Here is a 56,835-nt window from a genome sequence, read left to right on the forward strand (position 1 = left end):
GCCCCGACGCCGGCCCCCACGGGGCGCGCGGAGACAAAAACCAACTGCCCTATCACGGGCTGGGGGCCCCGGGGTTTGCGGCCCCCCCCCGGGCCCGCCCCCCCGCCCCGGGGGCGGCGCGGCGCGGGCGGGATCAGGTCCAGAGCGTGGCGATGAAGATGTTGAGGAGCGTCAGCCCGCCCACCGCCGCGAAGGAGCCCTTGTCGGCCTTCTCGTCGTCCCGCTTGATGTAGACGAGCGCGAGGACGACGACCAGGACCAGCAGCTTGACGCCGATCTTGATGTTGTTGACGTGGTTGCCGTCGGCCTCGTTGAGCCCGACCAGTGCGACACCGGTGACCAGCATGGTCAGCGCACCGTGCAGCATCGCCGGGACGAACCGGGCCGTGCCCGCGCCCATCGCCTTCATCTGGGTCAGGAATCCGCCCAGCAGGGAGGCGATCCCGATGATGTGCAGGGCGACGAAGACATGAATGAGTACGTCCATGAAGCCGCAGCCTAGCCCCGGCCATATCACCCCCCGGCAGGCAGGTGCACCTTCCTGGTCGCTTCACTCGTGTCTGCACCAATTGCCTGACTCTGGTGCAATTTTTCCGATCACTCGACGACATTGCCACGCCAAATTAAGACAATAAGCGTCATTACGACTCCTGCCCGTGCCCCGGGATTAGCGTCGCTGACCAGGCGACCGGCTCACCTCCGCTCCGAACGCGGACGGCGCACCGGTCGCCCCGCCGAGAGTTCCGGCGGGCCCGCCGGTAGCCCCCGGCGGGCAGTCGTCAGGAAGGACGCACGCCCTCGTGGCAGCGCATCGAAAACCCAAGCAGCGCCTGTACACCGGCCCTGCTGCCCGCACCGCGGCGACCCTCGCCCTCACCGGGGCCGCCACCGCCGCCGTACTGCCCGGCCCGGCGCACGCCGATCCGCAGCGCACCCCCGCCCAGGTCAAGGCCGAGGTGGACCGGCTGTACCACGACGCGGAGGTCGCCACCGAGCAGTACAACGGCGCGAAGGAGAAGGCGGACGCCGCCGAGGACGCCCTCGACAACCTGCGCGACGAGGCCGCCCGCAGAACCGAGCACCTCAACGCCGCACGCGACGCGCTGGGTTCGTTCGCCGCGGCGCAGTACCGCACCGGCGGCCTCTCCACCTCCGTGCAGCTGGCGCTCTCCTCCGACCCCGACCAGTACCTGGAGCGGGCGTCGTACGCGGACCGGATCGGTGACCGCCAGGCCGCCGCGCTCGGCAAGGTCCGGCGGCAGGTCGCCCAGATCGCCACGCTGCGCTCGCAGGCCAAGGGCGAGCTGGCCGCGCTGACCTCCCGCCGGGCCGAACTGAAGAAGCACAAGGCGACGATCACCACCAAGCTCGCCGACGCACAGCGGCTGCTCGACCGGCTGACCCCGCCCGAGCGCACCGCCTACGAGAACGCCGGCCACGGTTCGGCCGACGGCACGCAGTCCGCCGGCCACGCCGGCCGGAGCACCGCACGCGGCGCCGTCCGGGCGCCGAACGCCCGGGCCGCCGAGGCCGTCGCCTTCGCGTACGGGGCGCTCGGCAAGCCGTACGTCTGGGGCGCCACCGGCCCCTCCTCGTTCGACTGCTCCGGGCTCACCCAGGCCGCCTGGCGCGCCGCCGGGGTCTCGCTCCCCCGGACCACGTACACCCAGATCAACGCCGGGCGGCGCGTCTCGCGCTCCGAACTCGCGCCGGGCGACCTGGTGTTCTTCTACTCCGGCATCAGCCATGTCGGGCTGTACATCGGCAACGGACAGATGATCCACGCCCCGCGCACCGGGTCACCGGTCCGGATCGCGCCGATCGACCAAATGCCTTTCGCCGGGGCCACCCGGGTGGCATAGGCTCCCGTCTCCGATCCGGTGCGACCCGCCATCGGAGCAACCGCCTTCGGGCCGGACCGCCTTCGGACCGGCCCACCGTCGCCCGACCGGCCGGAGGACAACCCCACATGCCCATGGACGCCGACGTCCAGACCCATGCCCGTACGCTCGCACTGCGTTCCCCCGACCACCTGCGGGTCGGGCCCTTCACGGTGCGCTACAACCCCAACTGGTCCATCAAGTACGCCAATTACGCGATACCCGACCAGGACGCGGAGCCGACGCCGGCCGATCTCGACGCGCTGGTCGCGGCGTTCCGCGAGCACGACCGGCTGCCCCGGCTGGAGTTCCTGCCCGGTTCGGCGCCCGCGGTCGAACCGGCGCTGCTCGCCGCCGGGTTCACCGTGGAGAACCGGGCCCCGGTCATGGCCTGCGCACCGGACGAACTGCTGACGCCGAAGCCGGTGGAATCCCTCACGATCGCCGAACCGGCCACCGGCGCGGAGTTCGACGCCGCCGCGCTCGTCCAGCACCACGGCTACGGCGGGACCGGCGAGCCCGAGGGCGGCGAGGCGGAGTGGCTGCGCACCGCGGCCGCCGGCGGCGGGGTCGCGGCCTTCGCCACGATCGACGGCGTACCGGTGGGCGCGGGCGGCTGCTCCGTACCGGTGGACGGCCTCACCGAACTGGCCGGTCTCGCCGTCGCCGACGCCTACCTCCGCCGCGGCATCGGCGCCGCGCTCTCCGCCCACCTCACCGCGACCGCCTTCGGGCGCGGCTGCCGGGTGGTGTGGCTGGAGCCGGGCGACGCCGATGTGGAGCGGATCTACGCGGCGATCGGCTACCGCAGGGTCGGCGAGAAGCTGAACATCTCGCTCGACCCGGCCTGAGCGCGCCCGTCCGCCGGCTCAGACCAGCCGTCGCGCGGTGGCCCACCGGGTCAGCTCGTGGCGGTTGGAGAGCTGGAGCTTGCGCAGCACCGCCGAGACGTGGGACTCGACCGTCTTCACCGAGATGAACAGCTGCTTGGCGATCTCCTTGTAGGCGTAGCCGCGGGCGATCAGCCGCAGCACCTCGCGCTCGCGCTGGGTGAGGCGGTCCAGGTCCTCGTCGACCGGCGGCGCGTCCGTGGAGGCGAAGGCGTCGAGGACGAAGCCGGCCAGCCGGGGCGAGAACACCGCGTCGCCGTCCTGGACCCGGAAGACCGAGTCGACCAGGTCGGCGCCGGTGATGGTCTTGGTGACATAGCCGCGGGCGCCGCCGCGGATGACGCCGATGACGTCCTCGGCGGCGTCCGACACGGACAGCGCCAGGAACCGCACCGGGTTCTCGACGGCCCCCATCAGCGGGGCGCAGCGGCGCAGCACCTCGACGCCGCCGCCGCCGGGCAGGTGCACATCGAGGAGGACGACCTCGGGGCGGGTCGCCGTGATGACGGTGACCGCCTGGTCGACGTCGGCAGCCTCGCCGACCACCTCGACGCCGGTCTCCTCGGTGCGGCCGATCTCGGCCTGGACGCCGGTGCGGAACATCCGGTGGTCGTCGACGAGCACGACCCGTACCCGGCGCTCCGGGCCCCCGGTCGCCTCAGTGGTCTTGGTCATCGCTCGCCCTCTCCATCTCCAGCTCGACTTCCGTGCCCCCACCGGGCACCGAACGCAGCCGCGCCGTGCCGCCGTTGCGCTGCATCCGGCCGATGATCGATTCTCGTACGCCCATTCTGTCCCCCGGTACGGAGTCCAGGTCGAATCCCGGGCCCCGGTCGCGCACCGAGACGAAGACCGTGCGGCCCTCGACCTCGGCGTAGACCTGCACGGCGCCGCCCTCGCCACCGTACTTGGCGGCGTTGACCATCGCTTCGCGTGCGGCCTGCATCTGTGCGGCAAGCTTCTCGTCCAGCGGGCAGTCGCCGACGACGACCACCTCCAGCGGGACGCCGTGTTTGTCCTCGACCTCGGCGGCGGCACGCTTGACCGCTTCGGCGAGGGTCTCGGGTTCGTCGTCCTCGTCCTTGCCGGTGCCCTCGGGGTTGTACAGCCAGTTGCGCAGTTCGCGTTCCTGGGCGCGGGCGAGCCTGCGGACCTCGCCGGCGTCGTCCGCGTTGCGCTGGATCAGGGTGAGGGTGTGCAGCACCGAGTCGTGGACATGGGCGGCCACCTCGGCGCGCTCCTGGGCCCGGATGCGCATCAGGCGTTCCTCGGAGAGGTCCTGGGTCATGCGTACGAGGTAGGGGCCGGCCAGCAGCGCGATGCCGGTGAGGACGGCGATGGCCGCGGTCATGACGTTGCCGAGCTGGGCGGCGGAGCCGCGTACCACCATGAAGACGGCCAGGCCCAGGCCGACCAGGGCGACCCCCGCGAGCCCCCGGGCCAGATGCAGCACCCGGCGGCGGCTGCCGACCTCCATCCAGCGGGCGCGCCGGGCGTTGTCGGCCTGCCGCCACACCAGTACGGAACCGGCGCCGATCAGCAGCGTGGGCCAGATGTAGCGGTTGGCGCCGCTGCCCATGTCGACGTTGCCGACGAAGATCATGGCGCCGAAGACCAGCGCGATCAGGGCGAAGACCTGGCCACGGTCGGGTTTGCGGAGCCTGCGGCTGCCGTCCGGGGCGGTCTCGAAGACGGAACGGGGTGCCTCGACGCCGCCGACGCCGAGCGGGACGACGATCCAGAACACGGCGTAGAGCAGCGCGCCGAGACCGTCCGCGAAGAACAGCCCGAGGAAGACGAACCGCACCCAGACGACGGGCAGCCCGAGATGCCCGGCGAGACCGCGGGCGACGCCGCCCAGCAGCCGTCCGTCCGCACTTCGGTAGAGCCTGCGCAGCGGCGGCTCCTCCGGGGCGGGGTTGCGGGAGCTGGTGGCTCGGGTCGTGGCGGCTGGCATGCCCCGATCGTCACATGTCCGCACGGGTGAAGGCATCAGGGTCGGCCCCCGAATCGACCCTGAGAGCCCGGTACCGGGGTGGCCCCAGGGGTGCGGCCGGCCAATATCAGGGATCGGCCAGGGTCGGCCCAGGTCCCGGACGGGCTCCCGGCCCGTCACCATGGAGCCATGACCGTTCCCCAGGACGCCTCCCCCGGTGTCGCTCCGCCCCCCGAACCGGCTCCGCTGCTGCGGCGCAGTCCGCAGCACAAGGTCGTGGCCGGGGTGTGCGGCGGGCTCGGCCGGTACTGCGACGTGGATCCGGTGATCTTCCGGATCGTGCTCGGTGTGCTGTCCGTGACCGGCGGCATCGGGCTGATCTTCTACGGCTTCGCCTGGCTGCTGGTCCCCGTGGACGGCGAGGAGGAGAACGAGGCGCGCAGGCTGCTGTCCGGCCGGGTGGAGGGGGCGTCGCTGATCGCGGTGCTGCTCGCGCTGATCGGCTGCGGTCTCTTCCTGTCGATGCTGGGCAACGGGGGCACGCTGGCGTTCTCCGCGATGCTCTCGCTCGCGGTCGTCGGCTTCGCGGTGTGGACGCAGCACCGCAGGACCGCGGCGCCCGAGGACCCGCTGCATCCGGCGACGGCGCAGGCGGTGGCGGACGCGCCCCCCGAGGTGAAGGCGCCGCCGACGCCGGGCAGCCCGTCGTGGTGGCGGGATCCGATCGTCAAGGACGGCACCTCGGGGCCGGTGGGCGCGGGCTATCTGTGGGGTCCGGCCGATGCGGCGCTCCCGCCCCGTGCGGCACGCCCCGCGGGTGCCGCGCCGAAGGATCCGTTCCGCGCGCCCCGGCGGGAGGCCGGCACCAGGGGCCCGACCTCGATCGGCGGCCTGGTCTTCCTGTTCGCGCTGATCGCGGGCGGCCTGGGCACCGGGCTGAGCTGGGAGTCCCAGCCGCTCGGTACGAGCCTGCAGTTCGGCCTGGCCGGTGCGCTCGCGGTGTTCGGGCTCGGCATGCTGGTCAGCGCGTTCCTGGGGCGGACCGGGTTCGGCACGGTCATGCTGTCGATGATCACGGCCGTCCTGCTGGCCTGCGCCTCCGCGCTGCCCAAGGACATCTCCACGCAGTGGGTGCGCGAGGGGTGGCGCCCCGCCTCGGTGGCCGCCGTCCAGCCGCGCTACCAGCTGGGCACCGGGGTGGCCCGGCTGGACCTCACCGGGATCACGGTCCCCCGGGGCGACACCCTCACGACCGGGGTGGGCGTCGGGGCCGGCCGCGTGGTGGTGATCGTGCCGAAGGAGGTGACGGTGAAGGTCGACGCGAGGTCGGGGCTCGGCGACATCACACTGCCGGTCAGCCGGCCCGGCGAGGCCCCGGCCGCCGAGGAGCCGGCCGAGGTGGACATCAGGCCGTCGCAGAACGAGCACCGGACGCTGCCGCCGCCCCCGGGCAGCAGACCGGCGGGCACGATCGAGCTCACTCTCGAAGTCGGTGTCGGACAGGTGGAGGTCGCCCGTGCTGCGTCATGAGATCCGTCCGGGACGTGCGGTGGCCGGAGTCGTCATGCTCGCGCTGGCGGCGGGATACGCGGCGGACGCCGCGGGGCTCTGGGACGCCCCGTGGGTCTTCTTCTTCCCGCTGTTCTTCGGCGGCCTCTGGCTGGCCGCCACCGCGACCTGGGTGAACTACCGGATCCGTCGCCGCCGGGACGCCAGAAGGGCATCCGCGGAGAACGCCGCGGCCCCGCCGAGCAGCAGCGGCAGCCAGGCCATGAGGTAGACGAGGTCGTTGCCGAAGTAGTACGGCGAGACCTGCCAGCTGACGGTCAGCCACAGGCTCAGCGAGATCAGCGCCCCGCCGAGCGCGGCGAGCCGTGCCCACAGCCCGACGAGGGTGCCGAGGCCGACGAGGAGTTCACCGATGGCGATGGCGTACCCGAAGGCGCCGGGGCTCTTCAGCGCGAGGTCGACGAGGGCCGGGATCGCCGACGAGTCGCGGACCGCGTGCATGGTCTCGCCGATGGAACCGGCGCCGCTCGCCTTGAAGAACCCGCTGTCGGTGAGCTTGTCGAGCCCGGCGTAGACGAAGGTGACGCCGAGGAAGATCCGCAGGGGCAGCAGGGCGTGTTCCCGCGCCAGGTCCCCGAGCCCCTTCGACTCCCCGAGACCGCGTACGTTCATCCCGTATCCCTGCATGTGGCTGCCCCACCTTCCGTAGACCCGTCACCTGACGATACGTAGGCGGGAACCGGGCTGCTCACCCGGTGGGGCGTCCGGCCGGATTCCGCCGCCCGCCCGGGGGAAGCGGAGGGCGGGAGTCAGTCCGTCACATCGATCTCGACCCGGTTCGTCTCCACTCCGGCGGCGGTCACCACCTGCACCTCCACCACCCCCGGTTCGACCTCCACCGGCACCGGCACGGTCAGCACACCGTCACTCGGGTTGGCGAAGCCGCCGGTGACCGGGATCAGCGGCACATGCACATGGACCCGGCCGATCCGGACGACCAGCCGGGCCAGCCGCTCCGGCGTCCCGGCGCCGGGCGGCACGAAGCCCGCGCCGCGGATCTCGATGTCGTCGCCGGTGCGGACCGGCGCGTCCAGGTCCCCGGCCTCGCGGGCCCGGACCACCGAGAGGATCACCGGGCGCCCGCCCTCCGCGTACTTCCCGGCGAAGTACGCGAGCGCGGAGACGGTGACCAGCAGCGCCAGGCCCCAGGGCAGGTCCGGCAGCTGCTCGGGCCGGCGGGCGAGGCGGACCGCGGCGAACAGCACGGCGACGGTGCTCACCAGCACGTACTGCACGTCCGTGAAGCTGCCGCGCCCGGAGTCGTCGGTGAGCAGATCGGCGGCGCGCGGCCGGACCGCCCGCAGCTTCTGGAGCCGCCCGGACAGCGTCCGTACGGTCACCACCCGGCGTACGACGACGGCGACGGCGCAGACCAGCGCGAGCACGGTCACCACCCCGGCGCCCCGGGCCAGGTCCAGCCCCTCGATCAGCTCGTCCCGCTCGGCGTGGCCGGAGGCGCCGGCCAGCTGGAGCGCCAGCACGAGGACGGAGAAGACCGCGAGCAGCACCCAGGAGGCGGCGACCGCCCGGGAGGTGGAGAGCCGGTGGTCCTCGCCGATCAGCGGGGCGAGCAGGCCGCCCCGGGCGCGGTGGACATGGGCGGCGCCGGTCAGCAGGCCCGCGGTGACGAGGCCGGCGACCAGTCCGGCCGTACGGGCGTTGGTCCAGCCCGCGCCGATGGCGGTGGCGGCCTCGCCGATGACCAGCAGGGCGACGCCTGCCCACACCGCGATCAGGGTGCGCCGCCAGACCCGGTACAGCCAGGCCTCGCCCGCCTCCCGGCCCCGTTCGGCGACGGTCCTGGCGGACTGGGTCAGCTCGTCCGAGACCCACTGGCGGGTCGCCGAGGCGGACTGCGCGACCCCGGGCGGCAGCCCCTGCCCGGCGGCGAGTTCGTCCCGCTTGGCCAGGAACGCGGCCACCGCACGCCGGTGGCCCTCGCGCGCCCCGTGCGGGCAGTCGCCGCACGTGCAGCCCCCGCCGTGCGTGCTGCCCGCCCTCGCCTCGTCCAACGCCACTGGGAACGCCGCCCTTTCAAACCCCCGGTACAGCCAACTCGGCTGTGATTGCTGCGAATTGTGCCGTACGGAGGGGCTCGGGACCGCATCGGGGCGGCCCGTGGGCGCGGATCGCCGAAATGTGCGGAGGAATCGTCAGAATGTGCGGCTGATCCGGCGCCAAAGGGGCTGGTAATTGATCCAGGCCACCAGGTCGCTGCCCAGCTGTTCGCGGGTCGCGAGCGCGTCCGGATGCTCGATCAGCACCGGCTTCCCGGCCGCCCGCGCGGCCAGCTGCACCTGGCAGGAGCGCTCCAGCGCGATGAACCACCAGGCGGCCGCGTCCACCGAGTCGCCGACGGTCAGCAGCCCGTGGTTGCGCAGCACGATCGCCTTGTGCCCGCCGAGCGCGGCGGCGATCCGGCGCCCCTCGTCCTCGTCGACGACGACCCCGGTATAGGCGTCGTACAGGACGTGGTCCTCGTAGAAGGCGCAGGATTCCTGGGTGATCGGCTCGATCAGCTCGCCGAGGGCGGACAGGGCCCGCCCGTGCACGGAGTGGGTGTGAGCGACGGCGATGACGTCCGGGCGGGCCCGGTGCACCTGTGCGTGGACGGCGAACGCCGCCTGGTTGACGTGGTGGCGCCCCTCGACGACCTGACCCTCGCCGTTGACCAGGATCAGTTCGTCGGGCGCCAGTCCGGCGAACGGGGCCCCGAAGGGGTTGACCCAGAAGCAGTCGGCGAATTCCGGGTCGCGTGCGGTGATGTGGCCGGAGACGCCGTCCTCGTACCCGTACTCGCCGAACAGCCGGAGCGCCCCGGCCAGCCGTTCCTTGCGGTGTGCGCGCTCGTCGGCCACGGACTCGTGGACGGGCGGCAGCGCGAAGTGGAGCTGGTCCACGGGTATGGGTGTGGGCTCGGACATGGCGGCTCCTCGGGGCTCCCAGGGCGTACGGGATCGGAAGTTACCGCCGGTTGCCGCAAGTGGCCAGGGGTGCGGGACGCCCGGCCGGTACGACGATGCCGCCGCTCGGCGGGCGAGCGGCGGCATCGGTGTCGACCTGGGGTCAGGCGGGGCCCGACGGGAGGGTCACTCCCACTCGATGGTGCCCGGCGGCTTGCTCGTCACGTCGAGCACGACGCGGTTGACGTCGGCCACCTCGTTGGTGATGCGGGTCGAGATCCTTGCGAGCGTCTCGTACGGCAGCCGCGACCAGTCGGCCGTCATGGCGTCCTCGGAGGAGACCGGACGCAGCACGATCGGGTGGCCGTAGGTGCGGCCGTCGCCCTGGACGCCGACCGAGCGGACATCGGCGAGCAGGACCACCGGGCACTGCCAGATGTCGCGGTCCAGGCCGGCCGCGGTCAGCTCCTCGCGGGCGATGGCGTCGGCCTCGCGGAGCAGGTCGAGCCGCTCCTTGGTGACCTCGCCGACGATCCGGATGCCGAGGCCGGGACCGGGGAACGGCTGGCGCTGGACGATCTCCTCCGGCAGGCCGAGCTCCTGGCCGACCATCCGGACCTCGTCCTTGAACAGCTGGCGCAGCGGCTCGACGAGCTGGAACTCGATGTCCTCGGGGAGGCCGCCCACGTTGTGGTGCGACTTGATGTTGGCGGTGCCGGTGCCGCCGCCGGACTCGACGACGTCCGGGTAGAGCGTGCCCTGGACGAGGAAGGCGACTTCCTCGCCGCCCGCGGCGCCCTCGGCGACGATCTCGGCCTGGGCCTGCTCGAAGACCCGGATGAACTCCCGGCCGATGATCTTCCGCTTCTGCTCCGGGTCGGAGACCCCGGCCAGCGCGGCCAGGAAGCGTTCCTCGGCGTCGACGACCTTCAGCTGGACTCCGGTGGAGGCCACGAAGTCCTTCTCGACCTGCTCGCTCTCGCCCTTGCGCATCAGACCGTGGTCGACGTAGACGCAGGTCAGCTGGGAGCCGATGGCCTTCTGCACGAGAGCCGCGGCGACCGCCGAGTCCACGCCGCCGGACAGACCGCAGATGGCGCGCTTGGTGCCGACCTGCTCGCGGATCAGCGCGATCTGCTCCTCGACCACATTGGTCGTGGTCCAGGTCGGCTCGATGCCGGCGCCCCGGTAGAGGAAGTGCTCCAGGACCTGCTGGCCGTGCGTGGAGTGCAGGACCTCGGGGTGGTACTGGACGCCGTAGAGCTTCTTCTCGTCGTTCTCGAAGGCGGCGACCGGTACGACGTCGGTGGACGCGGTGACGGTGAAGCCCTCGGGGGCTGCCGAGCAGGCGTCGCCGTGGGACATCCAGACCGACTGCTCGGCGGGAGTGCCCTCGAAGAGCGTGGAGCCGGTCTTGGAGACGGTGAGCGGGGTACGGCCGTACTCGCGGGCACCGTTGTCGTCGACGGTGCCGCCGAGCGTGGTGGCCATCAGCTGGAAGCCGTAGCACATGCCGAAGACCGGAACCCCGGCCTCGAACAGCGCACGGTCGAGGGACGGGGCGCCCTCGGCGTACACCGAGGAGGGGCCGCCGGACAGGATGATCGCCCGGGGGTTCCTGGCCAGCATCTCGGCCACCGGCATGGTGGACGGGACGATCTCGCTGTAGACCCGGGCCTCACGGACGCGTCGGGCGATGAGCTGGGCGTACTGCGCGCCGAAGTCGACAACGAGAACCACGTCGGTGGTGGTGTCGGGGGCGGCGGGGGGTGCTGCTGGCACGGGCGGCCTTCCGGCGGTGAAGGGGGGTCTGTTTTGTCGATTCTACCGGGGTTGCGGAGTCCGCCGTCGTCCCGCCCGTACGGGGGTGCGGGGACCGCCGTCCCCGGATACGGCGTCTCAGTATCCGGTCGTCGTGTTGGTCCGCCCGCGGCGGCCGGGCCATACTGGTTCCATGCTTCAGCACACGACCTTCGTCTTTACCTATGGCACCCGGCCCGCCGGCTGCCATGGTCGTGCTGCTTGATCCCACCGACAAGCAACGTTCCAGGCGCCCCGGGCCGAAAGGCCCGGGGCGCCTTGGCGTTACGGACCGGCCGGCCTCGGGGACCACAACCACGAGGAGTCACCACCATGACCAGCACCGCCCCCGCGAAGACCGCCCAGGCGAAGAGCAACGCCGAGAAGACCGGCGCGCACACCGAGGAGGCCGCCGCGCTGATCGACGACGCGCGGGCCCGGATCGACACCCTCGACGACCGGATCATCGGGCTCGTCCAGGAACGGATGGCCGTCTCGGCGGTCATCCAGGAGGCCCGGATCACCTCCGGCGGCCGCCGGATCAGCCTCTCCCGCGAGATGGAGATCCTCGGCTCGTACCGGGACGCGCTCGGCAAGCCCGGCACCTCCCTCGCCATGACGCTGCTGGAGCTGTGCCGCGGCCGGGCATGACACCCCGCGGGCCGGGGGTACTCCGGCGTATCCCAGTTCGGGCCGTCTCTCACCCGTACGGCGCGTGACCGGGTCCGGCGCGGCTTCGTTGGTCCCGGTGTCCGTGCCAGCCAGGGGCGGCTCTGGAAGGAAACCACGCGTGGCTCCGCTGGTGCGTGTGGCGTACCGCAGGTACGCCGTGGGACCGCGCCCCAGCGTGCGTGACCGGTCGGCAGGGGACAGCAGCCCGGTCACCCCAGGAAACGGCCGGCTTCGGGGACGCCCGGGGCCGGCCGTATCCAGTCGGAACCCAGGTGGAATCCGGTCGATACGACCCGCGCGACGCGGGCCGCGTCCCGGCGCAGACGCATGAGGGCCCCGCCGACCGGCTTCCGGTCCGCGGGGCCCTTTCCCGTGTTCCGGGCCGCCCACCACGTGAGGGGCGTCACATAAATGTTCTGTGAGCGTCCGGACAACCATTGCGGCGGACCACGGGTCAATCATGCGGAACCACCGGCCCCGCTCGTGCCGCCGCGCGGCGGGCCCGTCCCGAAACCCGTATCGCCCATCGCGGTGCGCCGGACTCCTGAGGTCACCATGAAGCTTCGCCGAACCCTGGCGCTCGCCGCCGCCACGGCAGTCATCACCCCTGCCGCGGTCCTGGCCGCCCCCGCCGCGTTCGCCGTGACGACGGACGGGACCGCTGCCGCCGAGACCACCGTCTCGCCCTCGCCGGGCGACTCCGGATCGCCGGAGACCGAGCCGGCCCCGGCCGCCTCCGAGTCCGCTTCCACGCCTGCCGAGGATCCCGCCGGAGAGACCGACGGGCCGGGGGCCGTCGAGGCCCCCGGGACCGCCGAGAGCTCCGCTCCGGCCCAGGACGAGACCCCCGGGGCGACCCCGAGCGACTCGGCGAGCGCCTCGGCGTCCGCGTCCGCCTCCCCGTCGGAGTCCGAGGACCCGGAGGAGCCGGGGCTGTGCACCAAGTCCGACCTGGACATCTCCGTCAACGGCCTGCCCGGACGGATCGCCCGGGGCAGCGGATGGCACAAGTTCAAGATGAACGTCTACAACTCCTCGAAGTCCGCCGTGAAGGAGATCGACTACTTCGCGGGCGCCTCCTCGGACGAGGAGGGCAACGACCTCTTCCGCTCCAAGCGGGTCAGCCTCCAGGCCCTCGACCCGGAGACCGGCAAGTGGGTGGAGCTCAGCGAGGACGGTCGCGCGGTCGGTTACGTCGGCCGGTCCGACGAGATCCCCGCGGGCTACGAGGTCGACATCCCGCTGCGCATCAATGTGCGGCCGACCGCTCCCGTCGGCGCCGGTTTCACGCTCGGTGCCGGTCTGTACGTGGGCGACAAGGACTGCATGGGCGTCAGCGACGTCGCGTACAAGTTCAAGATCGTGAAGTCCGGCGGCAGCGGTTCGACGCCGCAGACCGGTGGCAGCGCCCCGGTCCCGGCCGCGAAGCCGGCCGACAACCCGGCGGGCAGGGTGTCCGGCAGCCTCGCGGAGACCGGTTCGTCCTCCGCGCTGCCGGTGTTCGCCACCGCGGGCGGCGCGGCCGTGGTGCTCGGTGCGGGCGCGATGTTCATCGTGCGGCGCCGCAGGAACGGTGATGCCGGCGTGTGACGCGTCGGCTCATCGTGAGCATGGAGGGGCTGCACTCGGAGGGGGGTGCAGCCCCTTTCTGCTGCCCTGACCGGCTGTCTGCGCCACGGCTTCTTCGCCGTGCCACGGATTCCGCCTCGCGCCACGGCCTCTTCTCCGCGCCACGGCTTCATCCTCGCGCCACGGCCTCTTCTCCGCGCTACGGCTTCTTCTTCGGCGGGACGGTCGGCAGCCCGAGGAACGGCAGCTTCAGCGCGCCGAACGCCTCCTTCGGTACGGCCGGTGACCGGGGCTCGACCGCGGCCAGCCGCTCGTACGCCTCGCCCTGCGCCGGACGCGGGTCCGCCTCGCCCTTGTTGGGCCACAGCGACATGGCGCGCTCGGCCTGCGCGGTGATGGTGAGCGACGGGTTGACGCCGAGGTTCGCGGAAACCGCCGAACCGTCGACCACCGAGATGCCGGGGTGGCCGTAGAGCCGGTGGTACGGGTCGATCACCCCGTCGTCGGCGGTGGCGCCGATGGGGCAGCCGCCGAGGAAGTGCGCGGTCAGCGGGGTGCCCATCAGCTCGCCCACGTTCGAACCGGCGAAGCCGTTGATCTCCTCGGCGAGCAGCGTGGCGCTGCGCGTCGCCGCCTCGATCTGGGTCGGGTTGGGCGCGCCGTGCCCCTGCCGGGCGGTGAGCAGGCCCTTGCCCACGCCGCCCGGCTTGCGGTACGTCGTCAGGGAGTTGTCGAGCGACTGCATGACCAGCCCGATGATGGTCCGTTCCGACCAGCGGCGGTTGGAGAGCGACCGGGCCGCGAGCGTGGGGTGCTTGACCAGTTCGAGCAGCCACCTGCGCACCCGGTGCGCGCCGTACGGCACCTGGAGGACGGTCAGCGCGCCCATCGAGTTGGAGCCCTTGCCGTACCGGACCGGCTCGATGTGGGTGTTCTCGTCCGGGTGGATCGAGGAGGTGATGGCGACGCCCCGGGTGAAGTCGGCCCGCGCGGTCCCGTGCTTCTTCCGGTAGCGCCGGTCGCTGGTCTGCGAGCCGACCAGGCCCTCGGAGTTGGTGCGGGTCAGCTCGCCGAGCCGGGACGAGATCCGGGGCAGCAGGCCGGTGTCCTTCATCCGGTGCAGGAGTGTCTGGGTGCCGTACGTACCCGCGGCGACGACGACCTCGCGGGCGGTGAACGTACGGCCCTTGCCCTTCTTCCGGTTGTCGGTGGGGAGGGTCTTGACCGCGTAGCCGCCCCGGGAGTTCTCGGTGACCGCGACGACCGAGGTCATCGGGTGGACGACCGCGCCCGCCTTCTGAGCCAGGTGGAGGTAGTTCTCGTTGAGGGTGTTCTTCGCGCCGTGGCGGCAGCCGGTCATGCATTCGCCGCACTCGGTGCAGGCCTTGCGGGAGGGCCCGGCCCCGCCGAAGAACGGGTCGGGGACCTCGCCGCCCGGCCGGGCCTTCGCCGTGCCATCGCCGTCCTCGCCGTCCCCGAAGAAGACGCCCACCGGCGCCATGTGGAACGTGTCACCGATGCCCATGGCCTGCGCCGTCGCCTTCAGGTGGACGTCCGACGGAGTCATGGTCGGGTTGAGCCGGACCCCCAGCATCCGCTTGGCCTGGTCGTAGTACGGGGCCAGCTCCTCGCGCCAGTCGGTGATGTCCTTCCACTGCGGGTCGTCGAAGAACGGCGCGAGCGGCTCGTACAGGGTGTTGGCGTAGTTCAGCGAACCGCCGCCCACGCCCGCGCCCGCCAGCACCATGACGTTGCCCAGCAGGTGGATGCGCTGGATTCCGTACAGGCCGAGCGTCGGGGCCCACAGGAAGTTCTTCAGGTCCCAGGAGTTCTTGGGCAGTTCGGACCGGGTGAAGCGGCGGCCCGCCTCCAGCACCCCGACGCGGTACCCCTTCTCGGTCAGCCGCAGGGCCGACACCGCACCGCCGAAGCCCGAGCCGACGACGAGTACGTCGTAGTCGTAGGCGTCGTCGTCGGCCTCTTCCCGGGCAACGGGCCGATTCTGGGCAGGGCTGTCCTGGGACATGGCTCTCCTCGGTGCGAAACGGGCGGAAAGTGCTGCGGTACCGGGAAGTGCTGCGGTACCCGGTGTCAGCGCAGGCGGAACGCCTTCATCGCCTTGAGACTGACGCTCATGAACGCCGCGTACTTCTCGTCGTCCATCCCGAAGGACGGGGCGAGCGGAATGAGCCGCTGCTGGGCGACGGTCTGTGCCTCGGTGTACTTGAGGATGCCCTCGGAGCCGTGCCGGCGGCCGAGACCGGAGTCCTTCATGCCGCCCATCGGGGACTGCACGCTGCCGTACGCGGGGGCGTACCCCTCGTTGATGTTGACCGTGCCGGTGCGCAGCCGGGCGGCGACCCGGTGGCCGCGCCCGGAGTCCTTGGTCCAGACGCTGGAGTTCAGGCCGTACGGGGTGGCGTTGGCGAGGGCGACGACCTCGTCCTCGTCCGTGAAGCGGTAGATGGAGACGACCGGGCCGAAGGTCTCCTCGCTGCACACGGCCATCGGCGCCTCGACGCCGTCGAGGATGGTCGGCTCGTAGAACAGCGGGCCGATGTCGGGGCGGGCGACACCGCCCGCGACGAGCCTGGCGCCCTTCTCGACGGCCTCCGCGACGTGCCGGGTGACGGTCTCCAGCTGGCGCTCGCCGACCAGGGAGCCCATGTCGGCGCCGTAGGCGAGGGAGTTGCCGAGCCGCATGGCCTTCGTACGGGCCGCGAAACGGGCCACGAAGTCGTCGGCGATCGACTCGTGGACGTACAGCCGCTCGATGGAGATGCAGAGCTGGCCGGCGGAGGAGAAGCAGGCGCGGACGGCGCCCGCGGCGGCCTTCTCCACGTCGGCGTCCTTCAGGACCAGCATGGCGTTCTTGCCGCCGAGCTCCAGCGAGACGCCGACGAGCCGGGCCGCCGCACCCTGCGCGACCTCGCGTCCGGTGCGGGTGGAGCCGGTGAACGAGACGTAGTCGGCGTGCTTGACGACCTCGGGGCCGACCACAGGGCCCTCACCGAGGACGACCTGGAAGACCTCGGCGGGCAGTCCGGCCTCGATCAGCAGGTCACGGGCCCACAGCGCGGTCAGCGCGGTCTCCGTGTCGGGCTTCATCACAACGGCGTTGCCGGAGACGAACGCGGGCAGCGCGTCACCCACGGACAGCTCGAACGGGTAGTTCCACGGTGCGATCTGGCCGATGACACCACGCGGCTGGCGCAGCTCGGTGACCTTGGTGAGGGTCGGCACGACCCCGGTGTGCCGCTTCGGCTTCAGATACGAGCCGGCCTTGCGTCCGTAGTGGCGGGCCGCGACGGCGACGGCCTGCACCTCCTCGTGGGCGTGCAGCCGGGCCTTGCCGGTCTCCAGCTGGATGAGGTCGAGCACCTCGGCCTGGCGGCTGAGCACCAGGTCGTGGAAGCGGAGCAGTACGGCGGCCCTGGCGCGGACGGGGGTCGCGGCCCAGGCGGGCTGAGCGGCGCGCGCCCGCTCGAAGGCGCCCGCCACGTCCTCGGGGGTGGACTCCGGCAGGTCGGCCAGCTTCTCCCCGGTGAAGGGGGTGTGGTTGGCCGTACGGCCCGAGCCGGCCACGCCCCGGGTCAGCTGCGCGACCACCTCGGGTGTCACCACATCGGCGGCGGTGCGTACGCCCGCGGGGGCGGCGGCCACCGGGTTGGTGCCGACCGGGGCTGCGGAGGTGGATGTGGAGGCCTGCGAGTCCGTCATGAGGGCGAGAGTACGTCCAGCCGCACACTTTGGGTACCCGTGGGTAACGGGTTTTCACAGTCCCCACAAACGAGCCAGCGATCACTGGCAACAAAGCCCCTGATCAGGAGCCCTGCTGTCATGACGGGGTCCGGCGGGGGCCGGCCGGCGTCAGCCGGAGCTGCTCGGCGGACGCCATCCGCGCAGCATCGTGTCGAACTGCGCCCGGGTCGTGTCCCAGTCGTCCGCCGGGCCCGTCATGTACAGCGCGTACTCCGGACCGCCCTGCTCCCCGAAGTACATCTGGTCGATCGCGTGGCGCGGGCCCGGATGGTCCTTGGTCTCGGTCCAGGTGAACTCCCAGAGCGACCCCGGCCGGTCCCGGTACGTGTTGGAGTGCAGGGTCTTGCGCTCGTAGCCGGGGAGCCGGTCGGCAAGCTGGGTCTCCAGGCTCAGCATGTGCATGTACGGGTTCTCGAAGTCGGGCGCCGGGTCCACGCTGATCCGGATGTAGTGCACGCCGTTGTCCGGGGTGTAGTCGACCTGGTTGCCGTCCGCCCGGCGCTCCCAGCCCTCGGGCACGGTCAGGCTGAAGCCCTCGGGGTCGTTCACCCGCTTCCAGCCGTCGGGCACGTCCTTCACCGTCGCATCGGGCTTGGAGGACGGGGCCTTGCCGTCGGACTTCCCGTCGGACTTCCCGTCGGAATTGCCTTCGGAACTGCCGTCGGACCTGCCGGGGTCGACCGGCGCGTGCGTGCCCGTGCCGCCGCCCCTGGTGGTGTCGTCCGTCCCGTTCCCGAGCTTCATCGCGGCGAGTCCCACGCCGCCGCCGACCAGCGCCGCGACCGCGATGACCAGGACCGCGGTGCGCCAGCGGCTGCGCCGGGGCGCCGGTGCCGGTGCCGGTGCCGTGGGCACCGGGTGGGGCAGCTGGGTGGTTCCGGGCCCGGCGGGGCCTTCCTGGGCCAGCGAGCGCAGGACCTCGTCGGGGACGCTCTGCGTCGGCACGAACGCCTGGGCGGCCACGGGCGCGCGGCCCTCCATGGCGTCCAGCAGCATCCGTTCCGCCTCCGCGGCAGACGGGCGCTCGTCCGGCTCCTTGCGGAGCAGCGCGGTGATCACGGGGGCCAGCGGGCCCGCCCGTCCCGGCGGCGGGGGCTCATCGGCGACGACCGCCTGCATGGTGGAGATCGGGGACGTACGGCGGAACGGCGAGCGGCCCTCGACCGCGGTGTAGAGCGTGGCGCCGAGCGACCACAGGTCGGAGGCCGGTCCCGGGTCGCCGCCACGTACCCGCTCGGGCGCCAGGTAGTCGATGGAGCCGACCAGTTCACCGGTCCTGGTGATGGTCGAGTCGCCCTCGATGGCGGCGATCCCGAAGTCGGTGAGCAGCACCTGGCCGTCCCTGGCGAGGAGCACGTTGCCGGGCTTGACGTCACGGTGCAGGACCCCCGCCCCGTGCGCGGCGCGCAGGGCGCTCAGCACGTGGAGGCCGATCCTCGCGGCCTCGCGCGGCTCGATCTCGCCGGACTCCTTGGCGGCGTCGGCGAGGGACGGGCCGTCGACGTACTGCATGACGATCCAGGGCCGGTTGTCGTACTCGATCACGTCGTGCACGGTGACCACGCCCGGATGCGTGATCCGTGCGGCCGCGCGGGCCTCCTTCTGTGTCCGGGCGTGCAGCACGATCCGGTCCGCCTCCGCGACGTACAGACCGGCGGTCAACTCCTTGACCGCGACCGTGCGGTGCAGCACCTCGTCGTGGGCGCGCCAGACCTTGCCCATGCCGCCGCGCCCGAGAACCTCGCCCAGCCGGTACCTGCCGGCCAGCACGAGTCCCGCGTCCGTGCCCTGTGATCGATCCACGTAATCCCCGCCCCGTTCCTCAGGGGTCAGATTACGGAGGGGACGCACGGCCACGGAACCTCGCACCGCTCACGAGACCGCACTGTGATGCTTGTCGCTCCGGCGACGACCGGGAGTTGTACGGAGAGGGTTCAGGACGTCACGCGGTAGGAAGCGATGGCTTGTTCGTAGATGTCCGAAACCTTGTCACGCCGGTTCTCCGGGCCGATGACCTGGATGACGTGGTAGCGGCCCTCGACGATCATCACCAGGTTGCGGGCGTACACCTCACGTCCCGACGCGTCCTGCCAGGTGAACTGCCCCTCCGCCATGGCCTGTCGCCCGACGTCGATCCGGCGCAGCCCGCTCGACCCCGACCAGGTGGACTCGCGGAAAGGCTGCAACTCCAGCTCCTTGTCGGCCTGGTATGTCAGCGGGTCGTTGCCGTTGGCCTTGACGGTGTCGCGGCCGGGGACGATCAGCAGGCTGAAGCCGTCGCTGCCGTAGCGGATCTGACGGTCCGCGTTGGCGGGGCTGCGCTGCCAGCCCTTGAGCACACCGACCTCGAAGCCCTCCTCGTCCTTGCGCAGGGTGTAGCCGGGGGCGAGCGCGACGGCGGAGCGGCTGGTCTGCGGCTGCTGGGCGGTGGGCGAGCCGGCGGAATCCTGGCCTCCGGACTCCCCCGTGCCGGGATCCGGCGAGCCGGACACCGAGGAAGCCGGGCCGGTGGAGCCGCCGCCCGGCTCGCCGTCCGACTTGGGCATGAACATCACGGCGTACGCGACGGCCGCGGCGAGGGCCAGCAGGATCAGCACCAGAAGCAGCCGCCCGAGCCGCCGAGGTGCCCGGCCGCCGCCCTCGCGGGGGCGGGGCGGGGTGCGAAGCGCCTTGGGGCCCTTGGGCTCACGCGGCGGCCTGGGGGCCCGCCCCGCCTTGGGCCGGTCGAACCTGTCCGGCCGGTCGAGTCCACCCGGCCGGTCGAGCCCGTCCTGCCGGTCGAATCCGTCCTGGCGCTCGAATCCGTCCTGCCGGTCGAATCCGTCCTGGCGCTCGAATCCGTCCTGGCGGTCGGGCCCGCTCCGGCGGTCGGGCCTGTCCTGTCGGCCGGGCTTGTTCTTGGTGTGGCGGTGACGGCCGTGGGCCGCGTTGCGACCGCGGCGCCTGCGGACCAGCTCGCCGCGCCGGCGCACGATGGGGAGCCGGGCGGTGTCGGCGGACGGCAGGGGTACGACGTCCAGACCGGCCTCGGGCTCGGGCGCCGACCGCACCAGGGAGCGCAGCCAGCCGCTCAGCTCCTCGAAGTCCGGCCGCTCGGTGGGGTCCTGGCGCAGCAGGGACTCTACGACGGGGCGCAGCGGACCGCACTCCTCGGCGAAGGCGGGCGGCTCTCCGCACACCATCTGGACGAGCTCGGCCGCGTTCTCCTCGGGGTAGGGGGCGTGGCCCTGGACGGCGCGGTAGAGCAGCGCGCCCAGTGCCCAGAGGTCGGTGGCGGGTCCGATCGGCGGCGCCAGCCGCCAGTTCTCGTGGACGGGGCCGGCCTGCTCGGGCGCCCAGCGCTCGGTGACCGCGCCGACCACGGCGATCCTGGTCTGCCGGGCGCGCTCGGCGGCGAGCGGAGTGGCCGGACCCCGGTAGACGGAGTCCGTACGGACGCTCTCGGCCACCTCGTCCCAGCGGCCCGGCTGTTGCCGGCCGGCCGGCCGGTGCGCGGGCAGGGCCGGGGAGTCGCCGTGACGCCGGGCATCGGCACGCAGGGCGTCCTCGCCGGAGCCTCCGGCGGGGACGGGGCGACCGGAACCCGGGCCGTCGCTCCAGGAACCGGTGAGATGCAGCCGCCGCGCGGGCGGGTAGCCGTCCTCGTCGTCGTCACCGATCTCGCTGTCGCCGTCGCCGCCTTCGTCGCCGCCGTAGGGACCGGCTGTGTACGGGTCGTCGGCGTACGGGTCGTCGGCGTACGGGTCCTTGGTGTACGGGTCGTGGGTGGCGCGGCTCCGGGGGGTGACCGGCTGCGGACGGCTGTGGTCCGGGCCGGGCGGGCCGGCCTGCTCGGACGGGTCGGCCGGGTCGGACGGGTCGGACGGGTCGGACGGGTCGGACGGGTCGGACGGGTCCGTGTCTTCCGGCCCTGCGGGGCGCTGGACCGGCAGGCTCGCGGTGTCCTCCACGTCGCCTGCCTCGGCACGCCGCCGGTCCTCGCTGACGCGTGCGGCGGCGCGGGCACCCTCGCGGTAGGCGACGATGGCTCCGGCGCGCTCGGCCCGCAACTGAGCGGCGTCTCCAGTGCCGCCGTGGGCGGCGTCGTCCGCGTGGTCGCCCTCGTCGTACGGATCGTCGTCACCGTACGGGTCGTCACCGTACGAGGCGTCGTCGTCATCGGCGTGCGGGGCGCCGGTCGGCCGGCCCCTCTCGATCGCCGCCGGGCCGCGCGAGGCCGGTACCTCGGCCGGAGGGGCGGGCAGGGGTGGCATGACCGGCGGGGGCGGCATGACCGGCGGGGGCGGCGCGAACACGCCCGCAGGGCCCGTACCGAGCGCCGGGCGGCCGAACCCGGCCTCGTACCCGTGGTCGCGCTCGTTCTCGTACCCGCCCCGGCCCTCGAATCCGTCCTCGTCCTCGTCCTCATCGAGCTGCGGCGTCGTCACATAGCCGCAGAGCGCCTCCTCCGCCGCCCCGGACGCCAGGCCGGTCAGCACGACACGGCCGTCATCACAGATCAGCACCGTGCGAACGGTGATGTTCCGGTGAGTCCAGCCGTGGGCATGCAGCACCCGCAGCGCGGCCAGCACGTCGGAGCCGATCTCCGCGGCCCGGAAGGGGTTGAGCGGGCGCTCCGCGAGCAGGGACGCGAGCGGGCGGGCCGCGACGAGCTCGCTCACGATCCAGAGCGATCCCGCCTCGGCGAACACGTCGAAGACCTGGTCGAGCCTGGGGTGGTCGGGCACCTGGGCCGCCGCCTGCGCCGCTTCCACGGCACGCCTGACCACCGGGTCCGCGGGCATCCGCACGGCCCGTCCGGTGGCCCGCCGGGCCGCCGGGACCGGGTCCTCGGCGTCGAGCACCTCGGCGTCCACCACCTCGGGCAACGGCACCTGCCGGACCAGGACTTCCTGTCCGCTATAGGTATCGAACGCCCGGGTCTCGACCGTTTCGTACTCGTCGTCCGGAGGCAGCGGAAGGCGGTAGCGGTCGGCAAGTACCCGACCCGCATAGTCGTCCACGACGCCTCCCCAGAGCGCGCTGTCCCCCCGGCCATGAAAGACCGCATCGATCCGTCAATTGCGGTCACTCACCGTGCAATTGACCCACCGTTCCGGCTGCGTACGGTCTTCAGGCTCTCACGATACGTGGCAAGCGCCGGCCACGCGGCCGGGTCGGCGCATCCCGGCCCTTTCCGCCCATGGATCAGGCGGTCGGCCGGAACGTTCAGTCGATGGGCTTGAAGGTGTCGAACGCGGTCTTGCGCATCGTCCGGCACTCCGCGCTGTCCCACTCATCGGTCTTGCAGCTGATCATGATCGCGTAGCCGTGTTCGCCATCGACCTTGAAGCCCCGGTTGATCACCCGGACCCGCTGGCCGTGCTGGGTGCGCTCGAACTGCCAGTCGGCGACGGTCGGGTAGCCGTTGTACTGGACCTTGTTGATGCCGAGATGGTGGTAGCCGTTGCTGCTGGCCGCGACGGCGGCCTTCGCCGCGTTCCAGGCCGCGGCCGCGTCGCCGCCGGGCGAATCGGTGTAGTCGACCTGGATCCGGGGGAAGCCGCCGTCGGCGTTGTAGATGGCTCCGGAGTTGTCGCCCGCCGTCTGGTCGAAGCGGAATTTCTCGGGCATGGCCATCGAGAAGTGGAATTGCTTGTTCGTGACCAGCTTGAATCCGGCGGGCAGAGTGTCCTTGGGCTTGTCGCCCTTCGAGCCGCCCGACTCCTTGTCGGTGTCGTCCTTGCCCTTGCCCTTGTCCTCGTCCTGGCCCTGGCCCTGGCCCTGGCTGCCGTTCTGGTCCTTGCCCTGGTCCTTGCCGCCGCCACTGCCGCTGTCGGTGTCCGCGGAGCCGCCGGTCGCCGTCGAGGCCCCGGCCGAGGTGGACTTGTCGCCCTTGCCGCCCTTGCCCTCGTCGTTCTCGTCGCCTCCGCCGAGCGTGAGCGCGAGGACCGTGCCGAGCACGGCGAGCACGATCACGGCCGCGATGATCGCCAGGGTGCGGCGCGGCACCACGTCCGTGATGGATGCACGGGGCGGGGTGGCCGGGGACGTGGCCGGGCGCGGCGGCGGCACGGCGGCGGAGGCCGTGGCCGCCGCGGTGGCCGCAGGCTTGGCCGGCTTGGCGGGGGTGCCCGTTCCGGCCGCCGAGGGGGCGGCCGACGGGGGTGCCGGGGGCGGGGGCGGCGTGGTGGTCGCCGCTGCCGCGGCGGCCGGTGCCCCCTTCGCGTTCCGTACCGAGCGCAGTGCGCCCCGCAGCCGGTCCCGGGTGCCCTCGCCCTGTTCGGCGGGCTTGGGCGTCGCCTTGGCGCGGGGCTCGTCGACCTTCCCGGGCAGCGCCATGACCTGGGTGGCGTCGGCGGGCGGCACGACCACCGGGTCCGGCTTCTCGGGGGCGTGGATCACGTCGTTGAGCAGGGCGCGGGCGCCCGCGTCGTCGAGCCGCTGCTCGGGGTCCTTGGCGAGCAGGCCGTATATGACCTCCTCCAGCGGACCGGCGTTCTTCGGCGGGTCGAGCGGCTCGGTCATCACCGCGGTCAGGGTGGCGATGGCCGAACCCTTGTCGTACGGCGGGGAGCCCTCGGTGCTCGCGTACAGCAGTCCGCCCAGCGACCAGAGGTCGGCGGGCGGCCCCGGCTTGTGGCCGCGGGCGCGCTCGGGCGAGATGTACGAGGGGGCGCCGACGAGCATGCCGGTGGAGGTGACCGAGGGGTCGCCCTCGACCTGGGCGATACCGAAGTCGGTGAGCACGACCCGGCCGTCCTCGGCGATCAGCACGTTGGACGGCTTCACATCGCGGTGCAGGATGCCCTCGCGGTGCGCCGAGCGCAGCACGTCGAGGATGGCGAGGCCGACCTCGGCGGCGCGCTTCGGCGTCAGCACGCCGTCCTCGCGCACCGCTTCGGCGAGGGACTTGCCCTCGATGAGCTCCATCACGATCCACGGCCGGTCGTCCTCGTCGACCACGTCGTAGACCGTCACCGCGCCGTTGTTGCGGATCCTGGCGATCGCCTTCGCCTCGCGCAGCGTGCGCGTGATGAGCCGGCGCTTCTCGTCCTCGTCGATGGCCGAGGGGAACCGCAGTTCCTTGACCGCGACCGTGCGGCCCAGCGTCTCGTCGACGGCACGCCAGACCGTGCCCATACCGCCCCGGCCGAGCACCTCCCCGAGCCGGTACCGCCCCGCAAGGAGACGTCCGTCCTTGTCCCGTTGGGGCTCCCGTGCCTGCTCCGCCTCCGACATGCGTCCCCTCTGCGATCAACCCGCCCTGGCAGAGCGTTCATTGTCCCTCACCCCGGCGCCGGTCATGGTGCCGGGTCCGCAGGCCCGCCATGATGTGCCCCGAGGAAGGGAATCCCCGCCATGCCGATACTCAGGGCGCTGTTCGCCGCCCCGTTGCTGCTGGCGCTGCTCGGCCTGGCGACAGTGCCTCTGCCCAGAGAACCACACCTCACCCCCGCGTCCGCCTACCTCCCCCGGCTCGTCGCCGAAGGCCGTGCGCCCACGGCGGCGCTGCTGGCGCACCGCTCCGCCACCGCACCGTACGACACCTACCGCTCGACAGGTCCCGGAATCCGACGGGCGGACCGGTTCCGGGCGGGCAGCATCACCAAGACGTTCGTCGCCACGGTCGTGCTCCAACTAGCCCGGGAACGACGGCTGCACCTGACGGACACGGTCGAGCGACTGCTGCCGGGGCTGGTGCGCGGCAACGGCAATGACGGCCGCCGCATCACCCTGCGCACTCTGCTCAGCCACACCAGCGGCCTCTACGACTACATCGACGATCCATCCGCCCACCCCCTCTCCCCCGTCGCGGCGGTCCGCGTCGCCCTGGCCCACCGCCCGACGAATGCCCCCGGCCGCTACGCCTACTCCAACACCAATTACGCCGTACTCGGACTCGTCGTTCAACGGGTCACCGGACACAGCTACGCCACCGAGATCCGCAACCGCCTCATCACTCCCCTCCGCCTCAACGGCACCTCACTCCCGGGCTCCCGGACCTCCCTGCCCGCCCCGCACGGCCGTGGCTACACCCGCGATCCCGCCGACGGCGCCCTGCGCGACGTCACCGCGCTGGACCCCCGCACGGCGGGCCCGGCCGGCGAGCTGATCTCCACGCTCGACGATCTGAACCGCTTCTACGCGGCCCTGCTGGGCGGCCGTCTCCTCGCGCCCGCCCAGCTGGCACTCCTGCTGAACACCGAGGCCACGCAGGGCATCTACGGCCTGGGCATCTATCCGCAGAAGCTCTCCTGCGGCACCACCGTCTGGGGGCACAACGGCCGCATCCCGGGCAGTTACGTCCGTACCGCCGCCACGCGCGACGGCCGGCACACCCTGACGTACCGCATCGACACGGACACCCTGGCCGATGTGGACACCCTCGAACCCGCACTGCTCGAAGCGGAGTTCTGCCCCGCGGCTCCGAGGGACAGTCCTCAGATCGGCACGATGTCCGGGGCCCCGAGACGCGCCGCGTCCGCCGTGAGGTCGTCCGGTTGGCGCTGCGACTCCCGCTCCGCCTGCACCCGCTTCTCGTAGTGCTCGACCTCCCGGTCGATCTGGCCCTCGTCCCAGCCCAGCACCGGCGCCATCAGCTCCGCGCAGAGCCGGGCACTGCGCGTGCCCCGGTCGAAGGTCTCGATGGAGATCCGCGTCCGGCGGGTCAGTACGTCGTCGAGGTGGCGGGCCCCTTCGTGCGAGGCGGCGTAGACGATCTCGGCCTTCAGGTAGTCGTCCGCCGAGGGGAGCGGCTCGCCCAGCGCCGGATCGACGAGGATCAGTTCGAGCAGCTGCTCGGTCGCCGAGCCGTACCGGTTGAGCAGGTGCTCCACCCGGGCGACATGGAGGCCGGATCTGGCCGCGATCCTCGCCCTGGCGTTCCACATCGCCGGGTAGCCCTCCGCCCCCAGCAGCGGGATCTCCTCGGTGACGCAGGCCGCCACCCGCTGGTCGAGGCCGTGCACCGCCTCGTCCACGGCGTCCTTGGCCATCACCCGGTACGTCGTGTACTTGCCGCCCGCCACGACCACCAGGCCCGGCAGCGGGTGCGCCACCGTGTGCTCGCGCGAGAGCTTGCTGGTCGCGTCGGACTCGCCGGCCAGCAGCGGGCGCAGCCCGGCGTAGACGCCCTGGACGTCGTCCCGGCTCAGTGGCGTGGCCAGGACCGAATTGACGTGTTCGAGCAGGTAGTCGATGTCGGCGCTGGACGCCGCCGGGTGCGCCTTGTCCAGGTCCCAGTCGGTGTCCGTGGTCCCGATGATCCAGTGCCGTCCCCACGGGATGACGAAGAGCACGGACTTCTCGGTCCGCAGGATCAGGCCGGTAGAGGAGTGGATGCGGTCCTTCGGGACGACCAGGTGAATGCCCTTGGACGCCCGGACGTGGAACTGTCCGCGCTCCCCGATCAGCGACTGGGTGTCGTCCGTCCAGACCCCGGTCGCGTTGACCACCTGCTTGGCCCTGACCTCGTACTCGCCGCCCGCCTCGACGTCCTCCACCCGGGCGCCGACGACCCGCTCGCCCTCCCGGAGGAAGCCGGTCACCCGCGCCCGGTTGGCCACATGCGCCCCGTAGCCGGCGGCGGTGCGCACCAGGGTCGCCACATAGCGGGCGTCGTCCATCTGCGCGTCGTAGTACTGCAAGGCCCCGACCAGGGCGTCCTTCCTCAGTGCCGGGGCGACGCGCAGGGCCTGGCGGCGGGAGAGGTGGCGGTGCACGGGCAGGCCGCGGCTGTGGCCCGAGGACACCGACATCGCGTCGTAGAGCGCCACGCCCGTACCTGCGTAGAGCCGCTCCCAGCCCTTGTGCTGCAACGGGTAGAGGAACGGCACCGGCTTCACCAGGTGCGGGGCCAGCCGCTCCAGGAGCAGCCCGCGCTCCTTCAGCGCCTCGCGGACCAGCGCGAAGTCGAGCATCTCCAGATACCGCAGCCCGCCGTGGATCAGCTTGCTCGACCTGCTCGATGTGCCCGACGCCCAGTCGCGGGCCTCGACCAGGCCGGTCGAGAGTCCTCTCGTCGCCGCGTCCAGCGCCGTACCGGCGCCGACCACGCCCGCTCCCACGACCAGCACGTCCAGTTCGCGCTCGGCCATCGCGGCCAGCGCCTCGGCGCGCTCCGCAGGTCCCAGTGTCGCTGTCCTCACTGCTGCCTCCCGGGTAGATCGGGGTGGTCCGGCACGGGAATCGCCCCGGCCCGGCGGGCGGGGCGGCCCGTGCCCACCTCTCGATTCTGTCCGTCGTCCACGACTTCGGCCACCGCCTGTGGACAACACCAGGACGACAGGAGGCCCGCAATGCGACATATAGGTCATATTTAAGCCTAGTGTGACATTGCGCTGTCCACAGCGGTTGCGCTTTCTGCCCTCATGGTCATAGTCCGACCGGGAAGGACGGCCCATCCACATGCCCGCAGACCTCGCAGTCATCGGACTCGGCCACCTCGGCCTGCCCCTCGCCCAAGCCGCCGTGGCCGCGGGCGTCCAGACCGTCGGCTACGACACCGACCCACGCGCCTGCACGGAACTCTCGGCGGGCCGCACCCCCGTCGAGGGATCGCTCACCGCCTCGGAGATCCGCCGGATGCTCTCGGGGGGCTTCCGGCCCACCACCAACCCGGCCGAGCTGGGCCGGGTCCGTACCGCGGTGATCTGCGCGCCCACCCCCCTCGGCGCCGACCGCACCATCGACCTCACCGCCGTCGGCGACGCGGCCCGCGCCCTCGCCGCCCGGCTGCGCCCGCACACCACCGTGCTGCTGGAATCGGCCGTGCCGCCCGGCACCACCGAGAACTACCTCCTGCCGCTGCTCGAAGAGGGCTCGGGGCTGCGCGCCGGCCGCGACTTCCACCTGGCCTGCTCCCCCAGCCGCCTCGACCCGGGCAACCGCACCCACGTCCACTCCAACACCCCCAAGGTCATCGGCGGCCTCACCCCCGCCTGCACCGAGTCCGCCGCCGCCTTCTACGGCCGGCTCACCGACAAGGTCGTCCGGGCCCGGGGGCCGCGCGAGGCCGAGATGACGAAGGTCCTGGAGACCAACTTCCGGCACGTCAACATCGCCCTGGTCAACGAGATGGCGGTGCTCTGTCACGACCTCGGCGTCGACCTGTGGGACGTCATCCGGTGCGCCGAGACCAAGCCCTTCGGCTTCCAGCCGTTCCGTCCCGGCCCCGGCGTCGGCGGCCACGGCGCCCCCGTCGACCCGGGCTACCTCCCGTACCACAGCCGCACCCCCGGCCATCCGCTGCGGATGGTCTCGCTCGCCCAGGAGATCAACGACCGGATGCCGCAGTACGTGATCCAGCGCTGCGCCACCCTGCTGAACGAGCACGGCAAGTCCGTCCGCGGCGCCCGGGTGCTGCTGCTCGGGGTCACCTACAAGCCCGACCTCGCCGACCAGGAGGGCTCCCCCGCCCGGGAGATCGCGACCCGGCTGATGGACATGGGCGCCCAGATCGGTTACCACGACCCGCACGTCCTGGACTGGCGGGTGCGCGAGCTCCCCGTCCCGCGCGCCGACTCGCTGTACGAGGCGGCGTCCAGCGCCGACCTCACGGTGCTGCTCCAGCACCACCGGACGTACGACCTCCAGGGGCTCGCCGTGAAGGCCCAGCTCCTCCTGGACACCCGGGGTGCGACCCCGGCGGGGGCCGCACATCGGCTGTAGCACCCCTCCCCCAGGATTTCGGTAGGACATGTCACAGGCTGCTGCTAGCCTGCGGCGTCACTTCTCGCACAATCGTGCGCTTCCGTCCCAGGGGGGATACCACCATGAGCCAGCCCGTGCCGCCGCCGAACCAGCCGCACGACGCCCAGCCCGGCGCCCAGTCCGGCGGCAACCCGTTCGCGGGCCAGCAGCCCGGCGCCCCGACCGGCAACCCCTTCGCGGGCCAGCAGCCCGGCGCCCCGTTCGGCGGCGCGCCGTTCACCCCGCCGGCCCCGGCACGCAACAACATCGGCCTCGGCCTGGCCGCCGGCTTCGTCGCGGCCGTCGTCGCCGCGGCCGTCTACGGCGCCATCATCGGCGCCACCAAGCACGAGATCGGCTACGCGGCCGTGGGTGTCGGCTTCATCGTCGGCTTCGCGGCGGGCAAGGTCGGCGGCCGCAACCCCGTGCTGCCGGTCGTCAGCGCCCTGCTCTCGCTGGTCGCCGTCTACTTCGGCCAGCTGCTCGGCGAGGCGATGATCGCGGCCAAGGAGCTCCCGGTCACCGTCTCCGAGCTCTTCTTCGACCACTTCAGCCTGCTGAACGAGGCGTGGAAGGCCGACTCGGACTTCATCTCGTACCTCTTCTTCGCCGTCGCGGCGGTCGCCGCGTTCTCCGGCGCCAAGAAGGCCGGCGAATAGTCGCGGAGCACGCCCGCACACACGGGAGGGCCCGGACCGCGGCTGCGGTCCGGGCCCTCCCGTCGTGTCCGTGACACTCAGCGGCGGTGCTGCGAGTCCGCCACCGTGACCTCGACGCGCTGGAACTCCTTGAGGTCGCTGTACCCCGTCGTCGCCATCGCCCGGCGCAGCGCGCCGAAGATGTTCATCGAGCCGTCGGGGGTGTGCGAAGGACCGGTCAGGACCTCCTCGGTGGTGCCGACCGAGCCCAGGTCCACCAGCTTGCCGCGCGGCACGTCCTCGTGGACGGCCTCCATGCCCCAGTGCCGGCCGCGGCCCGGCGCGTCCGTCGCACGGGCCAGCGGGGAGCCCATCATCACCGCGTCCGCACCGCAGGCGATGGCCTTCGGCAGGTCGCCGGACCAGCCGACGCCGCCGTCCGCGATCACGTGCACATACCGGCCGCCGGACTCGTCCATGTAGTCACGGCGGGCGCCGGCCACATCGGCGACCGCGGTCGCCATCGGCACCTGGATGCCGAAGACATTGCGCGTGGTGTGCGCGGCGCCACCGCCGAAGCCGACGAGGACACCGGCCGCGCCGGTGCGCATCAGGTGCAGGGCGGCGGTGTACGTGGCGCAGCCGCCGACGATCACCGGGACGTCCAGCTCGTAGATGAACTGCTTGAGGTTGAGCGGCTCGGCCGCGCCCGAGACGTGCTCGGCGGAGACCGTCGTACCGCGGATGACGAAGATGTCCACGCCCGCGTCGACGACGGCCTTGGAGAACTGCGCGGTGCGCTGCGGGGAGAGCGCGGCGGCGGTGACGACACCGGAGTCTCGCACCTCCTTGATGCGCTGCCCGATCAGCTCCTCCTGGATCGGCGCGGAGTAGATCTCCTGGAGGCGGCGGGTCGCCGACTCGACGGGCATCTCGGCGATCTCGTCGAGCAGCGGCTGCGGGTCGGCGTGCCGGGTCCACAGCCCTTCCAGGTTGAGGACGCCCAGGCCGCCGAGCTCGCCGATCCGGATGGCGTGCTGCGGGGAGACCACGGAGTCCATGGGAGCGGCCAGGAACGGCAGCTCGAAACGGTAGGCGTCGATCTGCCAGGCGATCGAGACCTCCTTCGGGTCGCGGGTACGGCGGCTCGGAACGACGGCGATGTCGTCGAATGCGTACGCCCGGCGGCCGCGCTTGCCGCGCCCGATCTCGATCTCAGTCACGTGTGTGGCCTTTCCCTCTGCGTTTCAGCGCCTTCCAGTATCCCCGACATATGCGCCAGGGGCGGCCCCGGGAGTCCCGGGACCGCCCCTGGCCCTGTCGGCGGCTACTTGCTGCGGCTGTAGTTCGGTGCCTCGACCGTCATCTGGATGTCGTGCGGGTGGCTCTCCTTGAGCCCCGCGGACGTGATGCGGACGAAGCGGCCCTTGGTCTCCATCTCGTCGATGGAGGCGGCGCCCACGTAACCCATCGTCTGGCGGAGACCGCCGACGAGCTGGTGCAGCACATTGCCCAGCGGGCCGCGGTAGGGCACCTGGCCCTCGATGCCCTCGGGGACGAGCTTGTCGTCCGAGGCCACGTCGGCCTGGAAGTAGCGGTCCTTGGAGTACGAACGGCCCTGGCCACGGGACTGCATCGCCCCGAGGGAACCCATGCCGCGGTACGACTTGAACTGCTTGCCGTTGATGAAGAGGAGCTCACCGGGAGACTCCTCGCAGCCCGCGAGGAGGCTGCCCAGCATGACCGTGTCGGCACCGGCGGCGAGCGCCTTGCCGATGTCGCCCGAGTACTGCAGACCGCCGTCCCCGATGACCGGGACGCCTGCCGCGCGGGCGGCGAGAGCGGCCTCGTAGATCGCGGTGACCTGCGGGACGCCGATACCGGCGACCACACGCGTGGTGCAGATGGAGCCGGGGCCCACACCGACCTTCACGCCGTCGACACCGGCGTCGATCAGGGCCTGCGCACCGTCCCGCGTCGCGACGTTGCCGCCGATGACGTCGACGCCGACGCTGGACTTGATCTTCGCCATCCAGTTCAGCGCGTTGCTGTTGTGTCCGTGCGAGGTGTCGACGATGAGGAAGTCCACACCCGCCCCGGCCAGGGCCTGCGCGCGCTCCAGTGCCTCGGGGCTGGCGCCGACGGCCGCGCCGACGAGGAGACGGCCCTCGGCGTCCTTGGCCGCGTTCGGGTACTGCTCGGCCTTCACGAAGTCCTTGACCGTGATGAGGCCCTTGAGGACGCCCGCGTCGTCGACCAGCGGAAGCTTCTCGATCTTGTGGCGGCGCAGCAGCTCCATGGCGTCGACACCGGAGATGCCGACCTTGCCGGTGACCAACGGCATCGGCGTCATGACCTCGCGCACCTGGCGCGTACGGTCGGACTCGAAGGCCATGTCGCGGTTGGTGACGATGCCGAGCAGCTTGCCCGCGGCGTCGGTCACCGGGACGCCGCTGATGCGGAACTTGGCACACAGCGCGTCGGCCTCGGCCAGCGTCGCGTCCGGGTGCACGGTGATCGGATCGGTCACCATGCCGGACTCGGAGCGCTTCACGAGGTCCACCTGATTGACCTGGTCCTCGATGGACAGGTTGCGGTGCAGCACACCGACGCCACCCTGCCGCGCCATGGCGATGGCCATGCGCGACTCGGTGACCTTGTCCATCGCCGCGGAGAGCAGCGGAATGTTCACGCGTACGTTGCGGGAGATGCGGGACGAGGTGTCGACCGCGTTGGGCAGCACTTCGGATGCGCCCGGCAGCAGCAGCACGTCGTCGTATGTCAGCCCGAGCGTCGCGAATTTCTCGGGCACTCCGTCGACGTTTGCAGTCATGACACCTTCCCCAAATGGCCTTGATCGGTGCGGATGTCCATGCTAACGGCCTCCGGGGGTGTCTCATTCCACGAGCAAGATCACCCAGAGGTTCTGTAGCTTCGTACGGAAGTCCCGTACGGTACTTCCGCGCGGCCCCGGATGGGCCCGCTCACTGTTCCGCGAGCGCCCGCAGCCTGCTCAGGGCCCGGTGCTGGGCGACCCGGACGGCGCCCGGCGACATGCCCAGCATCTGTCCGGTCTCCTCGGCGGTGAGCCCGACGGCGACCCGCAGGACCAGCAGTTCGCGCTGGTTCTCCGGGAGGTTGGCGAGGAGCTTCTTCGCCCAGGCGGCATCGCTGCTGAGCAGGGCACGCTCCTCGGGCCCGAGCGAATCGTCCGGCCGCTCGGGCATCTCGTCGGACGGCACGGCCGTCGATCCCGGGTGCCGCATGGCGGCGCGCTGGAGATCGGCGACCTTGTGGCCCGCGATGGCGAACACGAAGGCTTCGAAGGGTCTGCCCGTGTCCTTGTAGCGCGGCAGCGCCATCAGCACCGCGACACAGACCTCCTGCGCCAGGTCCTCCACGAAGTGGCGGGCATCACCCGGCAGCCGGTTCAGCCGGGACCTGCAGTAGCGCAGGGCGAGGGGGTGGACGTGGGCCAGCAGATCATGGGTGGCCTGCGCGTCGCCCTCGACGGCACGGTGCACCAGGGCACCGATCGCCGTCGTCTCGTCGTCGCGCATCGGACCATGGTGCCTCGGAGCCGCGTCATCCGCGCCGCCGCGTCCGTAGTTGTGCACCGAAGCGTTATGAGCGGGTGCGCCGGAAGTCATGTCCTGCGCCCTCCCCTTCCGCTCGACCGAATCGTTCCCGAGGAACTCCACATCTCAAGGATGCGGCATCGGCCGGGAAGCGTCACATACCGTCGGCGCGACGGGCTCCACCGGTGGGGCGGAACCCGTCCCGCGCCTGTCGGTCACCTCACCCCGTCCGCCGCTGCGCGGACGGGGAATCGATCGACTGCCGGCCACGACAGGACCTCAGCGGACCAGGCCCCAGCGGAAGCCGAGCGCGACGGCGTGCGCCCGGTCCGAGGCTCCGAGTTTCTTGAACAGGCGCCTGGCGTGCGTCTTCACCGTGTCCTCGGAGAGGAACAGCTCACGGCCGATCTCGGCGTTCGAACGGCCGTGGCTCATTCCTTCGAGCACCTGGATCTCACGCGCGGTGAGCGTCGGCGCCGCACCCATCTCGGCGGACCGCAGCCGGCGCGGGGCGAGCCGCCACGTCGGATCGGCCAGCGCCTGGGTGACGGTGGCTCGCAGCTCCGCGCGGGAGGCGTCCTTGTGCAGATAGCCGCGGGCACCGGCGGCGACCGCGAGCGCGACACCGTCCAGGTCCTCGGCGACGGTCAGCATGATGATCCTGGCGCCGGGGTCGGCGGAGAGCAGCCGCCGGACCGTCTCCACACCCCCGAGACCGGGCATGCGTACGTCCATCAGAATCAGATCCGAACGGTCGGCGCCCCAGCGGCGAAGGACTTCCTCGCCGTTGGCCGCCGTCGTCACCCGCTCCACTCCGGGCACGGTCGCGACCGCGCGACGAAGCGCTTCTCGGGCAAGCGGGGAGTCGTCGCAGACGAGGACGGATGTCATGACCGTCCTCCGAAGCCGATGCGCGTCACCTTGAGCCTCCAGGCTGTTACAAGTCGTCACCTGTGCGGTTGACACTCTCGGACACCTGCCCGATCGCTTTTTCCGTCAACCGCCTCCGCCCTCTCAACGACGGTCACTCGAAAGAGTTACGGGTCGGGAAACCGGGTTCGGCACTCTACGTGAGGGGGCGCACACGGAGGAGAACGGCGCGGATCATCCAATCGTCAACCGAAACTTCATATGAAGGTATGCCCCATTTGGCGGGTTTTCTTCCCTTTTGCTGGTGTCTGTGGATAGATTCGCAATCAGTCATATTTACATCTACTTACATCGTAGATGTACGGTCGTGGGCACGGTCGATGACGGACGACAACGACGTTTCCGACTCAGCATGGTTTCGAGGGGACAAGCAATGGCAGATTTCTCCCGCCTTCCCGGACCCAACGCCGATCTGTGGGACTGGCAACTGCTGGCGGCCTGCCGAGGGGTCGACAGCTCACTGTTCTTCCACCCGGAGGGTGAGCGCGGAGCGGCACGGAGCGCCCGCGAGAACTCGGCGAAAGAGGTCTGCATGCGATGCCCGGTGCGCGCCGAGTGCGCGGCGCACGCCCTGGCGGTGCGAGAGCCCTACGGGGTTTGGGGCGGACTGACCGAGGACGAGCGTGAGGAGCTCATGGGACGCGCCCGCAGCCGGCTCATCGCGGCCGCGGCGCCGTCGGGCGTGCCGTCCCCGTCTGGGCACGGCTGATCCCGGCTCCCCGCACAGCAACAACAGAAACGTTTCCGCATTGAGGGTGGTACGACCCGGCCGCGTCGAGGGGCCGGGCCACAGGCAGGCCCCTCAGCGGGCGGCCGCCTGGAACAGCCGGTCCAGGGTGGCCGCCACCGCCGGCACCTGGGCCAGGTCCGGCAAGGTCAGAGCGACGATCTCGCGCTCGATGGCCGGCTCCACCGTCACGGTGCGCGCCCCCTTGGGGCGTACCGACTCGATCGCCAGCTCCGGCAGTACGGCCACTCCCAGTCCGGCACCGACCAGGCCGACCACCGCCGGGTAGTCGTCGGTGGCGAAGTCGATCCGGGGGGTGAAGCCCGACGCCTCGCAGACCTCCACGAGCTGGCGGCGGCAGCGCGGGCAGCCCGCGATCCAGGACTCCTCGGCCAGCTCGGCGATGCCCACCGCGGCGGAGTTCGACAGCCGGTGCCCCTCGGGGACCAGGCCGATCAGCCGGTCGGTGAGCAGCGGGCGTACCACCAGGTCGTCCCATTCCGCGCCGGAGGCGCCGTAACGGAACGCCAGCGCGATGTCGCAGTCGCCCTCGCGCAGCATCTCGACGGAGCGCGGCGGCTCGGCCTCCACCAGCGAGACCCGGGTGCCGGGGTGGGCCGCGCGCAGTGCGGCGAGGGCGCCGGGGACCAGGGTGGAGCTGCCGCTGGGGAACGAGACGAGCCGGACCCGGCCGGCTCGCAGCCCGGCGATGGCGGCGACCTCCTCCTCGGCGGCGGTGAGACCGGCGAGGATGCCGGAGGCGTGCCGGACCAGGGCCTCGCCGGCCTGGGTGAGCCGCATCTCGCGTCCGGTGCGGATCAGCAGCGTGGTGCCCGCCGAAGCCTCCAGGGCCTTCATCTGCTGGCTGACCGCGGGCTGGGTGCAGCCCAGCTCGCGGGCGGCGGCGGAGAACGAGCCGGTGGCGGCCACGGCGCGCAGGACACGGAGATGACGGGCTTCGATCACCCTTCAACCATAAGTGACTCTTGGGTCGGTTGCGCATTGTCGCCACACATCTTTGGGGGTGGAGTGGATAGCGTTCTCGGTATGACGTCCATGGAACCGACCGGGCCGATGCGGCTGCTGACCGTGAACACGGGGCGCCCGAAGGCCGTCCCCTACACCGGCGCCCCGGCGGGGGTGACCGGCATCGACAAGCGGCCCGCCGACGGGCCGGTACATGTCACCGACCCCGGGCCCAAGGGCACCGGCGGCAGCGGTCTGGCCGGGGACTCGGTGTGCGATCTGCGCCATCACGGCGGCTCCGACCAGGCGGTGTACGCCTTCGCCCGCGAGGAACTCGACGTGTGGGAGCGGGAGCTCGGCCGGCCGCTGGCCAATGGCGCGTTCGGGGAGAACCTGACGATCCGTGGGGTCGATGTGAGCGGCGCGAGGATCGGTGAACGCTGGCGGATCGGCGCCGATCTGGTGCTGGAGGTGACATCGGGCCGGATTCCGTGCCGTACGTTCGCCGGTCATGTCGGCGAGGAGCGCTGGGTCAAGCGGTTCACGCGGGCGGCGGCCCCCGGTGCCTATCTGCGGGTGATCGAGCCGGGCACGGTCCGGGCCGGCGATCCCGTCGAGATCGTGTACCGCCCGGACCACGACGTCACCGTGCGCATGGAGTTCCTGGCCGCCACCACGCGGCGGGACCTGCTGCCGGAGCTGCTCGCGGCCGGGGACGCGCTGCATCCCGAGGCGCTGCGGGCCGCCCTGGAGTACGCCGGGAAGCCGGCGGCGGACGGCTGATCGCCGCGTGCCGGACAGGCACTAACGTGCCGCGTATGACGACTGCACTGATTACGGGCGCGACCGCGGGGATCGGTGCCGCCTTCGCGCGGCGACTGGCGGCGGATGGGCACAACCTGGTGCTGGTGGCGCGCGACACCGAGCGGCTGCGCGAGCAGGCGACGGAGCTGCACGACCGGCACGGCATCGAGGCCGAGGTGCTGAGGGCCGATCTGTCCGAGGACGACGGGATCGCCTCGGTCGAGGACCGGTTGACGGACCGTCTCCATCCGGTGGATCTGCTGGTCAACAATGCCGGGTTCGGCAACAAGGGGCACTATCTGGACGTGCCCATGGCCGATGAGCTGAAGATGCTGAAGGTGCACTGCGAGGCGGTGCTGCGGCTGACCTCGGCGGCGGCGGGCGGGATGCGGGAGCGCGGCCGGGGCGGCGTGGTCAACGTGGCCTCGGTGGCCGCGTTCGTGCCGCGCGGGACGTACGGCGCGTCCAAGGCATGGGTCGTGCAGTTCACCCAGGGCGCGGCGAAGGACATGGCCGGTACGGGTGTTCGGCTGATGGCGCTGTGCCCGGGTTTCGTGCGGACGGAGTTCCACCAGCGGGCCGGCATGGGGACCGGCAACATTCCGGGCTGGATGTGGCTCGACGCGGACAAGCTGGTGGCGACGGCCCTGGCGGACCTGGCGCGCGGCAAGTCGGTCTCGGTCCCCGATCCCCGGTACAAGGCGCTGATGGGGGTCGTGAAGGTGACGCCGCGCGGCCTGCTCGGAGGGATGACCTCCAAGACAGGCCGCAAGTACGGTCCTCAGTGAGCGGTCGGTTACCGCACCCCGCGGCCCGCGTAGGCGCCGATGTTGGGAGCGCCGGGCCTGACCCGGTTGCCGAAGTAGTCCTTGCCGCCGTTGTTCTCGATGACGGCTCCGGCGGCGAGGGCGGGCGAGCCGGCGCCGAGCCGGAAGTCGGCCCGGAGCTTCGGATCGGCCGTGACGCCACCGGGGTTGGGGCGGGTCATCTCGATGCCGTAGAAGGCGTTGTGGTCGAAGGAGAGCCCGGGGGTCGGGTTCTTGAAGGCGTAGCCGCCGGTGCCCTCGCTCACGAAGACGTTGTTGCGGATGGCCAGTTCGTGCTGGGTGGTGGCAGGGCTGCCGGCGTCGTCCTGGACGAGGTGGCCGGGGATCTGCTCCTTGTTGTGGAAGGTGTTGTTGTAGATCTCGGTGCCCAGGATCGGGCCCCAGCAGTTCTGGATGAGGCGGGCGCCGTCGTTGCGGCTGACGTTGTACCGGGCGACCGTGCCGATGGTCTTGGCTCCGCTGTACGGGCAGATCAGCAGGAAGCCGCCCTTGTTGTCGTGGCTGTAGTTGTACTGGAAGACGGTGTTCTGGGAGGCGCCGTCGGCGTCGAAGGACATTCCGTCGTGGGTGTTGCCGCCGCCGGAGACCTCGTTGTACTCGACGGTGGTGTCGTCGGTGTTGAAGGTCCAGATGCCCGCGTTGGCGGAGGGCGAGCGGAGCTGGAAGCCGTCGACCCGGTTGTGGTCGACCCGGGCGCCGCTGGTGGTGTCGAGCTTCATCCCGTCGCCGGCCAGGGACTTCAGCGTGTTGTGGTGGATACGGACACCGGTGCTGGGCGTCCACTCCCCCGGGTACACGTTCGGGTCCTGCTGCTGACCGACCAGATCGCGCTTGGAGAAGGTCGACTTGAAGTAGATGCCCTCGCGGTCGACGTCCTCGATGCGGTTGTTGCCGATGTCCAGACCGTCGTACCAGCTGGCCTTCGTCCTGCCCTCGACCGCGATGTGGATCGCGCTGGAGCCGGACACCGTCTTGTAGTCACCGCCGCGCACATCGTGGATGTAGAGGCCGGAGATGTCGAAGCCGCGGGCGACGCCGTAGTCGGTGAGGCGGAGGCGGACGCCGTTGCGCTCGCTGCCGGGGTTGTCGGCGTTGGTGATCTCCAGGGCCTTGAGGTGCACGTACTGCGTGTTGGAGAGCAGGACGACGTCATGGGCGCCCGCCCCGTCGAGCCGGGCGCGGGCCGGGCCGTTGCCGTAGTCGGCGATGGTGAACGGGGCGCGGGCGGAGCCGGTGCCCGTGGGTGCGAGGGTGCCGGTGCAGGTGGCGCCGCGCTTGAACAGGAGCCGGTCGCCGGGGCCGTAGGTGTGCGCGTTGGCCTCGGCCAGAGAAGTCCAGGGGTGCTGCTTGCTGCCGGTGGCACCGGCCGGGTCCGCGGCGCAGTCGACGTGGAAGGTGCGGCCGGCCGGTGCGGCCTGCGCGGCGGTCTGGCTCGCGACGGTCAGACCGCCTGCGGCGGTCAGGGCCGCGAGCGCCGCTGCGGTGACGCGATGTCTCACAATTCCTCCGTACGAACAGTCAGGATCGGGCGAACAGTCGGGGTCGGGACGGGGACGAGTCCGCATCGCCGGGAATCCTGGACTTGGATTGATCGAACGTCAATGGATTGCGTTTGAATGATCGAAACTCCCATCGTTCGATCACGTTGGTCTAGGGTCGGAAGACGGCCCCGGCACCGGCCGGACCGGGGGCCGGGCCACACACTGCGAGGGGACTGCTGCCGTGCGCGAAAGTGCTGCTGAACGTCATGACCGCCTGCTCGGGCTGGTACGGGAACGGGGTTCGGCCCGGGTCTCGGACCTGGCCTCGCTGCTGGGGGTCTCGCCCGTCACGGCACGCCGGGACGTGGAGGAACTGGCCGGCCGGGGCCTGCTCGACCGGGTGCACGGTTCGGTGTCCTGGCCGCAGGACGCCGCCCCGGGCGCTGCCGCCGGTCCCGGGTCCGGCGGCAGCGGACTGGTCCTCGGCATGCTCGCGCCCTCGTCGACCTACTACTTCGCCGAGGTCATCCGAGGTGCCCACGAGGCCGCCGCGAAGGCCGGGGCCAGGCTGATACTGCGGATCTCCGACTACCGGCCGCAGGAGGACCACGCCCGCACCGAGGGCCTGCTCTCCGCGGGTGCCGAGGGGCTGCTGGTCGCACCCGGCTGGCAGGACCCGGGCGACCCCGCCGCGTTCGGCGACTGGATCACCTCGCTGCCCGTGCCGACCGTCCTGCTGGAGCGCAGGCCCACCGCGGGCTCCCCGCTGGACGCCCTGGACCGGGTCTGCTCGGACCACGCGCACGGCGTGCTGCTGGCGGTGCGCCACCTGGTGGACCTCGAACACGGGGCGCCGCTGCTGATGGCCCGCGCGGACTCCCCGACCGCCGTCGCGGTGCGGTCCGGGTACCAGGAGGCGCTGTCCGTGCTCGGGCTGCGCGCACCGCAGGACGTGATCGATTCCGTACCGGCCGAACTCGCCCCGGACGCCTTCGAGGAGGCCGTGCAGGCGCTGCGCGAGGCAGTCCTTTCGGGGGTGGCGACGGCGGCGCTGATCCACAACGACGTGGACGCGATCCAGGTGGTGCAGCGCCTGGCCGAACTGGGCGTGCGGGTGCCGCAGGACCTGGCCCTGATCGCCTACGACGACGAGGTGGCGGCCCTCGCGGACACCCCGCTCACGGCGGTGGCGCCGCCCAAGCGCGAGGTGGGCCGGCACGCCACGGAGCTGCTGGTGGAACGGCTGGGGCAGAGCGAGGGCGCTCCCCGGCGCCATCTGACGCTGCTGCCGCAGCTGAGGGTCAGGGAATCGTGCGGGGCACGCCTCCCGTAGGCGTCCGCACTGTTCAGGTGCCCGATTCCGCAGGGTATCCCACGTACGTCCGTACGTAACTTATCTGATCTTTTTTCGATCAATCGATCTTTCGCTCTTGACTTCGGTCACGACTGGTCCAAGGATCACGGCCAACGCCAATGTCGCCGCCAGTTCAGGAGCCTCGCTGTGAGCCGCAGTCCGAGCAGAACGTCCCTCGCCGTTGTCGGCACCGCCACCGCCCTCGCCCTTCTCACGGCCTGTGGCGGCGGCGACGACTCTGCCGCCACCGGAACCGACGGCAAGCCCGTCAGCATCACCTTCTGGGGCTGGGCCAAGGGGTCCAAGGAGGTCGTTGACGCGTTCAACGCCTCCCACAAGAACATCAAGGTGGTGTACGAGGAGATCCCGTCCGGCAACGCGGGCGGCTACGCCAAGATCTCCAACGCGGTCAAGGCCGGCAACGCGCCCGACCTGGTCTCCATCGAGTACCCGCAGCTTCCGGAGTACGTCAGTCAGGGCGCGCTCCAGGACATCGGCCAGTACTTCACCGAGGACATCCGCAAGAAGCTGCTGCCGCAGGCGGTCGAGCTGACGACGCTCGGCGGCAAGAACTGGGCCGTTCCGTTCGACGCCTCGCCGCAGTCCTTCTACTACCGCAAGGACCTGTTCGAGAAGTACGGCGTCGAGGTCCCCAAGACCTGGGACGAGTTCCGCAAGGCCGCCGAGAAGGTCAAGAAGGCCGACAAGAAGGCCCGGATCGGCACCTTCTTCCCGGACGACCCGACCACGTTCCAGGCGATGGCCTGGCAGGCCGGCGCCCAGTGGTACAAGCCCGAGGGCGACACCTGGAAGGTCAGCACCGCCGACGCGGCCACCAACAAGGTCGCCGACTACTGGCAGGGTCTGCTCGACGACGACCTGATCCGCGCCAACGCCTCGTTCAGCCCCGAGTGGACCAACTCGCTCAAGAACGGCGGCACCGTCGGCTACCTCGGCGCCGCCTGGGGCGCGGGTGTCCTCAAGGGCACGCTGCCCGAGCAGAGCGGCAAGTGGGCCGTCGCCCCGATGCCCAGCTGGGACGGCAAGCCCGCCAGCGGCATGCTCGGCGGCTCCACCTTCGCGGTGACCAAGACCAGCAAGAAGGCCAAGGCCGCGGTCGAGTTCGCCACCTGGATGTCGACCACCGAGGACGGCATCAAGGCCCGCATCGAGTCCGGCACTTCGAGCGCCTTCCCGGCCGCGGCGGCACTGCGCCCGGTCGCCAAGAAGGCCTTCGACGCCGGCTTCTACGGCGGCGAGGACATCTACCAGGTGTTCGAGGGCGCCGCGACCTCGATCGGCCAGGGCTGGAACTGGGGCCCGACGACCGGCACCACGAACACCACCATGAAGGACCAGTTCGGCAAGGTCGCCAGCGGTGGCACCACCATCAAGGACGCCGTGAAGGCCGGGCACGACGCCACGGTCGCCGAGCTGAAGAAGCGCGGTCTGAAGGTCGAGGACGCAGGCTGATGAAGCGCGCCCGGACGACCAGAGCCGCCGCAATCCTGCTGGGGCCCTTCTTCGTACTGTTCACCGTGGCCATGCTGCTGCCGATCGGTTACGCGGTCTGGCTCAGCCTGTTCACCGAGAAGCAGTCCGGCCTGGGCTTCGGCGGCACCGAGACCGTCTTCAGCGGACTCGACAACTACACGGCGGCCCTGGGCGACCGGGCGTTCCGCGAGGGCTTCGGCGTACTCCTCGGATACTGCCTGTTCTACATTCCGCTGCTGCTCGTCGGAGCCCTCGCCCTCGCCCTGCTGCTGGACTCCGCGCTGGCCCGCGCCCGCCGGTTCTTCCAGCTCGCGCTCTTCCTGCCGCACGCCGTGCCCGGCATCATCGCCGCGCTGATCTGGGTGTACCTCTACACACCGCAGCTCAGCCCGGTGGTCAGCGCCATGGAGTCCGGCGGGATCGGCTTCGACTTCTTCTCCCCCGAAGGCGCCCTTCCCTCCATCGTCAACATCGCCCTGTGGGAGTGGCTCGGCTACAACATGGTGATCTTCTATGCCGCGTTGCAGGCGATCGACCGCTCCGTGCTCGAAGCGGCGACGGTCGACGGGGCCGGTGCCTGGCGCATCGCGCTCAGCATCAAGGTTCCGCTGATCCGCTCGTCCGTCGTGATGGTCGCGCTGTTCACGGTCATCGGCTCGCTCCAGCTGTTCACCGAGCCACTGATCCTCAACAAGGGGACCGGCTCCGCCGTCTCCTCCACCTGGACGCCGAACATGTACGCGTACACCGCGGCCTTCGAGCGCAACGACTACGGTCTCGCCGCGGCCGCCTCCATCCTGCTGGCGCTCACGGCCGCGCTGCTGTCCTTCGTCGTCACCCGCTTCACCGGCCGGAAGGGCAAGAAAGCATGAACTCCCCCGCCTCCCGCAGCCGCTGGATGTCGAAGACCGCCGTCAACGGCTTTCTCCTGCTCGCCGTCGTCTACATGCTCTTCCCCCTCGTCTGGCTGGTCACCGCCGCAACGAAGGACACCGGCGGTCTGCTCGCGGGCAACGCCTTCTCCTTCGAGGGCTTCAACCTCGGCGAGAACCTCTCGAACCTGGCCTCCTACGGCGACGGCATCTACTTCCGCTGGTACCTCAACAGCCTCATGTACGCGGGCGGCGGGGCGATCGTCTGCTCGCTGATCTGCGTCGCCGCGGGATACGCCTTCGACAAGTACGAATTCCGGGGCAAGGAGAAGCTGTTCGGCCTCGTGCTGATGGGCGTGCTGGTGCCCACCACGGCGCTCGCCCTGCCGATGTATCTCCTGGCCTCCAAGACCGGCCTGGTCAACACCTACTGGTCCGTGCTGATCCCGGTGCTGGTCAACCCGTTCGGCGTGTATCTCGCCCGGGTGTTCAGCACCGGCTACATACCGAACGAGGCCCTGGAGGCCGCCCGTATCGACGGGGCCGGCGAGCTGCGCGTCTTCTGGTCCATCGGACTGCGCATGGTCATGCCGGGCTTCGTGACGGTCTTCCTCTTCCAGTTCACCGCGATCTGGAACAACTTCTTCCTCCCCCTCGTGATGCTCTCGGACCGCAAGCTCTTCCCGCTGAGCCTCGGTCTGTACTCCTGGAACACCAACACCCACGGCGAGCCGAGCTTCTACCCGCTCGTCGTCACCGGGTCGCTCCTCGCCGTCATCCCCCTGATCGTCGCCTTCGTCTCGCTGCAGCGGCACTGGAAGGCCGGACTGACCGCCGGCAGCGTCAAGTGACCTCACCGCGAGCCCTGAGGAGTACGAGTCCCACCATGCCCCACGCCACTGACAACCGGCCGACGGCCCTGCTCGCGATGGGCCCCGGCATCGCCGACCGCCTCCTCGCCGACCGCCACCGCACCCGGCTGGCCGCCCTCACCCGTACCGACCCGGCCTTCGTCGCCCACGACCTGGCCGACCCGACGCCCGAGGTGGCCGCCGCGCTCGCCGAGGCCGAGGTGCTGTTCACCTGCTGGGGCGCGACACCGCTCACCGCCGGGGTACTGGCGGGCGCGCCCCGCCTGCGGGCCGTCGTGCACGCCGCGGGTTCCGTGAAGCACCACATCACCGACGCCTGCTGGGAACGCGGCATCACCGTCACATCGGCGGCCGGGGCCAACGCCCTGCCGGTCGCCGAATTCACCCTCGCCGCGATCCTGTTCGCCGGCAAGCGGGTACTGCATTCCGCGGACCGCTACCGTGATCTGCGCGCCGACCACGACTGGCTCGCCGAGCTCGACGGGGCCGGCAACTACCGCCGTACCGTCGGCATCGTCGGCGCCTCCCGGATCGGCCGGCGCGTGATCGAGCTGCTGCGCCCCTTCGACCTGGACGTGCTGCTGTACGACCCGTACGTGGACGGCCCGGAGGCGGCGCGGCTCGGCGTACGGCTCACCTCGCTCGACGAACTGTGCGCGAGCAGCTCCGTCGTCTCGGTGCACGCGCCCCAGCTGCCGGAGACCCACCATCTGATCGGTGCGACACAGCTGGCCGTGATGGCGACGGGGACGACGCTGATCAACACTGCGCGCGGTTCGCTGGTCGACGAGGACGCGCTGCTGCCCGAGCTGACGGCCGGGCGGCTGCGTGCGGTGCTGGACGTGACGGACCCCGAACTGCCGCCCGTCGACTCGCCGTTGTACACCCTGCCGAACGTGCTGCTCACCCCGCACGTCGCGGGTTCGCTGGGCGACGAGCTGCACCGGATGGCGGACCAGGCGCTGGACGAGCTGGAGCGCTTCGCGGCCGGTCTGCCCTTCGCGGACCCGGTGCACTCCGGGAGCCTGAGCCACTCGGCCTGAACCACTCGGTCCGAACCACTCGGCCTGAACGACTGGGTCCGAACCACTCGGTCCGAACCGCACTCCGGACAGACCGAAGGCCCCCTGTCCCGCCGCTCGGCGGTGGGACAGGGGGCCTTCTTCGGCTCTCGGCCTTCAGCGGTTACGCGTCAGTGCGAGTGACCGTGACCGCCGTGGGCGGCCTCGGCCTCTTCCTCGGCCGGCTTCTCGACGACCAGGGTCTCGGTCGTGAGCAGCAGCGACGCGATGGACGCGGCGTTCTCCAGCGCGGAGCGGGTGACCTTGACCGGGTCGATGACGCCGGCCTTCACCAGGTCGCCGTACTCGCCGGTCGCGGCGTTGAAGCCCTGGCCCTTGTCGAGCTCGGAGACCTTCGAGGTGATGACGTAGCCCTCAAGGCCGGCGTTCTCGGCGATCCAGCGCAGCGGCTCGACGGCGGCGCGGCGCACGACCGCGACACCGGTGGCCTCGTCGCCGGTCTTGCCGAGGTTGCCCTCCAGGACCTTGACGGCGTGGACCAGAGCGGAGCCACCACCGGAGACGATGCCCTCCTCGACCGCGGCGCGGGTCGCGGAGATGGCGTCCTCCAGACGGTGCTTCTTCTCCTTGAGCTCCACCTCGGTGGCGGCACCGACGCGGATCACGCACACGCCGCCGGCCAGCTTCGCGAGGCGCTCCTGGAGCTTCTCGCGGTCCCAGTCGGAGTCGGTGGCGTCGATCTCGGCCTTGATCTGGTTGACCCGGCCCTTGACGTCGCCGGGCTCGCCGCCGCCGTCCACGATCGTGGTGTCGTCCTTGGAGACGGTGACGCGGCGGGCGGTGCCCAGCACGTCCAGACCGGCCTGGTCGAGCTTGAGGCCGACCTCCTCGGCGATGACGGTCGCACCGGTGAGGGTGGCGATGTCGCCGAGCATGGCCTTGCGGCGGTCACCGAAGCCCGGGGCCTTCACCGCGACGGCGTTGAAGGTGCCACGGATCTTGTTGACGACGAGGGTCGACAGCGCCTCGCCCTCGACGTCCTCGGCGATGATCAGCAGCGGCTTGGAGCCACCGGCCTGGATGACCTTCTCCAGCAGCGGGAGCAGCTCCTGGATCGAGCCGATCTTGCCCTGGTGGATCAGGATGTACGGGTCGTCGAGGACGGCCTCCATACGCTCCTGGTCGGTCACCATGTACGGGGACAGGTAGCCCTTGTCGAAGGCCATGCCCTCGGTGAAGTCGAGGTCCAGACCGAAGGTGTTGGACTCCTCGACGGTGATGACACCGTCCTTGCCGACCTTGTCCATCGCGTCCGCGATGAGCTCGCCGACCTGCGGGTCCTGCGCGGAGAGCGCGGCCACGGCGGCGATGTCGGTCTTGTCGTCGATCGGTCGGGCGGTCGCGAGGAGCTCCTCGGACACGGCCTTGACCGCTGCGTCGATGCCCTTCTTCAGGGCGGCCGGGGAAGCACCGGCGGCGACGTTGCGCAGACCCTCGCGGACGAGCGCCTGGGCCAGCACGGTGGCGGTGGTCGTACCGTCACCCGCGACGTCGTTGGTCTTGGTCGCCACCTCCTTCACCAGCTGGGCACCGAGGTTCTCGTACGGGTCGTCGAGCTCGACCTCGCGCGCGATGGTGACACCGTCGTTGGTGATGGTGGGAGCGCCGAACTTCTTGTCGATGACGACGTTGCGGCCCTTGGGGCCGATCGTCACCTTGACCGTGTCGGCAAGCTTGTTGACGCCGCGCTCAAGGGCGCGACGGGCGTCCTCGTCGAACTTCAGGATCTTCGCCATGGGAGCTGAGCTTTCCTCTCGAACGAACTGCGCCCCCGACCGCCCGGCTGGTTATTCGCAGGGGGCCAGGGGCGCAGAACAGAAGCAAACGTGGGTGAATTACTTCTCGACGATCGCGAGCACGTCGCGAGCCGAGAGGACGAGGTACTCCTCGCCGTTGTACTTCACCTCGGTGCCGCCGTACTTGCTGTAGAGCACGACGTCGCCGGTCTTGACGTCGAGCGGAAGGCGCTCGCCGTTCTCGAAGCGGCCCGGGCCCACGGCCAGGACGACGCCCTCCTGGGGCTTCTCCTTGGCGGTGTCCGGAATGACCAGGCCGGAGGCCGTGGTCTGCTCGGCGTCGAGCGGCTGGACCACAATGCGGTCCTCGAGCGGCTTGATCGCAACCTTGGTGCTGGCGGTCGACACGATCCGGTCTCCCCCTTCGGAGATCTCACGGGGTAACAGTCTTGGGTGGCGACCAGGTGGATCCGTCGTCGCGGGTGCCGGACCTGCCAGTCGCGCAGTACTGCTGGCACTCTCCAGTGGTGAGTGCCAGCACCGAGACTATGACCGGGATTAGCACTCGGTCAAGCGGAGTGCCAATTGAGACGGTCGTGGCGTCACCGCCGGGGCACGGTCCGGACAACAGTCCGGACAACACAGGGGCAACGTACGGACGGACCGGACCGTTCCGCACGGCCGCGCGGGCGGGCCCGCCGCCGGCGTCGGCGACGGGTGGTTCACCTTCTGCACGGCCTTGCGGCCCAGCCGTTCGATCGGGTCCACCGACTGCGCGCAGCCGGCGGTGGTGAGGAGCGCGCCGGCCGCCAGCAGTCCGGCCAGCAGCCGGTGCGCCCTTCTCATACGTAGTCCTCCAGCCGGGCCACGGCGTATCCCCTGTCCGTGACGGTCTTCATGACCGCCCGGACCAGGTCGGCCATGCTGCCGTCCCATTCGTCGCGGCCCCGGAAGTGGGTGAGGATGATGTCGCCCGGGTGCAGGTCCTCGTCCTCCTCGCGCCACTCCATGTGGTCCGGGAACGCCTCGGCGTTCCAGAGGGGCACGGCCTTGATCCCGCAGGCCTTCGCGATGCGGAGGGTGTCCCCGTTGTAGTTGCCGTACGGCGGGCGGAAGAGGGTGGGCCGCTTGCCGAACCGCTTCTCGATGATCTCCTGCTGGCCGCAGATCTCGCGTTCCTGCCCGGCGTAGGAGAGTCCGGGCAGATAGGGGTGGTTGAGCGTGTGGTTGTTGATACCGACGCCCAGCCGCTGCGCCTCGCCGAAGTACCCGTAGTTGTCGCTCACCTCGTAGTCGCTGAGGAACGCGCTGTACGGGATGTCCAGCTCGTCCATCATCTGCAACAGCTCGGGGTCCTTCTCGGAGCCGTCGTCCATCGTCAGGAAGACGACCCGGTCCTTGGTCGGGACGGTGGTGAAGACCGGTGGCAGCGAGCCGTCGCCGCCCTCCACCTCGAACCCCTCGCGGGTGATGACGCGCGGCTTCACGGCGGGCGGTCGCGGTGCGATCAGCGGCGGCTTGTCCAGTCCCCACTTCTTGGCGAGCGTCGCCCGCACGGCCGGGCTGAGCTGCGCGTTCTCATGGACCCCGCCGGGTTCCCGGCCCTGGCCGGCGCGCTGTCCGGGGCCGCCCGGGTGCCCGGCGGCGGGGTTCGTACCGGGCGTCGCGTCGGGGTTCAACTCCGGGTTCGGGCCCGGGTTCCCGGCGTGGGACCGGTCCCAGTGCTCGGTGTCGCCCGCCTGCTCACCGGACCCGGAGGCGCAGCCGGAGCCGACCGCTGCGACCAGGAGTGCGGCCAGGACGGCGCAGGCGGGCCGGTGCGCGCCGGAACCCCGGCCGCGCCCGGATCGGGGCGGGCCCGATCTGAGTCGCTTCGTGGTGTTTTTTTCATTTTGTCGTACAAGCTGCATGGCGCCGCATACTGCCAGCACGGAATCGGCCTCCCGGTCCGACACCGCCGCCCGGCCCGGCGCTCTACCCGGCTGGCTCACAATGGGGCGGGTGAACGCTCTCGCCCCGAACGGCCCGTCCGCCGACGACCGGTCCGACGCCCCCGACCCCATCGCCGCCTTCCTCGCCCTGCGCACCCCCGAGGGCGCGGCGCTGCTGGACGAGCTGCGGTCGTACGACCCCTCCCAGGAACTCGCCACCGCCACCCGGCTGCGCCGCTCCCACCCGGCCCCGCTGGTCTCGGCGGCGCTGGGACAGGCGCGGCTGCGGCAGCGGGCGGTGGCGAAGTTCGGCGCCGAGGACGCGTACCGGATGTTCTTCACGCCGAACGGCGTCGAGCAGGCGACCCGCACGTCGGTGGCCACCCATCGTGCGCGGCGGTTCGCGGCCGGCGGGGTGCGGAGCCTCGCCGACCTCTGCTGCGGGATCGGGGGCGACGCGATCGCGCTCGCGCGGGCGGGCGTATCCGTCCTCGCCGTCGACCGCGACCCGCTGACCGCCGAAGTGGCCCGCGCCAACGCCGCCGTGCTGGGCCTGGACGGCCTGATCGAGGTGCGGTGCGCCGATGTCGCCGACATCGACACCTCGCCGTACGACGCGGTCTTCGTCGACCCGGCCCGGCGCGGTGGCAGGGGCCGGATCTTCGACCCCGAGGCGTACTCACCGCCGCTCTCCTGGGCGACCGGCGCCGCGCTCGCGGCCCCCCGGGCGGCCCTGAAGATCGCCCCGGGCATCCCGCACGAGGCGATCCCGGCGCAGGCGGAGGCCGAGTGGATCTCGGACGGCGGCGACGTGAAGGAGGCGGTGCTCTGGTTCGGCGAGGGCTTCGCGGCCGGCTCGTTCCGCGCCACCGTGCTCCCGGCCGGGGCCGGACTGTGGTCCGCGGCCCCGCTGCCCGCCCCGCCGGTCGGCCCGGTCGGCCGCTATCTGTACGAGCCGGACGGCGCCGTCATCCGCGCCCATCTGGTCGCCGACCTCGTGGCCCGGTGCGACGGCCGGCTGATCGACGAGACGATCGCGTACATCACGAGCGACGAGCCGTACGAGTCCCCGTACACCTCCGGGTACGAGATCACCGACCGGCTGCCCTTCAACATGAAGAAGCTGAAAGCGCTGCTGCGGGAGCGGAAGGTGGGCGTGCTGACCGTCAAGAAGCGCGGATCGGCGGTCGAACCGGAGGAGCTGCGCCGCAGGATGAAGCTCCAGGGGCCCGCCTCCGCGACGGTCTTCCTGACCCGGGTGGCCGGCGCACCGACGATGCTGATCGGCCACCCGCTGACCGGCCCGGCCCGACCGGCCTGACCGGCGGGCGTCAGGCGAGGTCGGTCAGGTCCGGGGCGTACACCTGCGAAAGCGGCTGGGGACCCACGTACTGCTGGCAGTTGCACTGCCCGGACTCGAAGCGGACCGGCTTCTTGGTCTCGTCCCAGGCCGTCGGCACCTCGACCCGCTCATGGCACTTGCCCTGCTTGTCGTGCTTGGCGAGGTGGTGCGTGCAGCCGCAGACGGGCTCCGGCGGCTGGTTGGCCGCTTCGAGGGCCAGCCGCTCCTGCCGGGACGCCTCGATCAGTTCCAGCTTGCGGGTGTGCCGATTGCGCAGCGCCGTACGGACGTTGTCGACGGCCCACCCGAAGCCGCCCGTCCAGAAGATGATGAGCACCCACCAGTACCACTCCATGTCGCCCTCCCCCGGCGTGACCCATGTGTCCCGTCAGGATAGGTCCGCGGTCAGCGGTGGGCACCGCCGCCGACGGAGATCAGCGGCTCCGGGGCGGGCACCCCGGCCAGTACCCGCAGCACCCAGCGCCGGTGGGCGAACGCCTTGACGAGACCGATGAGTCCGACGATCCAGCCGGTCAGCCCGAGCCCCATGACCAGGACGGCCAAGCCGTAGGCGTCTCCGTCCAGCACGCCACTGGCCGGGACTGCGAAGCAGGCGTAGAGCCCGGCCGCGCAGAGCGCGAAGGACATCAGCAGCCAGGCGAGGGAGACGCCCGGCATCCGCAGCGCCGCGTCGCGCGCCGGATCGCGGGCCAACGCGCCCCAGGCGTCGAGCAGCCGGCGGATCCTGCGGTCGCGGCGCAGGCCTACGACGACGACGATGACCGCCGGCACCACGCAGCCGACGCCCATGGCGGCGATGATCACGCCGATCCCGGCGCTGATGACGTCGTACGACTCCTCGAAGGTGATGAACGCCGTGCCCACCAGGAGCCAGCCGAGCGCGCAGATCGAGCCCCACAGCCACAGCATCGCCAGCCGTCCCGGCGCGACATGGGCCCTCACCAACTCCCCGAGCACCGCGGCCCGGTCGGTGAGCATGGCCTCCCGGTCGGGCCAGGAACGTATTTCCACGGGCGGCGGTGGCGGCGGCAGTTGCGCTCGGCGAGACATGAGCATGACCCTACCGACCGCGCGCGGGGGGCCGGTTCAGGCGTTGCGCAGTGCCTCGATGTCCAGCTTCCGCATACCCGTCATCGCCTTCATGGCCCGCTCCGCCTTGGCCGGATCCGGGTCGGACAGCGCCTCGTCGAAGCCGTGGGGCACGAGCTGCCAGGACAGGCCGTACTTGTCCTTGAGCCAGCCGCACTGCCCCTCCTCGCCCTCGGCGGTGAACTCGGCCCACAGGGTGTCCAGCTCCTCCTGTGTGGCGCAGTCCACGGAGAGCGAGATCGCCTCGGTGAAGGGGAACTGCGGGCCGCCGTTGAGCGCGACGTACTCCTGGCCGGCCAGCCGGAAGCAGACGGTCATCACCGATCCCGTCCGTCCCGGCGCGGCGTCCGTGTAGTACGTCGTCCGGAGCACCTTCGAGTCGCCGCCGAAGACGGACACGTAGTAGTTCGCGGCTTCCTCGGCCTGGGTGTCGAACCAGAGGAAGGTGGTGATCTTCTGCATGATCTGCTCCTGTCGGGCGGTGCGGGAAGCTGTGGAGGGTAGACCCGTCCGGTGCCCGGAACTCATCGGCCGTCGCGGACCTGACGCTCCGCGCGGTCCAGGAGCATCGCCCGTTCCCGCTCGTTGCGGGTCAGCCCGGCCGCCCGCAGGAACTCCGCCCGTGCCTCGTCCGTACGCCCCGTCCTGGCCAGCAGGTCCCCGCGCACACTGGGCAGCAGGTGGTAGTCCTTGAGCGCCGGGTCGTCGGTCAGGGCATCGACCAGGGCGAGGGCGGCGGCCGGGCCGTGCGCCATCGAGACGGCCACGGCCCGGTTCAGCTCGACCACCGGGGACGGCGCGATCGCGGCGAGGCGGTCGTAGAGGGCGGCGATGGTGTTCCAGTCGGTGTCCTGGTACGTCACGGCGCGCGCGTGGCAGGCGGCGATCGCGGCCTGCACGGTGTACGGGCCGAGCCCGGCCCCCTCCACGGTCGCCGCCACGGCCCGCTCCAGGGCCGCTACCCCGCGCCGGATCAGCAGCCGGTCCCAGCGGGCCCGGTTCTGGTCGGCGAGCAGCACCGGCGCACCGTCCGGGCCGGTCCTGGCGGCGGTGCGCGAGGCCTGGAGTTCCAGCAGCGCCGCCAGGCCGTGGACCTCGGGCTCCCGCTCCATCAGCCCGGCCAGCACCCGGACCAGCCGCAGCGCGTCCTCGCAGAGGGCCGGGCGCAGCCAGTCGTCGCCCGCGGTGGCCGCGTAGCCCTCGTTGAAGATCAGGTAGATGACTTCGAGCACGGAGCCGAGGCGGGCGGCACGCTCCGGTCCGGAGGGCACCTCGAAGGGGATGCCCTCGCGGCCCAGGGTCCGTTTCGCCCGGACGATGCGCTGGGCGACGGTCGGCTCCGGGGCCAGGAAGGCGCGGGCGATCTCCTCGGTGGTGAGGCCGCCGAGCAGCCGCAGGGTGAGGGCGATCCGGGCCTCGGTGGAGAGCACCGGGTGGCAGGCGGTGAAGATCAGACGGAGCAGATCGTCGTCGATGGCGTCCGGGTCGGCGGGCTCGGGCGGCGGCACGTCCGCCAGGGAGCGCCCCACCTCGGCGAGCTTGCGCGCGTAGGTCTCCTTGCGGCGTACGAGGTCGATCGCGCGGTTTCTGGCGGTGGCCATGAGCCAGGCGCCCGGCCGGTCCGGGACACCTGACTCCGGCCACTGTTCCAGTGCGGCCACCAGGGCGTCCTGCGCGAGTTCCTCGGCGATGCCGACGTCCCGCACGATGCGGGTGACACCTGCGATGATCCGCGCCGACTCGATCCTGAAGACCGCTTCGACCGCCGCTGCCGGGCTTGCTGCCGTCATGATCACTCATCACAGCAGCCGTGCCGGACGGCGGCAAGCGCGCCGGTCAGGCGCCCATGGTGGCCTCGTCGATCTGGCGGACCTCGGAGGTCACGGTCCAGTTCTCCGGGTGGGTCCGCAGGAAGCGCCGGGTCCATTCCAGGGCCTCCTCCATGTCCTTGGCCTGCAGGATGGCGTAGCCGCCGACGACCTCCTTGGTCTCGGTGAAGGGCCCGTCGGTCTGGCTGAGCTTCCCGCCGGACCAGGTGACCCTGGACCCCTGGGAGGTCGGGGTGAGCCCGGCCGTCTCCAGCATGACGCCGGCCTTGGTGATCTCCTCGAACAGGGCACCCATACGGGCCTCGAACCCGGGGTCCGGGTCGCCGAAGGGGTTCTGCTCGTCGATGCGGATCAGCGACATGAAGCGCGGCATGGTGACTCCTCGGTCAAAAGTGCGGGGGCTCTCCCCGCCTCTCACCCCTGCGTCGAACGGGCCCCGGCCGGATCGACAGGTCCCTGGAAATTCTTCTGAGAATTTTCCGGACCGGCCACCGGAGCGGCCACCGGAGCGGCATCCGGAGCGGCATCCGGGGCGACATCCGGGGCGACATCCGGGGCGACATCCGGGGCGACATCCGCCGCGGCCTCGGGAGCGGTCCTCGCGGCAGCCTCCGCGGCAGCCGTCCCGGCGCTGCGCGCCGAGTTCTTCGGGAGCAGCAGCAGGGCCGCCACCGCCGCGACCACGAGCAGTCCGGCGCAGACCCAGAACGCCGCCGAGTACCCGGCCGCCAGGTCGGCCGGGCGGTGCCCGTCGCCGGTGACCCGGGCGGCGACGGTGACCAGCATCGCGAGCCCCAGCGAGCCGCCCACCTGGCGGGCGCTGTTCAGCAGCCCGGAGGCCATGCCCGTCTCGTCGGGCGCCACATCGGTCGTGGCCGCCGTGCCGAGCGGTACGAAGCACATCCCGACGCCGACGCTGCAGACCAGCGACGGGCCGAGGATCGAGTACAGGAAGCTGCCGTCGGCCCGGGCGGTCGCGGCGAATCCGGCGAGGCCGAGCGCGGCCAGGACGCCGCCGAGCGCCAGCAGCCGTCCGGTGCCGAACGACGCGACCGTACGGGTGGCGATGACCGAGCCGGCGACGACACCCGCCGTGAACGGCAGGAAGGAGACGCCGGCGGCGGTGGGCCCGTAGTCGAGCACCTGCTGCATGTAGAGCGAGACGAAGTAGAACGCGGCGAACTGCCCGGAGCTGAGCAGCAGGCAGAAGAGATTCGCGGCCAGGACCGGCCGCCCCTTCAGCAGTCCGGGGCGGAGCAGCGGAGTGCTGGTCCGCAGTTCGACGGCGACGAAGGCGATCAGCAGCAGCACGGCGGCGCCGAGGGTGCCCAGCGTCCGGGGGGATCCCCAGGCGTCGGTCGAGGTGCGGACCAGTCCGAGGACCAGCAGCGTCGTACCGGCGGTGGCCAGCAGCGCTCCCGTCACGTCGAGCCGGGCGGCGGTCCTGCCCCGGTCGCCCGGCAGTCCGGCGCGCACGGCGCCCACCAGCGCGAAGGCCACGATCGGCACGTTCACCAGCATCACCGCGCGCCAGCCCGCCGCGTCGGTGAGCATCCCGCCCGCGAGCACGCCGACCGCGCCGCCCGCCGCGCCCGCCATGCCCCACAGCCCCAGGGCCCGGGAGCGGGCCGGCCCGGCCGGGAAGGCCAGGGCGATCAGCGCGAAGGCGACCGGGGCGAGCGCCGCGGCGCCGGCCCCCTGCACCGCCCGCGCGGCGATCAGCGTGCCGGGCGAACCGGCGAACCCGCCGACCAGGCTCGCCACGCCGAACAGCACCAGGCCCACCATCAGGACCCGGCGGCTGCCGAGCAGATCGGCGAGCCGCCCGCCGAGCATCAACAGCCCGCCGAAGGCCAGTGCGTAGGCGTTCACCACCCAGAGCAGCCCCTGGGCCGTGAAGCCCAGATCGCTGCGCATGTCCGGCAGCGCGACGTTCACCACCGACATGTCCAACGCCACCATGAACTGCACCGCGAGAGCCACCACCAGCAGCCAACGCGTGTGCCGTGAGTGTTCGTCCACGACTTTCCCTTCCTCCGCGGTCATCCGGTCAAGGCATTACTATACGCGTATAGAAATTAGTCATATGAAGACCCCGGAAGGCGCGGGGACAGCGGAGCGGGAGACAATGCCCGGGTGTCAGGGACAGAGAAGAAGCAGGCACCGGCGGCGAACCGGGCTCCCGCGAAACGATCCGTGGGGCGGCCGCGCAGGCTCGACCCGGACGCGATGGTCGCCACCGCGCGCCGCATCATCGAGGAAGAGGGCGTGGACGCCCTGAGCATGCGGCGGGTGGCGAAGGAGCTCGGCTCCACGCCGATGGCGCTCTACCACTACGTGCAGGACAAGGACGAGCTGCTGATGCTCACCCTGTCGGGCACCGCGGCCGCCTTCCCCCGCCCCGGGCTGCCCGAGGACCCGCGCGAGCGGCTGCTGGCCGTGGCCGTGCACATGCACGGCATCCTGGAGCGGATCCCGTGGGTGCTGGACATCCTGGCGCTGGGCGAGCTGACCGACAAGAACGCGCTGTGGATGGTCGAGGAGATCATCGACTCGGCGCTCGCCTGCGGCCTCTCCCCCGCCCAGGCGGTACGCGCGTACCGGACGATCTGGAGTTACGTCTACGGCGACCTGATATTCCGCCGCGCCGCCGAACGCCGCGCGCAGAACCCGCCGAGCAGGCGCTACTTCCCCGAGATGGTGACCGAGGAGGACACGGCGGCGCTGCCCCGGCTCGCCGCGATCAAGGACGACTGGCGCGCGTATGCCGCCGACTACGACGTGGCGGACGAACTCGACGCGATCATCCGGGGCCTGCTGAGCCGGGGAGCCGCCGGCCGGTGAACCGGTCAGGCCCCGGCAGCCCCGGCGTCCCCCAGCGACTCGAAGCGCCAGCGGTGCACCGGACGGGTGATCAACCCGGCGTCCGGTTCGGGGAGTTCGGGCAGCTCGTCGCCGTAGGCACCCTCCCACCAGGTGATGACCAGGACCCGGTCCTGCGGGGCGCGCAGCAGCTCACGGCGGAGCGGCTCGCGGGCCAGCTCCGCCGAACGGGCCCGCGCCCACTCCAGGAGTTCGGCGCCCCGGCCGTCGGTGGCGCGGGCCTCCCACATCAGCGCGACGGTCGTACCGCTCATGAGTAGAGGTTGTCCTTGCTGATCTCGTGCACGTGGTCGTGATCGTGGGTGTGCGCGTGGGCGCCCGGTACATGGGTGTCGGTGACCGGCAGCGAGGAGTCCGCGGACAGCTCCAGGTCCGAGGCCGGCCGGTTGCGGGCGACCATCTCCGCGCCCAGCGCCGCGACCATCGCGCCGTTGTCGGTGCACAGCCCCGGGCGCGGCACCCGCAGCCGGATGCCGGCCCGCTCGCACCGCTCCTCGGCCAGCGCCCGCAGCCGCGAGTTGGCCGCGACCCCGCCGCCGATCATCAGGTGGTCGACGCCCTCGTCCTTGCAGGCCCGGACGGCCTTGCGGGTGAGCACGTCGACCACGGCCTCCTGGAAGGACGCCGCCACGTCCCGCACCGGCACCTCCTCGCCCGCCGCGCGCTTGGCCTCGATCCAGCGGGCCACCGAGGTCTTCAGTCCGGAGAAGGAGAAGTCGTAGGCGGGGTCGCGCGAACCGGTGAGCCCGCGCGGGAACGCGATCGCGGCCGGATCGCCCTCCTTCGCCAGCCGGTCGATGACCGGGCCGCCGGGGAAGCCCAGGTTCAGTACCCGGGCGATCTTGTCGAAGGCCTCGCCCGCCGCGTCGTCGATGGTCGCGCCGAGCGGCCGTACGTCATTGGTGATGTCCGGCGCCAGCAGCAGCGAGGAGTGGCCGCCGCTGACCAGCAGCGCCATCGTCGGCTCGGGCAGCGGGCCGTGTTCCAGCTGGTCCACGCAGATGTGCGAGGCGAGGTGGTTCACCCCGTAGAGCGGCTTGTTCAGCGCGTACGCGTACGCCTTCGCCGCCGATACGCCGACCAGCAGCGCGCCCGCGAGGCCGGGGCCCGCGGTGACGGAGATGCCGTCGAGGTCGCGGGCGCTGATCCCGGCCTCTTTCAGGGCGCGCTCGATGGTGGGGACCATCGCCTCCAGATGGGCGCGGGAGGCGATCTCCGGGACGACGCCGCCGAAGCGGGCGTGGGTGTCGACGCTGGAGGCGACCGCGTCGGCGAGCAGGGTCGTGCCCCGGACGATGCCCACGCCGGTCTCGTCGCAGGAGGTCTCGATGCCGAGTACGAGCGGTTCGTCAGCCATCAGTCAGTCTCTGTTTCTTGTACGTGTTCTTGTACGTGCAGGCGCATGACGAGTGCGTCGATGTTGCCCGGCTGGTAGTAGCCGCGGCGGAAGCCGATCGGTTCGAAGCCGAAGCGTTCGTACAGCTTCTGGGCCCGGGTGTTGTCGACACGGACTTCGAGGAGCACCTCCGCGCACTCGAAGGCCGTGGCGTGCTTCAGCAGATCGGTGAGCAGCTCGGAGCCCAGGCCGCCGCCCCAGTGGCCGCGGGTGACCCCGATCGTCTGTACGTCACCGAGGTCACCGGCCGCGGCGAGCCCCGCGTAGCCGACGATCCGGCCGGTGGCGGGATCCTCGGCGACGACATAGCGGCGGGTGGCCCGCGGGCC

At 71.5% G+C, this 56,835-nt stretch carries 49 protein-coding genes (1 of these 49 only partly in view); 18 read left to right on the plus strand and 31 right to left on the minus strand.

The annotated features are described in order from the left end of the window. Positions 1–133 precede the first annotated feature (133 nt). A complete protein-coding gene (locus ACFVH0_RS21615) occupies positions 134–487 on the minus strand; it encodes a hypothetical protein (protein ID WP_385822401.1) in 354 nt (117 codons plus the stop codon). A gap of 313 nt (positions 488–800) precedes the next feature. On the opposite strand from ACFVH0_RS21615, the gene ACFVH0_RS21620 reads away from it, so the two are divergent. Continuing rightward, on the plus strand, positions 801–1,862 hold the full coding sequence (locus ACFVH0_RS21620; protein ID WP_385822403.1) for an NlpC/P60 family protein: 1,062 nt from the start codon (positions 801–803) through the stop codon (positions 1,860–1,862). A 107-nt stretch (positions 1,863–1,969) separates the two neighbouring features. Beyond that, complete coding sequence (locus ACFVH0_RS21625; RefSeq protein ID WP_385822405.1) at positions 1,970–2,731, plus strand: GNAT family N-acetyltransferase; 762 nt, start codon at positions 1,970–1,972, stop codon at positions 2,729–2,731. Positions 2,732–2,749: 18 nt separating this feature from the next. On the opposite strand, the gene ACFVH0_RS21630 is transcribed toward ACFVH0_RS21625, so the two are convergent. Next, on the minus strand, positions 2,750–3,445 hold the full coding sequence (locus tag ACFVH0_RS21630; protein ID WP_266689074.1) for a response regulator transcription factor: 696 nt from the start codon (positions 3,443–3,445) through the stop codon (positions 2,750–2,752). Next, positions 3,429–4,727, minus strand: coding sequence for a PspC domain-containing protein (locus ACFVH0_RS21635; RefSeq protein WP_385822407.1), 1,299 nt, complete (start codon positions 4,725–4,727; stop codon positions 3,429–3,431). Before ACFVH0_RS21635 ends, ACFVH0_RS21630 begins: the two co-directional genes overlap by 17 nt. Positions 4,728–4,895: 168 nt before the next feature. Here ACFVH0_RS21635 and ACFVH0_RS21640 point away from each other — a divergent pair, with 168 nt between their 5' ends. Then, on the plus strand, positions 4,896–6,236 hold the full coding sequence (locus ACFVH0_RS21640) for a PspC domain-containing protein (RefSeq protein WP_385822409.1): 1,341 nt from the start codon (positions 4,896–4,898) through the stop codon (positions 6,234–6,236). A 156-nt stretch (positions 6,237–6,392) separates the two neighbouring features. Here ACFVH0_RS21640 and ACFVH0_RS21645 read toward each other — a convergent pair whose 3' ends face one another. The 4 genes from ACFVH0_RS21645 to guaA all read right to left on the minus strand — a co-directional run bounded on the left by ACFVH0_RS21645 (position 6,393) and on the right by guaA (position 10,960). After that, positions 6,393–6,902 carry a DoxX family protein gene (locus ACFVH0_RS21645; protein WP_385822411.1) on the minus strand — a complete coding sequence of 170 codons (510 nt, stop codon included), beginning with the start codon at positions 6,900–6,902 and terminating at the stop codon, positions 6,393–6,395. Positions 6,903–7,024: 122 nt separating this feature from the next. After that, positions 7,025–8,293: a hypothetical protein gene (locus ACFVH0_RS21650; RefSeq protein WP_385822413.1), complete on the minus strand. Its 1,269-nt coding sequence runs from the start codon at positions 8,291–8,293 to the stop codon at positions 7,025–7,027. Between the two features lie 135 nt (positions 8,294–8,428). Then, on the minus strand, positions 8,429–9,199 hold the full coding sequence (locus ACFVH0_RS21655) for a class II aldolase/adducin family protein (RefSeq protein WP_385822415.1): 771 nt from the start codon (positions 9,197–9,199) through the stop codon (positions 8,429–8,431). A gap of 165 nt (positions 9,200–9,364) precedes the next feature. Further along, complete coding sequence (gene guaA, locus ACFVH0_RS21660) at positions 9,365–10,960, minus strand: glutamine-hydrolyzing GMP synthase (protein ID WP_385822418.1); 1,596 nt, start codon at positions 10,958–10,960, stop codon at positions 9,365–9,367. Positions 10,961–11,311: 351 nt separating this feature from the next. Between guaA and ACFVH0_RS21665 the strand changes: the two genes are divergently transcribed. Beyond that, positions 11,312–11,629 carry a chorismate mutase gene (locus tag ACFVH0_RS21665; protein WP_385822420.1) on the plus strand — a complete coding sequence of 106 codons (318 nt, stop codon included), beginning with the start codon at positions 11,312–11,314 and terminating at the stop codon, positions 11,627–11,629. Positions 11,630–12,205: 576 nt separating this feature from the next. Then, positions 12,206–13,240, plus strand: coding sequence for an LAETG motif-containing sortase-dependent surface protein (locus ACFVH0_RS21670; RefSeq protein WP_385822422.1), 1,035 nt, complete (start codon positions 12,206–12,208; stop codon positions 13,238–13,240). 178 nt (positions 13,241–13,418) lie between these two features. On the opposite strand, the gene ACFVH0_RS21675 is transcribed toward ACFVH0_RS21670, so the two are convergent. The 5 genes from ACFVH0_RS21675 to ACFVH0_RS21695 all read right to left on the minus strand — a co-directional run bounded on the left by ACFVH0_RS21675 (position 13,419) and on the right by ACFVH0_RS21695 (position 24,202). Continuing rightward, positions 13,419–15,245: a GMC oxidoreductase gene (locus ACFVH0_RS21675; protein ID WP_385822423.1), complete on the minus strand. Its 1,827-nt coding sequence runs from the start codon at positions 15,243–15,245 to the stop codon at positions 13,419–13,421. A gap of 65 nt (positions 15,246–15,310) precedes the next feature. Beyond that, the gene (locus ACFVH0_RS21680) at positions 15,311–16,939 is read right to left on the minus strand and encodes a succinic semialdehyde dehydrogenase (protein WP_385822425.1); all 1,629 of its coding nucleotides are present in this window, start codon (positions 16,937–16,939) and stop codon (positions 15,311–15,313) included. Between the two features lie 150 nt (positions 16,940–17,089). Continuing rightward, positions 17,090–18,784 carry a serine/threonine-protein kinase gene (locus ACFVH0_RS21685; RefSeq protein WP_385822427.1) on the minus strand — a complete coding sequence of 565 codons (1,695 nt, stop codon included), beginning with the start codon at positions 18,782–18,784 and terminating at the stop codon, positions 17,090–17,092. A gap of 131 nt (positions 18,785–18,915) precedes the next feature. Next, on the minus strand, positions 18,916–21,984 hold the full coding sequence (locus ACFVH0_RS21690; RefSeq protein WP_385822429.1) for a protein kinase: 3,069 nt from the start codon (positions 21,982–21,984) through the stop codon (positions 18,916–18,918). A 205-nt stretch (positions 21,985–22,189) separates the two neighbouring features. Continuing rightward, positions 22,190–24,202 (minus strand): serine/threonine-protein kinase, encoded by a 2,013-nt coding sequence (locus ACFVH0_RS21695; protein WP_385822431.1) that lies wholly within the window; start codon positions 24,200–24,202, stop codon positions 22,190–22,192. A 120-nt stretch (positions 24,203–24,322) separates the two neighbouring features. Between ACFVH0_RS21695 and ACFVH0_RS21700 the strand changes: the two genes are divergently transcribed. Then, complete coding sequence (locus ACFVH0_RS21700; protein WP_385822433.1) at positions 24,323–25,507, plus strand: serine hydrolase domain-containing protein; 1,185 nt, start codon at positions 24,323–24,325, stop codon at positions 25,505–25,507. On the opposite strand, the gene ACFVH0_RS21705 is transcribed toward ACFVH0_RS21700, so the two are convergent. Continuing rightward, positions 25,405–27,111, minus strand: a complete 1,707-nt coding sequence (locus ACFVH0_RS21705) for a glycerol-3-phosphate dehydrogenase/oxidase (RefSeq protein ID WP_385822436.1) — start codon at positions 27,109–27,111, stop codon at positions 25,405–25,407. The two genes, ACFVH0_RS21700 and ACFVH0_RS21705, sit on opposite strands and share 103 nt — an antisense overlap. 259 nt (positions 27,112–27,370) lie before the next feature. Here ACFVH0_RS21705 and ACFVH0_RS21710 point away from each other — a divergent pair, with 259 nt between their 5' ends. Beyond that, positions 27,371–28,633 (plus strand): nucleotide sugar dehydrogenase, encoded by a 1,263-nt coding sequence (locus tag ACFVH0_RS21710; RefSeq protein WP_385822438.1) that lies wholly within the window; start codon positions 27,371–27,373, stop codon positions 28,631–28,633. A 104-nt stretch (positions 28,634–28,737) separates the two neighbouring features. Continuing rightward, the gene (locus ACFVH0_RS21715) at positions 28,738–29,313 is read left to right on the plus strand and encodes a hypothetical protein (RefSeq protein ID WP_385822440.1); all 576 of its coding nucleotides are present in this window, start codon (positions 28,738–28,740) and stop codon (positions 29,311–29,313) included. A 77-nt stretch (positions 29,314–29,390) separates the two neighbouring features. Here the strand turns inward: ACFVH0_RS21715 and ACFVH0_RS21720 are convergent, their stop codons facing one another. The 4 genes from ACFVH0_RS21720 to ACFVH0_RS21735 all read right to left on the minus strand — a co-directional run bounded on the left by ACFVH0_RS21720 (position 29,391) and on the right by ACFVH0_RS21735 (position 33,761). Next, on the minus strand, positions 29,391–30,515 hold the full coding sequence (locus tag ACFVH0_RS21720) for a GuaB3 family IMP dehydrogenase-related protein (protein ID WP_007453079.1): 1,125 nt from the start codon (positions 30,513–30,515) through the stop codon (positions 29,391–29,393). A 104-nt stretch (positions 30,516–30,619) separates the two neighbouring features. Continuing rightward, positions 30,620–32,125 (minus strand): IMP dehydrogenase, encoded by a 1,506-nt coding sequence (guaB, locus tag ACFVH0_RS21725; protein WP_385822442.1) that lies wholly within the window; start codon positions 32,123–32,125, stop codon positions 30,620–30,622. A gap of 151 nt (positions 32,126–32,276) precedes the next feature. Then, positions 32,277–32,852 (minus strand): sigma-70 family RNA polymerase sigma factor, encoded by a 576-nt coding sequence (locus ACFVH0_RS21730; protein WP_351255630.1) that lies wholly within the window; start codon positions 32,850–32,852, stop codon positions 32,277–32,279. Between the two features lie 297 nt (positions 32,853–33,149). Continuing rightward, complete coding sequence (locus ACFVH0_RS21735) at positions 33,150–33,761, minus strand: response regulator transcription factor (RefSeq protein ID WP_003948568.1); 612 nt, start codon at positions 33,759–33,761, stop codon at positions 33,150–33,152. Between the two features lie 412 nt (positions 33,762–34,173). On the opposite strand from ACFVH0_RS21735, the gene ACFVH0_RS21740 reads away from it, so the two are divergent. Further along, entirely contained in the window at positions 34,174–34,509 is a 336-nt protein-coding gene (locus tag ACFVH0_RS21740; protein WP_124716892.1) for a WhiB family transcriptional regulator, read from the plus strand. A 93-nt stretch (positions 34,510–34,602) separates the two neighbouring features. Here ACFVH0_RS21740 and ACFVH0_RS21745 read toward each other — a convergent pair whose 3' ends face one another. Continuing rightward, complete coding sequence (locus tag ACFVH0_RS21745; RefSeq protein WP_385822444.1) at positions 34,603–35,493, minus strand: LysR family transcriptional regulator; 891 nt, start codon at positions 35,491–35,493, stop codon at positions 34,603–34,605. A 108-nt stretch (positions 35,494–35,601) separates the two neighbouring features. Between ACFVH0_RS21745 and ACFVH0_RS21750 the strand changes: the two genes are divergently transcribed. After that, a complete protein-coding gene (locus tag ACFVH0_RS21750; protein WP_385822543.1) occupies positions 35,602–36,276 on the plus strand; it encodes an MOSC domain-containing protein in 675 nt (224 codons plus the stop codon). 35 nt (positions 36,277–36,311) lie between these two features. After that, a complete protein-coding gene (locus ACFVH0_RS21755; protein ID WP_385822446.1) occupies positions 36,312–37,085 on the plus strand; it encodes an SDR family NAD(P)-dependent oxidoreductase in 774 nt (257 codons plus the stop codon). Between the two features lie 8 nt (positions 37,086–37,093). On the opposite strand, the gene ACFVH0_RS21760 is transcribed toward ACFVH0_RS21755, so the two are convergent. Beyond that, positions 37,094–38,623, minus strand: a complete 1,530-nt coding sequence (locus ACFVH0_RS21760; protein WP_385822448.1) for a right-handed parallel beta-helix repeat-containing protein — start codon at positions 38,621–38,623, stop codon at positions 37,094–37,096. A 223-nt stretch (positions 38,624–38,846) separates the two neighbouring features. Between ACFVH0_RS21760 and ACFVH0_RS21765 the strand changes: the two genes are divergently transcribed. From ACFVH0_RS21765 to ACFVH0_RS21785, 5 genes are all read left to right on the plus strand, one after another. Continuing rightward, the gene (locus tag ACFVH0_RS21765) at positions 38,847–39,938 is read left to right on the plus strand and encodes a substrate-binding domain-containing protein (protein ID WP_385822450.1); all 1,092 of its coding nucleotides are present in this window, start codon (positions 38,847–38,849) and stop codon (positions 39,936–39,938) included. Positions 39,939–40,106: 168 nt separating this feature from the next. Next, a complete protein-coding gene (locus ACFVH0_RS21770; protein WP_385822452.1) occupies positions 40,107–41,432 on the plus strand; it encodes an ABC transporter substrate-binding protein in 1,326 nt (441 codons plus the stop codon). Beyond that, positions 41,432–42,325 (plus strand): carbohydrate ABC transporter permease, encoded by an 894-nt coding sequence (locus ACFVH0_RS21775; RefSeq protein WP_385822454.1) that lies wholly within the window; start codon positions 41,432–41,434, stop codon positions 42,323–42,325. The genes ACFVH0_RS21770 and ACFVH0_RS21775 overlap by 1 nt, the downstream gene beginning before the upstream one ends. Then, positions 42,322–43,176 carry a carbohydrate ABC transporter permease gene (locus tag ACFVH0_RS21780; protein ID WP_356480619.1) on the plus strand — a complete coding sequence of 285 codons (855 nt, stop codon included), beginning with the start codon at positions 42,322–42,324 and terminating at the stop codon, positions 43,174–43,176. The genes ACFVH0_RS21775 and ACFVH0_RS21780 overlap by 4 nt, the downstream gene beginning before the upstream one ends. A 35-nt stretch (positions 43,177–43,211) precedes the next feature. Continuing rightward, positions 43,212–44,240, plus strand: coding sequence for a hydroxyacid dehydrogenase (locus tag ACFVH0_RS21785; protein WP_385822456.1), 1,029 nt, complete (start codon positions 43,212–43,214; stop codon positions 44,238–44,240). Positions 44,241–44,389: 149 nt separating this feature from the next. On the opposite strand, the gene groL is transcribed toward ACFVH0_RS21785, so the two are convergent. From groL to ACFVH0_RS21800, 3 genes are all read right to left on the minus strand, one after another. Next, complete coding sequence (groL, locus tag ACFVH0_RS21790; RefSeq protein ID WP_356480622.1) at positions 44,390–46,015, minus strand: chaperonin GroEL; 1,626 nt, start codon at positions 46,013–46,015, stop codon at positions 44,390–44,392. Between the two features lie 99 nt (positions 46,016–46,114). Next, complete coding sequence (gene groES / locus ACFVH0_RS21795) at positions 46,115–46,423, minus strand: co-chaperone GroES (RefSeq protein ID WP_124716902.1); 309 nt, start codon at positions 46,421–46,423, stop codon at positions 46,115–46,117. Between the two features lie 434 nt (positions 46,424–46,857). Then, positions 46,858–47,925, minus strand: coding sequence for a polysaccharide deacetylase family protein (locus tag ACFVH0_RS21800; protein WP_385822458.1), 1,068 nt, complete (start codon positions 47,923–47,925; stop codon positions 46,858–46,860). An 82-nt stretch (positions 47,926–48,007) separates the two neighbouring features. Here ACFVH0_RS21800 and ACFVH0_RS21805 point away from each other — a divergent pair, with 82 nt between their 5' ends. Beyond that, positions 48,008–49,267: a methyltransferase domain-containing protein gene (locus ACFVH0_RS21805; protein ID WP_385822544.1), complete on the plus strand. Its 1,260-nt coding sequence runs from the start codon at positions 48,008–48,010 to the stop codon at positions 49,265–49,267. 10 nt (positions 49,268–49,277) lie between these two features. Here ACFVH0_RS21805 and ACFVH0_RS21810 read toward each other — a convergent pair whose 3' ends face one another. From ACFVH0_RS21810 to ACFVH0_RS21835, 6 genes are all read right to left on the minus strand, one after another. After that, complete coding sequence (locus tag ACFVH0_RS21810) at positions 49,278–49,643, minus strand: hypothetical protein (RefSeq protein ID WP_385822460.1); 366 nt, start codon at positions 49,641–49,643, stop codon at positions 49,278–49,280. Between the two features lie 50 nt (positions 49,644–49,693). Continuing rightward, complete coding sequence (locus ACFVH0_RS21815; protein ID WP_385822462.1) at positions 49,694–50,359, minus strand: hypothetical protein; 666 nt, start codon at positions 50,357–50,359, stop codon at positions 49,694–49,696. Between the two features lie 36 nt (positions 50,360–50,395). Continuing rightward, positions 50,396–50,860 (minus strand): VOC family protein, encoded by a 465-nt coding sequence (locus ACFVH0_RS21820; protein ID WP_385822464.1) that lies wholly within the window; start codon positions 50,858–50,860, stop codon positions 50,396–50,398. Positions 50,861–50,922: 62 nt separating this feature from the next. Then, complete coding sequence (locus ACFVH0_RS21825; protein WP_385822465.1) at positions 50,923–52,188, minus strand: RNA polymerase sigma factor; 1,266 nt, start codon at positions 52,186–52,188, stop codon at positions 50,923–50,925. Between the two features lie 46 nt (positions 52,189–52,234). Continuing rightward, on the minus strand, positions 52,235–52,600 hold the full coding sequence (locus tag ACFVH0_RS21830) for a YciI family protein (protein WP_385822466.1): 366 nt from the start codon (positions 52,598–52,600) through the stop codon (positions 52,235–52,237). Positions 52,601–52,641: 41 nt separating this feature from the next. Beyond that, a complete protein-coding gene (locus ACFVH0_RS21835; RefSeq protein WP_385822468.1) occupies positions 52,642–54,273 on the minus strand; it encodes a DHA2 family efflux MFS transporter permease subunit in 1,632 nt (543 codons plus the stop codon). Positions 54,274–54,363: 90 nt separating this feature from the next. On the opposite strand from ACFVH0_RS21835, the gene ACFVH0_RS21840 reads away from it, so the two are divergent. Beyond that, a complete protein-coding gene (locus ACFVH0_RS21840) occupies positions 54,364–55,071 on the plus strand; it encodes a TetR/AcrR family transcriptional regulator (protein ID WP_385822470.1) in 708 nt (235 codons plus the stop codon). Positions 55,072–55,076: 5 nt separating this feature from the next. Here the strand turns inward: ACFVH0_RS21840 and ACFVH0_RS21845 are convergent, their stop codons facing one another. The 3 genes in view from ACFVH0_RS21845 to rimI are tightly spaced (each overlapping or abutting the next) and all read right to left on the minus strand, a layout consistent with a single transcriptional unit that may run on beyond the window. Continuing rightward, the gene (locus tag ACFVH0_RS21845; RefSeq protein WP_385822472.1) at positions 55,077–55,364 is read right to left on the minus strand and encodes a hypothetical protein; all 288 of its coding nucleotides are present in this window, start codon (positions 55,362–55,364) and stop codon (positions 55,077–55,079) included. Then, a complete protein-coding gene (gene tsaD / locus ACFVH0_RS21850) occupies positions 55,361–56,467 on the minus strand; it encodes a tRNA (adenosine(37)-N6)-threonylcarbamoyltransferase complex transferase subunit TsaD (RefSeq protein WP_385822474.1) in 1,107 nt (368 codons plus the stop codon). The genes ACFVH0_RS21845 and tsaD overlap by 4 nt, the downstream gene beginning before the upstream one ends. Next, positions 56,467–56,835: the 3' portion of a ribosomal protein S18-alanine N-acetyltransferase gene (gene rimI / locus ACFVH0_RS21855; RefSeq protein WP_385822546.1), read on the minus strand. 105 nt of this gene lie beyond the right edge of the window; 369 of the gene's 474 nt are visible here — the last part of the coding sequence; the start codon falls outside the window, past its right edge; it ends in the stop codon at positions 56,467–56,469. The genes tsaD and rimI overlap by 1 nt, the downstream gene beginning before the upstream one ends.

Origin of the sequence: Streptomyces sp. NPDC127117 (assembly GCF_042677325.1) — a bacterium.
Classification (GTDB): domain Bacteria; phylum Actinomycetota; class Actinomycetes; order Streptomycetales; family Streptomycetaceae; genus Streptomyces.

Excerpts from the sequence above, each read along its gene's own strand:
- ACFVH0_RS21735 (WP_003948568.1), bottom strand. The coding sequence starts at position 33,761 with ATGACATCCGTCCTCGTCTGCGACGACTCCCCGCTTGCCCGAGAAGCG.
- ACFVH0_RS21755 (WP_385822446.1), top strand. The coding sequence starts at position 36,312 with ATGACGACTGCACTGATTACGGGCGCGACCGCGGGGATCGGTGCCGCC.
- ACFVH0_RS21785 (WP_385822456.1), top strand. The coding sequence starts at position 43,212 with ATGCCCCACGCCACTGACAACCGGCCGACGGCCCTGCTCGCGATGGGC.
- ACFVH0_RS21825 (WP_385822465.1), bottom strand. The coding sequence starts at position 52,188 with ATGACGGCAGCAAGCCCGGCAGCGGCGGTCGAAGCGGTCTTCAGGATC.
- ACFVH0_RS21625 (WP_385822405.1), top strand. The coding sequence starts at position 1,970 with ATGCCCATGGACGCCGACGTCCAGACCCATGCCCGTACGCTCGCACTG.
- ACFVH0_RS21845 (WP_385822472.1), bottom strand. The coding sequence starts at position 55,364 with ATGAGCGGTACGACCGTCGCGCTGATGTGGGAGGCCCGCGCCACCGAC.
- ACFVH0_RS21615 (WP_385822401.1), bottom strand. The coding sequence starts at position 487 with ATGGACGTACTCATTCATGTCTTCGTCGCCCTGCACATCATCGGGATC.
- ACFVH0_RS21640 (WP_385822409.1), top strand. The coding sequence starts at position 4,896 with ATGACCGTTCCCCAGGACGCCTCCCCCGGTGTCGCTCCGCCCCCCGAA.
- ACFVH0_RS21835 (WP_385822468.1), bottom strand. The coding sequence starts at position 54,273 with ATGACCGCGGAGGAAGGGAAAGTCGTGGACGAACACTCACGGCACACG.
- ACFVH0_RS21645 (WP_385822411.1), bottom strand. The coding sequence starts at position 6,902 with ATGCAGGGATACGGGATGAACGTACGCGGTCTCGGGGAGTCGAAGGGG.
- ACFVH0_RS21630 (WP_266689074.1), bottom strand. The coding sequence starts at position 3,445 with ATGACCAAGACCACTGAGGCGACCGGGGGCCCGGAGCGCCGGGTACGG.
- tsaD (WP_385822474.1), bottom strand. The coding sequence starts at position 56,467 with ATGGCTGACGAACCGCTCGTACTCGGCATCGAGACCTCCTGCGACGAG.
- ACFVH0_RS21670 (WP_385822422.1), top strand. The coding sequence starts at position 12,206 with ATGAAGCTTCGCCGAACCCTGGCGCTCGCCGCCGCCACGGCAGTCATC.
- ACFVH0_RS21805 (WP_385822544.1), top strand. The coding sequence starts at position 48,008 with ATGGGGCGGGTGAACGCTCTCGCCCCGAACGGCCCGTCCGCCGACGAC.
- ACFVH0_RS21675 (WP_385822423.1), bottom strand. The coding sequence starts at position 15,245 with ATGTCCCAGGACAGCCCTGCCCAGAATCGGCCCGTTGCCCGGGAAGAG.
- ACFVH0_RS21710 (WP_385822438.1), top strand. The coding sequence starts at position 27,371 with ATGCCCGCAGACCTCGCAGTCATCGGACTCGGCCACCTCGGCCTGCCC.
- ACFVH0_RS21830 (WP_385822466.1), bottom strand. The coding sequence starts at position 52,600 with ATGCCGCGCTTCATGTCGCTGATCCGCATCGACGAGCAGAACCCCTTC.
- ACFVH0_RS21740 (WP_124716892.1), top strand. The coding sequence starts at position 34,174 with ATGGCAGATTTCTCCCGCCTTCCCGGACCCAACGCCGATCTGTGGGAC.
- ACFVH0_RS21665 (WP_385822420.1), top strand. The coding sequence starts at position 11,312 with ATGACCAGCACCGCCCCCGCGAAGACCGCCCAGGCGAAGAGCAACGCC.
- ACFVH0_RS21635 (WP_385822407.1), bottom strand. The coding sequence starts at position 4,727 with ATGCCAGCCGCCACGACCCGAGCCACCAGCTCCCGCAACCCCGCCCCG.
- guaB (WP_385822442.1), bottom strand. The coding sequence starts at position 32,125 with ATGACTGCAAACGTCGACGGAGTGCCCGAGAAATTCGCGACGCTCGGG.
- ACFVH0_RS21750 (WP_385822543.1), top strand. The coding sequence starts at position 35,602 with ATGCGGCTGCTGACCGTGAACACGGGGCGCCCGAAGGCCGTCCCCTAC.
- ACFVH0_RS21815 (WP_385822462.1), bottom strand. The coding sequence starts at position 50,359 with ATGTCTCGCCGAGCGCAACTGCCGCCGCCACCGCCGCCCGTGGAAATA.
- ACFVH0_RS21700 (WP_385822433.1), top strand. The coding sequence starts at position 24,323 with ATGCCGATACTCAGGGCGCTGTTCGCCGCCCCGTTGCTGCTGGCGCTG.
- ACFVH0_RS21810 (WP_385822460.1), bottom strand. The coding sequence starts at position 49,643 with ATGGAGTGGTACTGGTGGGTGCTCATCATCTTCTGGACGGGCGGCTTC.
- ACFVH0_RS21780 (WP_356480619.1), top strand. The coding sequence starts at position 42,322 with ATGAACTCCCCCGCCTCCCGCAGCCGCTGGATGTCGAAGACCGCCGTC.
- ACFVH0_RS21775 (WP_385822454.1), top strand. The coding sequence starts at position 41,432 with ATGAAGCGCGCCCGGACGACCAGAGCCGCCGCAATCCTGCTGGGGCCC.
- ACFVH0_RS21680 (WP_385822425.1), bottom strand. The coding sequence starts at position 16,939 with ATGACGGACTCGCAGGCCTCCACATCCACCTCCGCAGCCCCGGTCGGC.
- ACFVH0_RS21655 (WP_385822415.1), bottom strand. The coding sequence starts at position 9,199 with ATGTCCGAGCCCACACCCATACCCGTGGACCAGCTCCACTTCGCGCTG.
- ACFVH0_RS21695 (WP_385822431.1), bottom strand. The coding sequence starts at position 24,202 with ATGTCGGAGGCGGAGCAGGCACGGGAGCCCCAACGGGACAAGGACGGA.
- ACFVH0_RS21715 (WP_385822440.1), top strand. The coding sequence starts at position 28,738 with ATGAGCCAGCCCGTGCCGCCGCCGAACCAGCCGCACGACGCCCAGCCC.
- groL (WP_356480622.1), bottom strand. The coding sequence starts at position 46,015 with ATGGCGAAGATCCTGAAGTTCGACGAGGACGCCCGTCGCGCCCTTGAG.
- ACFVH0_RS21730 (WP_351255630.1), bottom strand. The coding sequence starts at position 32,852 with ATGCGCGACGACGAGACGACGGCGATCGGTGCCCTGGTGCACCGTGCC.
- ACFVH0_RS21820 (WP_385822464.1), bottom strand. The coding sequence starts at position 50,860 with ATGCAGAAGATCACCACCTTCCTCTGGTTCGACACCCAGGCCGAGGAA.
- ACFVH0_RS21800 (WP_385822458.1), bottom strand. The coding sequence starts at position 47,925 with ATGCAGCTTGTACGACAAAATGAAAAAAACACCACGAAGCGACTCAGA.